General features: G+C 69.4%; 49 protein-coding genes (2 of these 49 running past the window's edge). 23 read left to right on the forward strand and 26 right to left on the reverse strand.

Going from position 1 to position 57,671, the window contains the following annotated elements; all coding sequences use genetic code 11:
- Positions 1-1,220, forward strand: the 3' portion of a protein-coding gene (locus WT53_RS10160; protein ID WP_034207989.1) for a glycosyltransferase family 39 protein. Its footprint begins 673 nt before the window's first position; only the last 1,220 of its 1,893 coding nucleotides appear in the window; its start codon lies off the left edge, out of view; its stop codon occupies positions 1,218-1,220.
- A 145-nt stretch (positions 1,221-1,365) separates the two neighbouring features.
- On the opposite strand, the gene WT53_RS10165 is transcribed toward WT53_RS10160, so the two are convergent.
- The 16 genes from WT53_RS10165 to WT53_RS10245 all read right to left on the reverse strand — a co-directional run bounded on the left by WT53_RS10165 (position 1,366) and on the right by WT53_RS10245 (position 18,627).
- Positions 1,366-1,983, reverse strand: a complete 618-nt coding sequence (locus WT53_RS10165) for a DUF924 family protein (protein ID WP_034207990.1) — start codon at positions 1,981-1,983, stop codon at positions 1,366-1,368.
- Positions 1,980-2,711 (reverse strand): alanyl-tRNA editing protein, encoded by a 732-nt coding sequence (locus WT53_RS10170; protein ID WP_060259565.1) that lies wholly within the window; start codon positions 2,709-2,711, stop codon positions 1,980-1,982. The genes WT53_RS10165 and WT53_RS10170 overlap by 4 nt, the downstream gene beginning before the upstream one ends.
- Positions 2,712-2,815: 104 nt before the next feature.
- The gene (locus WT53_RS10175) at positions 2,816-3,226 is read right to left on the reverse strand and encodes a group II truncated hemoglobin (RefSeq protein WP_034207992.1); all 411 of its coding nucleotides are present in this window, start codon (positions 3,224-3,226) and stop codon (positions 2,816-2,818) included.
- 42 nt (positions 3,227-3,268) lie between these two features.
- Entirely contained in the window at positions 3,269-5,884 is a 2,616-nt protein-coding gene (locus tag WT53_RS10180; protein WP_060259568.1) for an ABC transporter permease, read from the reverse strand.
- The gene (locus WT53_RS10185; RefSeq protein WP_034207994.1) at positions 5,881-6,498 is read right to left on the reverse strand and encodes a DUF4126 domain-containing protein; all 618 of its coding nucleotides are present in this window, start codon (positions 6,496-6,498) and stop codon (positions 5,881-5,883) included. Before WT53_RS10185 ends, WT53_RS10180 begins: the two co-directional genes overlap by 4 nt.
- A gap of 199 nt (positions 6,499-6,697) precedes the next feature.
- Complete coding sequence (gene sugE / locus WT53_RS10190; protein WP_034208737.1) at positions 6,698-7,018, reverse strand: quaternary ammonium compound efflux SMR transporter SugE; 321 nt, start codon at positions 7,016-7,018, stop codon at positions 6,698-6,700.
- 153 nt (positions 7,019-7,171) lie between these two features.
- On the reverse strand, positions 7,172-7,453 hold the full coding sequence (locus tag WT53_RS10195; RefSeq protein ID WP_059833362.1) for a DUF333 domain-containing protein: 282 nt from the start codon (positions 7,451-7,453) through the stop codon (positions 7,172-7,174).
- A 151-nt stretch (positions 7,454-7,604) separates the two neighbouring features.
- A complete protein-coding gene (gene kdpE / locus WT53_RS10200) occupies positions 7,605-8,303 on the reverse strand; it encodes a two-component system response regulator KdpE (RefSeq protein WP_060259571.1) in 699 nt (232 codons plus the stop codon).
- On the reverse strand, positions 8,296-11,139 hold the full coding sequence (locus tag WT53_RS10205) for a DUF4118 domain-containing protein (protein ID WP_060259574.1): 2,844 nt from the start codon (positions 11,137-11,139) through the stop codon (positions 8,296-8,298). The genes kdpE and WT53_RS10205 overlap by 8 nt, the downstream gene beginning before the upstream one ends.
- Before the next feature lie 151 nt (positions 11,140-11,290).
- Positions 11,291-11,872: a potassium-transporting ATPase subunit KdpC gene (gene kdpC / locus WT53_RS10210; protein WP_060259578.1), complete on the reverse strand. Its 582-nt coding sequence runs from the start codon at positions 11,870-11,872 to the stop codon at positions 11,291-11,293.
- Positions 11,873-11,911: 39 nt separating this feature from the next.
- Positions 11,912-13,996, reverse strand: coding sequence for a potassium-transporting ATPase subunit KdpB (gene kdpB, locus WT53_RS10215; RefSeq protein WP_059781312.1), 2,085 nt, complete (start codon positions 13,994-13,996; stop codon positions 11,912-11,914).
- 54 nt (positions 13,997-14,050) lie between these two features.
- Complete coding sequence (gene kdpA, locus WT53_RS10220; RefSeq protein ID WP_034208000.1) at positions 14,051-15,856, reverse strand: potassium-transporting ATPase subunit KdpA; 1,806 nt, start codon at positions 15,854-15,856, stop codon at positions 14,051-14,053.
- Entirely contained in the window at positions 15,853-15,945 is a 93-nt protein-coding gene (gene kdpF / locus WT53_RS10225; protein ID WP_006752209.1) for a K(+)-transporting ATPase subunit F, read from the reverse strand. Before kdpF ends, kdpA begins: the two co-directional genes overlap by 4 nt.
- A gap of 300 nt (positions 15,946-16,245) precedes the next feature.
- The gene (locus WT53_RS10235; protein ID WP_034208001.1) at positions 16,246-17,220 is read right to left on the reverse strand and encodes a quinone oxidoreductase; all 975 of its coding nucleotides are present in this window, start codon (positions 17,218-17,220) and stop codon (positions 16,246-16,248) included.
- 172 nt (positions 17,221-17,392) lie between these two features.
- Positions 17,393-17,785 (reverse strand): methylglyoxal synthase, encoded by a 393-nt coding sequence (locus WT53_RS10240; protein ID WP_034208002.1) that lies wholly within the window; start codon positions 17,783-17,785, stop codon positions 17,393-17,395.
- A 62-nt stretch (positions 17,786-17,847) separates the two neighbouring features.
- Positions 17,848-18,627, reverse strand: a complete 780-nt coding sequence (locus WT53_RS10245) for an SDR family oxidoreductase (protein ID WP_034208003.1) — start codon at positions 18,625-18,627, stop codon at positions 17,848-17,850.
- A 209-nt stretch (positions 18,628-18,836) separates the two neighbouring features.
- Here WT53_RS10245 and upp point away from each other — a divergent pair, with 209 nt between their 5' ends.
- The 13 genes from upp (at position 18,837) to WT53_RS10310 (ending at position 30,351) form a co-directional block, all read left to right on the forward strand.
- Entirely contained in the window at positions 18,837-19,487 is a 651-nt protein-coding gene (upp, locus tag WT53_RS10250) for a uracil phosphoribosyltransferase (RefSeq protein ID WP_006481871.1), read from the forward strand.
- A 197-nt stretch (positions 19,488-19,684) separates the two neighbouring features.
- A complete protein-coding gene (locus tag WT53_RS10255; protein ID WP_034208004.1) occupies positions 19,685-20,413 on the forward strand; it encodes a YebC/PmpR family DNA-binding transcriptional regulator in 729 nt (242 codons plus the stop codon).
- Positions 20,414-20,515: 102 nt separating this feature from the next.
- On the forward strand, positions 20,516-21,796 hold the full coding sequence (purD, locus tag WT53_RS10260) for a phosphoribosylamine--glycine ligase (protein ID WP_034208005.1): 1,281 nt from the start codon (positions 20,516-20,518) through the stop codon (positions 21,794-21,796).
- A 118-nt stretch (positions 21,797-21,914) separates the two neighbouring features.
- Positions 21,915-22,838, forward strand: a complete 924-nt coding sequence (gene hemF, locus WT53_RS10265) for an oxygen-dependent coproporphyrinogen oxidase (protein WP_034208006.1) — start codon at positions 21,915-21,917, stop codon at positions 22,836-22,838.
- 14 nt (positions 22,839-22,852) lie between these two features.
- Entirely contained in the window at positions 22,853-23,578 is a 726-nt protein-coding gene (locus tag WT53_RS10270; protein ID WP_179949007.1) for a nicotinate-nucleotide adenylyltransferase, read from the forward strand.
- A 4-nt stretch (positions 23,579-23,582) separates the two neighbouring features.
- Positions 23,583-24,026 (forward strand): ribosome silencing factor, encoded by a 444-nt coding sequence (gene rsfS / locus WT53_RS10275; protein WP_006484266.1) that lies wholly within the window; start codon positions 23,583-23,585, stop codon positions 24,024-24,026.
- A gap of 18 nt (positions 24,027-24,044) precedes the next feature.
- Positions 24,045-24,515, forward strand: coding sequence for a 23S rRNA (pseudouridine(1915)-N(3))-methyltransferase RlmH (gene rlmH, locus WT53_RS10280; protein ID WP_034208007.1), 471 nt, complete (start codon positions 24,045-24,047; stop codon positions 24,513-24,515).
- 51 nt (positions 24,516-24,566) lie between these two features.
- Positions 24,567-25,199: a nucleoside triphosphate pyrophosphatase gene (locus WT53_RS10285; RefSeq protein WP_034208008.1), complete on the forward strand. Its 633-nt coding sequence runs from the start codon at positions 24,567-24,569 to the stop codon at positions 25,197-25,199.
- A gap of 8 nt (positions 25,200-25,207) precedes the next feature.
- Positions 25,208-26,677, forward strand: coding sequence for a ribonuclease G (gene rng, locus WT53_RS10290; RefSeq protein WP_034208009.1), 1,470 nt, complete (start codon positions 25,208-25,210; stop codon positions 26,675-26,677).
- Between the two features lie 126 nt (positions 26,678-26,803).
- Positions 26,804-27,139 (forward strand): YggL family protein, encoded by a 336-nt coding sequence (locus tag WT53_RS10295; protein WP_034208010.1) that lies wholly within the window; start codon positions 26,804-26,806, stop codon positions 27,137-27,139.
- A 382-nt stretch (positions 27,140-27,521) separates the two neighbouring features.
- Complete coding sequence (locus tag WT53_RS10300) at positions 27,522-28,487, forward strand: PRC-barrel domain-containing protein (protein WP_034208011.1); 966 nt, start codon at positions 27,522-27,524, stop codon at positions 28,485-28,487.
- On the forward strand, positions 28,484-29,743 hold the full coding sequence (locus WT53_RS10305; protein ID WP_034208012.1) for an MFS transporter: 1,260 nt from the start codon (positions 28,484-28,486) through the stop codon (positions 29,741-29,743). Before WT53_RS10300 ends, WT53_RS10305 begins: the two co-directional genes overlap by 4 nt.
- 41 nt (positions 29,744-29,784) lie before the next feature.
- Positions 29,785-30,351 (forward strand): aromatic acid exporter family protein, encoded by a 567-nt coding sequence (locus tag WT53_RS10310; protein WP_034208013.1) that lies wholly within the window; start codon positions 29,785-29,787, stop codon positions 30,349-30,351.
- Between the two features lie 64 nt (positions 30,352-30,415).
- Here WT53_RS10310 and WT53_RS10315 read toward each other — a convergent pair whose 3' ends face one another.
- Both WT53_RS10315 and msbA read right to left on the reverse strand, forming a co-directional pair.
- Complete coding sequence (locus tag WT53_RS10315) at positions 30,416-30,799, reverse strand: RcnB family protein (protein WP_034208014.1); 384 nt, start codon at positions 30,797-30,799, stop codon at positions 30,416-30,418.
- Positions 30,800-30,892: 93 nt separating this feature from the next.
- Positions 30,893-32,644, reverse strand: a complete 1,752-nt coding sequence (gene msbA / locus WT53_RS10320) for a lipid A export permease/ATP-binding protein MsbA (RefSeq protein WP_034208015.1) — start codon at positions 32,642-32,644, stop codon at positions 30,893-30,895.
- Positions 32,645-32,869: 225 nt separating this feature from the next.
- On the opposite strand from msbA, the gene WT53_RS10325 reads away from it, so the two are divergent.
- The 3 genes from WT53_RS10325 (at position 32,870) to WT53_RS10335 (ending at position 36,002) form a co-directional block, all read left to right on the forward strand.
- Positions 32,870-33,622 carry a glycosyltransferase family 2 protein gene (locus tag WT53_RS10325; RefSeq protein ID WP_034208016.1) on the forward strand — a complete coding sequence of 251 codons (753 nt, stop codon included), beginning with the start codon at positions 32,870-32,872 and terminating at the stop codon, positions 33,620-33,622.
- 119 nt (positions 33,623-33,741) lie between these two features.
- The gene (locus WT53_RS10330; protein ID WP_060259581.1) at positions 33,742-34,584 is read left to right on the forward strand and encodes a glycosyltransferase family 2 protein; all 843 of its coding nucleotides are present in this window, start codon (positions 33,742-33,744) and stop codon (positions 34,582-34,584) included.
- A gap of 137 nt (positions 34,585-34,721) precedes the next feature.
- Positions 34,722-36,002 carry an O-antigen ligase gene (locus WT53_RS10335; protein WP_060259584.1) on the forward strand — a complete coding sequence of 427 codons (1,281 nt, stop codon included), beginning with the start codon at positions 34,722-34,724 and terminating at the stop codon, positions 36,000-36,002.
- A gap of 141 nt (positions 36,003-36,143) precedes the next feature.
- On the opposite strand, the gene WT53_RS10340 is transcribed toward WT53_RS10335, so the two are convergent.
- The 3 genes from WT53_RS10340 to dnaE all read right to left on the reverse strand — a co-directional run bounded on the left by WT53_RS10340 (position 36,144) and on the right by dnaE (position 42,408).
- The gene (locus WT53_RS10340) at positions 36,144-37,322 is read right to left on the reverse strand and encodes a glycosyltransferase family 9 protein (RefSeq protein ID WP_060259587.1); all 1,179 of its coding nucleotides are present in this window, start codon (positions 37,320-37,322) and stop codon (positions 36,144-36,146) included.
- Between the two features lie 150 nt (positions 37,323-37,472).
- Complete coding sequence (locus tag WT53_RS10345) at positions 37,473-38,561, reverse strand: glycosyltransferase family 9 protein (RefSeq protein WP_060259590.1); 1,089 nt, start codon at positions 38,559-38,561, stop codon at positions 37,473-37,475.
- A 313-nt stretch (positions 38,562-38,874) separates the two neighbouring features.
- Positions 38,875-42,408 (reverse strand): DNA polymerase III subunit alpha, encoded by a 3,534-nt coding sequence (dnaE, locus tag WT53_RS10350; protein WP_059825039.1) that lies wholly within the window; start codon positions 42,406-42,408, stop codon positions 38,875-38,877.
- Between the two features lie 217 nt (positions 42,409-42,625).
- On the opposite strand from dnaE, the gene WT53_RS10355 reads away from it, so the two are divergent.
- A complete protein-coding gene (locus tag WT53_RS10355) occupies positions 42,626-43,480 on the forward strand; it encodes a sulfurtransferase (protein WP_060259593.1) in 855 nt (284 codons plus the stop codon).
- A gap of 25 nt (positions 43,481-43,505) precedes the next feature.
- Positions 43,506-44,402 carry a tRNA glutamyl-Q(34) synthetase GluQRS gene (gluQRS, locus tag WT53_RS10360; RefSeq protein WP_060259596.1) on the forward strand — a complete coding sequence of 299 codons (897 nt, stop codon included), beginning with the start codon at positions 43,506-43,508 and terminating at the stop codon, positions 44,400-44,402.
- Positions 44,403-44,687: 285 nt separating this feature from the next.
- Here gluQRS and WT53_RS10365 read toward each other — a convergent pair whose 3' ends face one another.
- From WT53_RS10365 to purT, 4 genes are all read right to left on the reverse strand, one after another.
- Positions 44,688-46,235, reverse strand: coding sequence for a DEAD/DEAH box helicase (locus tag WT53_RS10365; protein ID WP_034208023.1), 1,548 nt, complete (start codon positions 46,233-46,235; stop codon positions 44,688-44,690).
- A gap of 373 nt (positions 46,236-46,608) precedes the next feature.
- The gene (locus WT53_RS10370; RefSeq protein ID WP_034208024.1) at positions 46,609-46,989 is read right to left on the reverse strand and encodes an MliC family protein; all 381 of its coding nucleotides are present in this window, start codon (positions 46,987-46,989) and stop codon (positions 46,609-46,611) included.
- Between the two features lie 94 nt (positions 46,990-47,083).
- A complete protein-coding gene (locus WT53_RS10375) occupies positions 47,084-47,269 on the reverse strand; it encodes a DUF6726 family protein (protein WP_034208025.1) in 186 nt (61 codons plus the stop codon).
- Between the two features lie 18 nt (positions 47,270-47,287).
- Positions 47,288-48,502, reverse strand: coding sequence for a formate-dependent phosphoribosylglycinamide formyltransferase (gene purT, locus WT53_RS10380; protein ID WP_034208026.1), 1,215 nt, complete (start codon positions 48,500-48,502; stop codon positions 47,288-47,290).
- A gap of 216 nt (positions 48,503-48,718) precedes the next feature.
- Here purT and WT53_RS10385 point away from each other — a divergent pair, with 216 nt between their 5' ends.
- Together WT53_RS10385 and WT53_RS10390 are read left to right on the forward strand one after the other, a co-directional pair.
- Positions 48,719-49,264, forward strand: coding sequence for an META domain-containing protein (locus WT53_RS10385; RefSeq protein ID WP_059781278.1), 546 nt, complete (start codon positions 48,719-48,721; stop codon positions 49,262-49,264).
- Between the two features lie 177 nt (positions 49,265-49,441).
- Positions 49,442-53,965, forward strand: a complete 4,524-nt coding sequence (locus WT53_RS10390) for a DNA translocase FtsK (RefSeq protein ID WP_060259600.1) — start codon at positions 49,442-49,444, stop codon at positions 53,963-53,965.
- Positions 53,966-54,061: 96 nt separating this feature from the next.
- Here the strand turns inward: WT53_RS10390 and WT53_RS10395 are convergent, their stop codons facing one another.
- Positions 54,062-55,306: a lactonase family protein gene (locus WT53_RS10395; protein ID WP_156444499.1), complete on the reverse strand. Its 1,245-nt coding sequence runs from the start codon at positions 55,304-55,306 to the stop codon at positions 54,062-54,064.
- A 166-nt stretch (positions 55,307-55,472) separates the two neighbouring features.
- Here WT53_RS10395 and WT53_RS10400 point away from each other — a divergent pair, with 166 nt between their 5' ends.
- Together WT53_RS10400 and WT53_RS10405 are read left to right on the forward strand one after the other, a co-directional pair.
- Positions 55,473-57,302 carry a glycoside hydrolase family 15 protein gene (locus tag WT53_RS10400; RefSeq protein WP_060259603.1) on the forward strand — a complete coding sequence of 610 codons (1,830 nt, stop codon included), beginning with the start codon at positions 55,473-55,475 and terminating at the stop codon, positions 57,300-57,302.
- A 215-nt stretch (positions 57,303-57,517) separates the two neighbouring features.
- Positions 57,518-57,671, forward strand: the start of a protein-coding gene (locus WT53_RS10405) for a polyhydroxyalkanoate depolymerase (RefSeq protein WP_059825030.1). The gene runs 1,337 nt beyond the window's last position; only the first 154 of its 1,491 coding nucleotides appear in the window; it begins with the start codon at positions 57,518-57,520; its stop codon lies off the right edge, out of view.

Here is a 57,671-nt window from a genome sequence, read left to right on the forward strand (position 1 = left end):
TGCTGCACGGGCTGCCGGCGCATCCGGCGAGCCGCTGGGCCGCGCCGATCTTCGGCGCGGGCGTCGGCGTCGCATTGATGGCGAAGGGGCTGTTCGTGCCGCTCGTGTTCGCGGCTACGCTCGTCTGCACGCTGGCGCTCTATCCGGCCTGCCGCACCCGCTCGTTCGCACGCGCGCTCGGCATTGCCGCGCTCGTGTTCGCGCCGTTCGCGCTGATCTGGCCGACCGCCCTGTTCCTGCGCTCGGAAACGCTGTTCATGACGTGGTTCTGGGACAACAACGTCGGCCGCTTCTTCGGCTTCTCCGTTCCCGAACTGGGCGCCGAAAACGACAAGCCGCTCTTCATCCTGCGCGCGTTCCTGCTCGTCGGCTTCCCGGTCGCGCCGCTCGCGATCGTCGCGCTCGCCCGCGGCGCATGGCGCGACTGGCGCGCGCCGCGCATCGCGCTGCCCGTGCTGTTCGCCGGCATCGGGCTCGCGGTGCTGCAGGTGTCCGCGACGTCGCGCCAGCTCTACATCCTGCCGTTCTTCGCGCCGCTCGCGCTGGTCGCCGCGCAGGCGATCGACCGCCTGCCGCGCCGGCTGCATCTCGCGTGGGATTACTTGAGCCGCATCCTGTTCGGCACGGTCGTCGTGCTCGCATGGGCGATCTGGGCGGTGATGGCCGATCCGGCCGCGTCGCATGCCGATCTCGCGCTGCTCGGCCGCTGGCTGCCGCTCGACTGGACGATGCCGATCCAGCCCGCGCTCGTGACCGGCGCGCTCGCGCTGACGGTCGGCTGGCTGACGCTGCTGCCGAAGCTGCGCACGACGGGCCTGTGGCGCGGCGCGCTGTCGTGGGGCGCCGGCGCGCTCGTCGCGTGGGGGCTGATCTATACGCTGCTGCTGCCCTGGCTCGACGTCGCGAAGAGCTATCGCTCGGTGTTCGACGACCTGAACGCGCATCTCGCGCTCGAATGGAACGACGGCGATTGCATGGCGAGCCTGCACGGGCTCGGCGAATCGGAAGCGCCGATGCTGTACTACTTCTCCGGCATCCAGCACACGCCGATCGACGACGCGAAGACGACGCGCTGCACGTGGATGATCGTGCAGGGCGTACGGGCCGTCGATCCGGCGCCGGGCAACGAATGGAAGCTGTTCTGGACCGGCGCCCGCCCGGGCGACAACGCGGAACTGCTGCGCGTCTACGTACGCACGCCCGAACAGCACCTGCAGTGACACGGGGCGGCGCGATGCGCCGTCCTGGCCGCCTTTACTGTCCTCTTCGGCACCGGCCGCGCGCTTTGCGCGACGCCGGCCGCCACGAACCCGCCAGCGTGCGCGGGCTCGCCGCCCGTTTCCTCGTCGCGCCCAGGCCCGATCGTCAGAACGACGAGCCGGGCTCCCGCAGAAACGCCGTTTCCTCATCGGTCGACACGCGACCGAGAATCGCGTTCCGGTGCGGAAAGCGGCCGAAGCGTTCGACGACCGCCGCATGCAGCAACGCGAAGCGGTGATAACTCTCGCACCCGGCCTCGTCGCGGATGCCCGCGCACAGGCGCACGGCCTCGCGCTGGCTCTCGACCGATTCGTCGTGCTCGAACGGCAGATACGCGAACGCACGATGATGTCCGCTCGGCAACTGCGCGTCCCAGCCGGCCGCGACGACGCGACGGGCAAGCGCGAGCGCCTTCGGATCGGCGGCAAACGCGCGCGGCGTGCCGCGATGGATGTTGCGCGAGAACTGGTCGAGCACGACGATCAACGCCAGCGCCCCCTCCGGCGAACCGGCCCAGTGATCGCAGGCGCCGTCGCATGCGGCGTCGAGCAGCGCGCCGTAACGCGTGCGCAGCACGTCGTCGAACGCCGCGCCGCCGTTGAACCAGATCTTGCGTTCCTGCCCGAATTCGGCCGAGCCCGGCTCGCCGAACCAGAAATCGAGAATCTCCCGTGCCTGCGGATCGAGCGCCGCCGCGGCCGCTTTCCCGGTATCGATCGTCATGCAAACTCCAGTACGAGGCGCCGTGTGCGCGCGCTCTTCTTTTCCAGTTTCGCGACCCGCAGCCCGCCGATTTCGGACGTGTTGCGCACATGCGTGCCGCCGCACGGCTGCAGGTCGACGTTTTCGATGCGCAGCAGCCGCACGCGGCCGAGGCCCATCGGCGGCTTCACGCTCATCGTGCGCACGAGCTCGGGCCGCTCGGCCATCTCGTCGTCGGTGATCCATTCGGTCGTGACCGGATGCGCGCCGACGACGAGGCCCGCGAGGCGCCGCTCGACGTCGTCGCGGTCGATCGCGTCGGACGTCGCGAAATCGAGGCGCACGTAGTCGGCCGTCACGCTGCAGCCGTCGACCGCGTACGGCAGCACCGCGCACATCAGGTGCGCGGCCGTGTGCAGGCGCATGTGCCGGTAGCGGCGCACCCAGTCGATCGCGGCGACCACGCGCGTGCCGGGCGCAAGCGTCGCGACGCGCGCCTCCTGGCCCGGCGCGGGCACGTGCACCGCGTCGTCGGGCGTCGCGCCGTCGAACTTCGCCTTGCGCGTATCGGCAATCGCGATCGTGCTGCCGTCGGGCAGCGTCAGCGTGCCGGCGTCGCCGGCCTGGCCGCCGCCGAGCGGATAGAACACCGTGCGATCGAGCCGGATGCCATCGTCGCCGACGGCCTGGACGGTCGCCTCGCATTGCTTGAGGTACGCGTCTTCGCGAAACAGCGCTTGTGTCGTCATCGGGGGAGCCTCGTGTCGATGGGGGAAACGGCCAGTGTCGCGCCGCGCTGCACGTGCGCCCAGACGCAGATCGTCCCGCGCGCGGGCGGCGGCGTACCGGTGGATCAACCGGGCCGGTTGCGCATCCAGTCGGCCGTATCGTAGAACGAATGCATGAGCCGCTCGCGCAGCGGCTCCGGCAACCCGACGTCCTCCATCGCCCACGCCATGCAGCGCAGCCACTGGTCGCGCTCGACCGACGCGATCGGGAACGGCAGGTGCCGCGCGCGCAGCCGCGGATGGCCGAACCGGCTGATGTAGTGGTCGGGGCCGCCGAGCCAGCCGCACAGGAACCAGAACAGCTTGTCGCGCGACCCGTCGAGCGAAGGCGGATGCAGCGCGCGAATCTGCGCGAACTCGGGTTCGAGGTCCATCAGGTCGTAGAAGCGGTCCACCATGTCGCGCACGCGGGCTTCGCCGCCCACGAGCTCGAACGCCGTCGGCTGCGACGGCGCATCGTCATTCACATCGGTCATACGGATAGTCGGAAAACGGGATCTTCGGGCTGCGGGCGACGCTCAGGCGTCGCGCAGCGACTGCAGCGCGGGGCGCCGCAACACATTATGCAGGCTCAGCCAGCCGGCCGCACCGGCGCAGACGACGCCGGCCGCGATGCCGGCCGGCACGAGCCACGGATCGACGGCGAGCCGGAAATCGAACACGCGCGACGCGAGCACCCAGCCGACCGCGATCGCGCCCGCCGACGCCAGCGCGCCGGCCAGCGCGCCGACCACGATGAATTCCGCGCGCTGCACCGCATTGACCTGCGCGCGCGACGCACCGAGCGCGCGCAGCAGCGCGGCCTCGCGCACACGCTCGTCGCGCGAGCCGGCGAGCGCCGTGTACAGCACGAGCACGCCGGCCGCGAGCGTGAACGCAAACAGGAACTGCACCGCCCCGACCACCTGCAGCATCATCCGCTGCAACTGCGCGAGGATCGGCGCGACGTCGATCGCGGTCAGGTTCGGGTAGCGCGCGATCAACGGATCGAGCAGCGCGGCGTCCGATGCCGACAGATGGAAGCTCGTCAGATAGACGGCCGGAAAATCCTTCAGCACCGGCGGCGGCATCAGCACGAAGAAGTTGACGCGGAACGAGCCCCAATCGAGCTTGCGCACGCTCGTGACGGGCGCGTCGACCGTCAGCCCCGTCACGTCGAAGCGCAGCGTGTCGCCCGGCTTCACGTTCAGCGTCTTCGCCAGGCCGGCTTCGATCGAGATCTGCGGCGTGGCCGCGGTACCGAACCAGTCGCCTTCGACGATCCGGTTGTCCGACGGCAGTTCGGTCGTGTACGACAGGTTGAATTCGCGATCGACGAGCCGGCGCGCCTCTTCGGACGGGTACGCGTCCGGATTCACCGGCTTGCCGTTGATCGCGACGAGGCGGCCGCGCACCATCGGCGCCGGTACGGCGTCGCGCACGCCGTGCGCAGCCAGATAGGCGGCGACATCGGCGCGCTGGTCGGGCTGGATGTCGATCAGGAACTGGTTCGGCGCGTCGGGCGGCGTCGACTGCCGCCAGCCCGCCACGAGGTCGTTGCGCGTGATCGCGATCAGCAGCAGGCACATCAGGCCGAGCGCGAGCGCAGTGATCTGCAGCGCGCTGGCCGTGCCGCGCCGATGCAGCGACGCCAGCGCGTAGCGCCAGCCGACGCCCGCGGCCACGCGCGCATCGCGCACCGCGCGCGCGGCGGCGAACAGCACGAGCCGGGCGATCAGCGCGAACCCGATCAGTGCGCCGGCAAAGCCGCCCGCGACGATGAGGCCGAGCTTCAGGTTGCCGGCGGCCGCGATCAGCAGCCCCGCGAACAGCACGACACCGATCGCATACGCGGCCCACGCGGTGCGCGACGCGTCGCCCCACTCGCGCCGCAACACGCGCACCGGCGGCACGCGCGTGAGCGGCACGAGGGGCGGCAGCGCGAAACCGAGCAGCAGCACGAGCGCCGCGCCCATGCCGATCAGCGCCGGCCACGGCGTCGGCGGCGGCAGCACGACGTCGATCAGGCTGCCGAGCGCGGCCAGCAACGCCCAGTGGCCGCCATAGCCGAGCACCGCGCCCGCGGCGCCCGACACGATGCCGACGCCGGCGAATTCGAGCGCGAACAGCGCGCCGAGCGTGCGGCGGCTCACGCCGAGGCAGCGCATCGTCGCGCAGCCGTCGAGATGGCGCCGCATGTAGCGCTGCGCGGCCATCGCAATCGCGACCGCCGCGAGCAGCGCGGTCAGCAAGGCGACGAGCGTCAGGAAATGGCGCGCGCGATCCAGTGTCTGCCGCACCTGCGGCTGCCCTTCCTGCAACGACTCGAGCCCGACGCCGCGCAGCTTCCCGCCGTCGACGCGCGCGTGTGCATACGCTTCGAAGCGCGCGACGGCCGGTGCGTCGCCGGCGACCAGCAGCCGGTACGTGACGCGGCTGCCGTAGCCCGTGAGCCCGGTCGCGGCGAGCTCGTCCGCGCGCATCATCAGCCGCGGGGAAAAATTGACGAACGAAAAGCCGCGATCGAGTTCGCGGGCAATCGCGGCGGCGACCGTAAACGTGCGCAGCCCGACGCGCACCGTATCGCCCGCCTCGAGGTGCAGCGCATCGAGCAGCGCCGGGTCGGCCCACACGGTGCCGGGCGCGGGAATCGCGGTCGCCTTTTGCGCGACGGTCGCGCCGGCCGGCAGGATCTCGACCGCGCCGCGCAGCGGATAGCCGGGCGACACGGCCTTCACGGCCGCGAGGCGCGACGGCGCCGCGTCGGCGGCCTGCCCGCCCGCGGCGGACGCGATCATGCTCGGGAAGATGGCCGTCGTCGCGGTACGCAGGCCGAGCGCGCGAGCCTGCCGGTCGAACGATGGATCGACGGGGCGATCGGCGCGCACGACGAAATCGGCGCCGAGCATCTGGCGCGCGTCGCGCTCGAGCCCCTGGCGCAGCCGATCGGCAAGAAAGCCGACGCTCGTCAGCGCCGCGACCGCGAGCACCAGCGCGAGGACCAGCAGCGTCAACTCGCCCGCGCGCCAGTCGCGCGCGGTCATCCGGGCGGCCTGGTGGATCAGGTCGCGCAGGCCGAAGCGGCCCGCATGCGCGCGCCCGTCATGGCCGGGTTGCCCGGCCGGCGGCTGCCCCGCGTGTTGCGGCCCCTTCAATCGCGTTTCCCTCCGATCGAGTTGAGCCGCGACACCATGTGGTTCGCCATCCCGCGAAAACCGCCCGACACGCCGCGCCACAGGCGCGGCAGCGCCCATGCCGACGCCGCGACGAACGCGGCGAGCAGCACGAGAAATGCGAGCGGAACGAAGAACGCGAGGACCAGCCCGCCGACCACGAGACCGTCCTCGGTCGATGACGCGACCCAGTTCGAAATCGGTTCGGGAGACAGGTTGATCAGCGCGCGCGTGCCGGCCTTCGCCACGTGCGCGGCGCCGGCGAGCGAGCCGCCGGCGAGCCCCGCGACCGCCAGCATGGTCGGATCGGCATGGCCGAGCGCGCCGGCCGCGAGCACGGCGCCGGCCGGAATACGGATGAAGGTGTGCACGGCATCCCACAGCGAGTCGAATGCGGGGATCTTGTCGGCAAGGAATTCGGTCACGGCGAGCACGGCCGCGGCGCCGATGACCCACGGCGACGTCAGCACGGCCAGCGTGTCGGGCAGGTGGAGCCAGCCGAACCGCGCCAGCACGCCGGCGATCAGCACCGTCAGGTACAGGCGCAGGCCGCTCGCCCACGCGAGTCCCGCGCCGAGCGAAATGGCTTCGATCATGGCCCTCTCCTTGCACTTTCCGTGCGTTTTGCCGATTGATCGGATCGGGTCGGACAGACCGGCCGCGCGGCGCGTGGCGACCGGCACCGCGTGCCGCGAGCAGCACGGCGGTATTCAGGCCCGAATGCGTTCCATTATAGACAGGCCGGGCGACCGACCGCCGCAATTCCGCGGCGGCGCGGCGCCCGGCAGGCCGTCGTCAGGCGGCCGACGACAGTTTCAGGCCGACCAACCCCGCGACGATCAGCGCCGCACTCGCGACGCGCGCGACGGTCAGCGCCTCGCCCATCATCACGATCCCGAACACGAACGCGCCGACCGCGCCGATGCCCGTCCACACCGCGTATGCGGTGCCGAGCGGCAACTGGCGCATCGCGACCGCGAGCAGCCCGAAGCTGGCCAGTGCCGTCACGATCGTAAACAGCGACGGACCGAGCTTCGTGAAGCCGTCCGACGATTTCAAGCCGGCCGCCCAGGCCACTTCCAGCAAACCGGCGATCAACAACCATACCCACGCCATCTCGACGTACTCCATATCGGATGGGGCCGTCCCCGTTGAAGCGAATGACCCGGGGTCGTCCCCGGGCGGCGCCGAGTATAACAAGAGGCTTACGGACCTGCCGGCTGTGGGCCGCCGCGGCGGCCGATGCGGGGCGCGACCGGCCGGACGCGGTCAGTTCGCCACGCGCTTGGGCGCGACGCCGCCGACGCAGCGGTCGTCGCGGTACAGCGCCCACTCCTCGCACACGCGGCCATCCTTGAACACGCACATGCCGACCTGCCCGCGCGGCAGGCTGCGGATCACGTGGCGACCGCCGAGCTTCTCGCAGTTGACCGATGCGGGATTGGCCAGCGCCGCCTGCGCGGGCGGCTGCTGCCCGGGCGGCAGCGGCTGGGCGAACGCGCCGGGCGCAGCCAGCGCCAGCGCACAGCTGACGACCAGACGGACGGACATTGCACGCTCCTCGTTTTCGTTCGGGGAACGGTCAGGATAGCGGGGATTGCGCAGCCGGTGTGCAAGGGCGGCCGCGGTCGCGAAACTGTCGCGCCGGCACAACCCTGCCGGTGCGCGGCTCCCGGCCGCATGCCCCGCCGCGCACCGCCCGTCACACCGCGCCGACGAGCCGATAGCCGACGCCCGTCTCGGTGACGATGTGCTCGGGCTGCGCGGGATCGGCCTCGAGCTTCTGGCGCAGGTGCGCCATGTAGATGCGCAGGTAATGATGGCTCTCGACGTGCGATGGCCCCCACACGTCGCGCAGCAGCTGGCGGTGCGTGAGCACGCGCCCCGCGTGACGCACGAGCGTCGCGAGCAGCCGGTACTCGAGCGGCGTCAGGTGCACGATCGCGTCGTCGCGCCACACCTGACGCAGCGCGAGATCGACGGTCACGGCGCCGAAGGTCACCTTCGGCGACTCGTTCGCGCCGCCCTGGTTGCGCCGGCGCAGTTGCGCGCGGATCCGCGCGCGCAGTTCGGACACGCCGAACGGCTTGGTCAGGTAGTCGTCGGCGCCCGCGTCGAGCGCCGCGACCTTCTCCTCCTCCTGCGTGCGGGCGGACAGCACGATCACCGGCACCTCGGACCAGCCGCGCAACTCGCGGATCACGTCGAGGCCGTCGGTGTCGGGCAGGCCGAGGTCCACGATCACGAGGTCGGGCTTGCGCGTCGCCGCGTCGATCAGCCCCTGCTTGCCCGTCTCGGCCTCGAACACCGCGATGTCCTCCTCCTCGAGCGCGGCGCGCACGAAGCGGCGGATCTGCTTTTCGTCCTCGATCAGGACGACGGTCAGGCTGGGTTCACTCATGGTCTGGCAATGACTCGGATGGGGGCGATGCGCCCGGCAGGTCGGATTCGTCGTCGGGCACGGCCGGCGCGGCCGGCGGCGTGTCGACCGGCAGCGTGAACCAGAAGCGCGCGCCCGTCACGCGGCCGTCGGGCGCGGTGCGGTTGAGCGCGCCGATTTTACCGCCGTGCGCCTCGACGATCGCGCGGCAGATCGCGAGCCCGAGCCCGATACCGGGCGTCGCCGACTCCTTCTCGCCGCGCGTGAACTTGTCGAAGATCCGCGTCTCCATGCCGGCCGGCAAGCCGGGGCCGTGATCGTCGACGTGCACGCGCACGAACGGGGTCCCGTCGTCGGTCACGCGCTCCGCGCCGATGTCGAGCGACGTATCGGGCGGCGTGTACTTCGCCGCGTTCTCGAACAGGTTGGTGAACAGCCGCTCCATCAGCACAGCGTCCATCTGTAGCAACGGCAGGTCGGCCGGCAGCGCGACGCGCACGGGATGACGCGCGAGCACCCGCCGGCAGGCGGCGAGCGCGGCGCCGACGGTTTCCTCGAGCAGCGACCACTGGCGCTTGAGCTGCAGGCTGCCGCCCTGCAGCCGCGCCATGTCGAGCAGGTTCGTGACGATGCCGGTCATGCGCAGCGCCTCGTCGTGAATCGCGTCGACGAGTTCGCCCTCGCGCTGCGCGAGCCGCGCGGCGGCCGCGGCGTCGCCCGCGTCGGCAGCCGCGCGCCCGTTCGCGAGCATCGACGAGAAGCCGACGATCGTCGTGAGCGGCGTGCGCAGGTCGTGCGAGATCGCCGACAGCAGCGAGTTGCGCAACCGCTCGGACTCCATGTTGACGAGCGCGTCGCGCGCGATCTCGACGTAATGCACGCGCTCGAGCGCGAGCGCGATCTGCGCGGCGAATGCGTCGAGCATCCGCTGCTGCTCGGGCACCTCGAGTTCGCGCGGCTCGCGCGATGCGACCGCGAGCACGCCGCGCGTGCGCATCGGCGCTTTCAGCGGCAGATACAGCGCGGCCGTCGCCGGCAGCGTATCGGTGCCGCGTCCGGCCGGCTTCTGCTGGTCGTACACCCACTGGCCGACGTCGCGGTCGAGCTCCGCGCCCGTCAGCGTGACGGCCGCATCGGGCTCCTCGATCTTCTGCCGTACCTGGTCCGCGCTGTCGGGCAGCAGGAACGCGACGCGGGCGCGGAACACCTCGCCCACGTGGCGGCTGCCGATCTCGACGATCTGCTCGGTCGTCAGCGCCGCGCCCAGCTCGCGCGCCATCGCGTAGATCGCGCCGGTGCGGCGCTCGCGGTGCTGCGCGACGCTCGCCTGGCGCGTGAGCGTCGACGTCAGGTGGCTGATCACGAGCGACGTCAGCAGCATCCCGAAGAAAGTCAGCAGGTATTGCGTGTCGCTGACCGAGAACGACATGCGCGGCGGCACGAAGAAGAAATCGAACGCGGCCACCGACAGGAACGACTGCAGCACGCCCGGGCCGCGCCCGAGCCGCACGGCCGAAAACACCACGCCGAGCAGGTACAGCATCACGAGATTCGTGAGGTCCAGCCGCGCGGACACGACGCTCGCGACGACGGTGATCGCCGCACAGATCGCGGCCGCATACGCGTAATGGCGCGGCGGCGAACGATGCGTGCCGAACTGCGCGAACGCATCGCGCCAGTCGCGCGCCCGCGCGTCGAGCGGCGCGGCGCGCGCCTCGTCGCTCGCGGACGCGCGAATCAGCATCAGGTCGACGTCGCCCGCGCGTTCCGCCAGTTGCTCGCCGAACGGCCGCGCGAAGCGGCGCGCGAGTCCGACCTTCGGCGAGCCGCCCGCGACCAGCTTCGATACGTTGCGCACCTTCGCATAGCCGATCAGCGCGGCGACCGCGTCGGCGCCGGCGAGCGTGGCCGTCTCCGCGCCGAGCTCGGCCGCGAGCTTCAGCGCGTCGAGCGTGCGCTGCCGCCGCGCGTCGGGCAGCCGCTGCAGGCGCGGCGTCTCGACGTACACGGCGATCCAGTCGGCCTTCAGGCTCGCGGCCAGGCGCGCCGCCGCGCGCACGAGCGTCGGCGCTTCGGCGCCCGGGCCGACGCACACGAGCAGCCGCTCGCGCGCCTGCCAGATGCGCTGGATCGACCGGTCGGCGCGGTATTCGCGCATCTGCGCGTCGACGCGATCGGCCGTGCGCCGCAGCGCCAGCTCGCGCAGCGCGATCAGGTTGCCCTTGCGGAAGAAGTTGCGCACCGCGCGCTCGGCCTGCTGCGCGAGATAGACCTTGCCGTCGCGCATGCGCTCGAGCAACTCCTCGGCCGGCAGGTCGACGAGCGTGACTTCGTCGGCCGCGTCGAACACGCGATCGGGCACGGTCTCCCACACGCGGATGCCCGTGATCGCGCCGACCACGTCGTTCAGGCTTTCGAGGTGCTGGACGTTGACGGTCGTATACACGTCGATGCCCGCGTCGAGCAGCTCGTAGACGTCCTGCCAGCGCTTCAGGTGCCGGGCGCCCTGCACGTTCGAATGCGCGAGCTCGTCGACGAGGATCAGTTGCGGCGCACGCGCGAGCGCGCCGTCCAGATCGAATTCGGCGAGCGTGCGGCCGCGATAGTCGAGGCGCGCGGGCGGCAGCACGTCGAGGCCGTCGAGCAGCGCGGCGGTCTCGCCGCGGCCGTGGGTCTCGACGATGCCGACGACGACGTCGACGCCTTCCTGCCGGCGCTGCCGCGCGGCCTGCAGCATCGCATAGGTCTTGCCGACGCCGGCGGACGCGCCGAAGAAGATCTTGAGCTGGCCGCGCCGCTGCTTTTCTTCGTCTCGCTGCAGCTTGTCGAGAAGTTGGTCTGGATCGGGACGGTTCATGCGTGAGGAAGGCGGAGCGCCCAGATGCGCGCGGGTACGAGCATTGTGGTTCCAAATCGCCGCAAAAGGCAAAGACGGCGCGCGCGCCGTCGGGAAAAGCGCATCCGGCGCGGTTCGGGCGCGCCGGATGCCGGTCAGTACGCGCGATCGGTCAGTGCGCAGCCTGCGCCGCGTCGAGCGCGAGGTTCAGCTTCAGCACGTTCACGCGCGGCTCGCCGAGCACGCCGAACTGGCGGCCCGTCGTGTTCGCGGCGACGAGTTGCGCGACCGCGTCCGGCGCCAGGTTGCGGACCTTCGCGACGCGCTCGACCTGGTACGCGGCGGCGGCCGGCGTGATCTCCGGATCGAGGCCGCTCGCCGACGCCGTCACGAGATCGACCGGCACCGGCTTCGACAGGTCGGTGCCGGCGTCGCGCAGCGCGGCGAGGCGCGCCTTCACCTGGTCGGCGAGCGACGGGTTCAGCGGGCCGAGGTTCGAGCCGCCGGAGCCGGCCGCGTTGTACGGCATCGGCGCGGTGGCCGACAGCCGGCCCCAGAAATACTTCGGCGCGTCGAACGGCTGGCCGATCAGCGCGGAGCCGACGACCTTGCCGTCCTGTTCGATCAGGCTGCCGTTGGCCTGCGACGGGAACACGGCCTGACCGAACACGGTCATCGCGGCCGGGTAAGCGAGCCCCGTCACGGCGGTCAGGACGACGAACAGTACGACGAGCGGGCGAATCAACGATTTCATGATGGTTCCTTCAGGTGCGGCCGGCTAGGTGCGGCCGGCTCAGGCCCAGCCGAGCGCGGCGAGCGTCATGTCGATCAGCTTGATGAACGGGAACGGCAGCAGCACGCCGCCGAGCCCGTAGACCAGCAGGTTGCGGCGCAGCAGCGACGCGGCGCCGAGCGGCCGGTAGGTCACGCCTTTCAGCGCGAGCGGAATCAGCGCGACGATGATCAATGCGTTGAAGATCACCGCCGACAGGATCGCGGACGCCGGCGAGCTCAGGTGCATGATGTCGAGCACGCGCAATTGCGGGTACGTCGTCACGAACGCGGCCGGAATGATCGCGAAGTACTTCGCGATGTCGTTCGCGATCGAGAACGTGGTCAGCGACCCGCGCGTCATCAGCATCTGCTTGCCGATCTCGACGATCTCGATCAGCTTCGTCGGGTTCGAGTCGAGGTCGACCATGTTGCCGGCTTCCTTCGCCGCCTGCGTGCCGGTGTTCATCGCGACCGCGACGTCCGCCTGCGCGAGCGCCGGCGCGTCGTTGGTGCCGTCGCCCGTCATCGCGACGAGGCGCCCGGCCGCCTGGTGCTCGCGAATCGTCGCGAGCTTGGTTTCCGGCGTCGCTTCCGCGAGGAAATCGTCGACGCCCGCTTCCGCCGCGATCGCCGCGGCCGTCAGCCGGTTGTCGCCCGTCACCATCACGGTCTTGATGCCCATCTTGCGCAGCTCCGCGAAGCGCTCCTTGATGCCGCCCTTCACGATGTCCTTCAGCTCGATCACGCCGAGCACGCGCGCCGCCCCTTCCTGCAGGTCGGCCACGACGAGCGGCGTGCTGCCGCGGCGCGCGACGTCGTCCACCGCGCGGCGCACGTCTTCCGGAAAGCGGCTGCCGTGCGTCTCGACGTAGCGGCGAATCGCATCGGCCGCGCCCTTGCGGATTTCGCGGCCCGGCAGATCGACGCCGCTCATCCGCGTCTGCGCGGAAAAGCCGAGGAACGTCGCGTGCAGTTGCGCCATGTCGCGCTGGCGAATGTCGAAGCGCGCCTTCGCGAGCACGACGATGCTGCGGCCTTCCGGCGTTTCGTCGGCGAGCGACGACAGTTGCGCGGCATCGGCCAGCGCTTCCTCGGTCACGCCCGGCGCCGGCACGAACGTCGACGCCTGGCGGTTGCCGAGCGTGATCGTGCCGGTCTTGTCGAGCAGCAGCACGTCGACGTCGCCGGCCGCCTCCACCGCGCGCCCCGACGTCGCGATCACGTTCGCCTGCATCATCCGGCTCATCCCGGCCACGCCGATCGCGGACAGCAGGCCGCCGATCGTCGTCGGGATCAGGCACACGAGCAGCGCGACGAGCGCGGTGATCGTCACCACGTGGCCGGCCTTCATCGCCTCGACCGAGAACATCGAGAACGGCAGCAGCGTCGCGGTCGCGAGCAGCATCACGATCGTCAGCGCGACGAGCAGGATCGTCAGCGCCACCTCGTTCGGCGTCTTCTTGCGCTTCGCGCCTTCGACCATCGCGATCATGCGGTCGAGGAATGCCTCGCCCGGATTCGCGGTGACCTTCACGACGATCCAGTCCGACAGCACGCGCGTGCCGCCCGTCACCGACGAGAAGTCGCCGCCCGATTCGCGGATCACCGGCGCGGATTCGCCGGTGATCGCCGATTCGTCGACCGACGCGACGCCGTCGAGCACCTCGCCGTCGGCCGGGATCACGTCGCCGGTCTCGACGAGCACGACGTCGCCTTTACGCAGGTCGGACGCGGTCGTGATGCGGATCGGCGACTTCGGATGCGGCTCGTTGAGCTTCTTCGCCATCACGTCCTTCTTCGCGCTGCGCAGCGACGCGGCCTGCGCCTTCGAACGCCCTTCCGCGAGCGCTTCGGCGAAGTTCGCGAACAGCACCGTGAACCATAGCCACAGCGCGACCGCGAGGATGAAGCCCGCGGGCGCCTCGGCCTGGCCGGCGAGCGCCGCGATCCACAGGATCGTGGTCAGGATGCTGCCGACGTACACGCAGAACATCACCGGGTTGCGCAACTGCGTGCGCGGCGTGAGTTTCTTGAACGAATCCACGATCGCCGGGCGCAGCAGCGCCGGATCGAACATGGACCGTGTTGCGGAATGTTGAGTCATTGCGATCTCTTCAAGCTCTTCAGTCTTTTCAATGTGTCGCCATGCGGGCGCGCGTCACGCGCCCAGCCACATCATCAGGTGCTCGACGCCCGGGCCCAGCGCGAGCGCCGGCACGTAGGTCAGCGCACCCACCAGCAGCACGGTGCCGAGCAGCAGCACGACGAACAGCGGGCCGTGGGTCGGCAGCGTGCCGCTCGTCGCCGCGATGCGTTTCTTCGCGGCGAGCGAGCCGGCGATCGCCAGCACCGGCACGATCGTGCCGAAGCGGCCGAACCACATCGCGATCGCGGTCATCCAGTTGTAGAACGGCGTGCCGACCGTCAGGCCCGCGAACGCGCTGCCGTTGTTGTTCGCGGCCGAGCTGAACGCATAGAGGATTTCCGAGAAGCCGTGCGGGCCGGGGTTCGCGATGCCGGCCTTGCCCGCGTCCGCCAACACCGCGATCGACGTACCGACCAGCACGAGCAGCGGCGTGAGCAGCACGACGATCGACACCATCTTCATCTCGTACGACTCGATCTTCTTGCCCACGTATTCCGGCGTGCGGCCGATCATCAGGCCGGCGACGAACACCGCGAGCAGCGCGAACACGAGCATCCCGTAGAGGCCGGAACCGACCCCGCCGTAGATCACCTCGCCCAGCTGCATCAGCAGCATCGGGACGAGGCCGCCGACCGGCGTCAGCGAATCGTGCATCGCGTCGACCGCGCCGCACGACGCGGCCGTCGTCGCGACCGTGAAGATGCCGGTCTGCGCGATCCCGAAGCGCGTTTCCTTGCCTTCCATGTTGCCGCCCGGCTGCAGCGCGCTCGCCGACTGGTCGACGTGCAGCGCGACGAGCGTCGGGTTGCCGGCCTGCTCGGCGCTCACCTCGACGCCGGTCGCGACCGCGAACGCGACCGTCATCGCCGCGAGCACCGCGATACCCTGCCGCCGGTCGCCGATCATCCGGCCGAACACGAGGCACAGCGCGGCCGGGATGATCAGGATCGCGAAGATCTGCACGAAGTTCGCGAACGGCGTCGGGTTCTCGTACGGATGCGCGGAGTTCGCGTTGAAGAAGCCGCCGCCGTTGGTGCCGAGCATCTTGATCGCTTCCTGCGACGCGACGGGGCCCATCGCGAGCGTCTGCTTCGTCAACGGGGTCGGCACCGTGACCGCGTTGCCCTTGTCGTCCTTCACCGGGTTGCCCTGCGCGTCGAGCTTCGGCGCCGCATAGGTGCTCGCCTGCAGCACCGGCACGTCCTGGTACGCCTTCAGGTTCTGCAGCACGCCCTGGCTCATCAGCAGCGCGGCGACGAGCGCGGCCATCGGCACGAGCACGTACAGCGTCACGCGCGTCAGGTCGACCCAGAAGTTGCCGATGGTCTGCGCGGTGTGGCGCGCGAAACCGCGGATCAGCGCGATCACGACGACGATGCCGGTCGCCGCCGACAGGAAGTTCTGCACGGTCAGGCCGAGCATCTGCGTCAGGTAGCTGACGGTCTGCTCGGGCGTGTAGTCCTGCCAGTTCGTGTTGGTGACGAAGCTGACGGCCGTGTTGAACGCGCCGTCGGCCGTCATCGCGCCGAACTGCTGCGGGTTGCCGGGCAGCAAGCCCTGCAGGCGCAGCAGCCCGTAGAGGAACAGCACGCCGAGCGCGTTGAACGCGATCGTCGCGACCGCGTATTGCTTCCAGTTCATCTCGGTGCCGGCGTCGACGCCCGCGACGCGGTACAGCACACGTTCGAGCGGCCCGAACACGCGCACGACGCGCGCGCTGCCGTCCATCACCGCCGTCAGATAGCGCGCGACCGGCACGGCCGCCGCCAGCAGCACGACGATGAACAGCAGCGTCTGCAACAGGTTGTTCGCGTTCATTCGATGTCCTCCGCGCGCAGCAGCGCAAAGACGAGATACGCGAACAGCAGCGCGGTGGACGCGCCCGCCAGCCAAAGCATCCAGGTCATGCTCGCCCCCCGCGACCGTATTGCACGAGCTTCTCGCAACCGGCAACCAGACCGAGGATCAGCACGGTGAAAAGCACCAGGGCGCCGATGAATACCCCATCCATTTTTGTGTTCTCCGTCGTCGAAATCAGACGACTGGAACGTTATGGGAACGCACGTAAAGGGCGGGTCAAAGGTATCGGGGCGGATATAAAAAACGTGTAAACGCGAGGCGGGAGAAAAACTGAGGCGGGACGGGCGGCACCGCAGCGCCGCCCGCGAAGGCGCGTGCCGGCATGGCGCCGGCACGGAAAGGAACGGTCAGGGAACGAGAATCGTCGAGCCGGTGGTCTTGCGCGCTTCCAGATCCGCATGCGCGCGGCCGACTTCCGCGAGCGGATAGCGCTGGTTGATGCTCGTCTTCACCTTGCCCGACAGGATCACGTCGAACAGCTCGGCGGCCGCCGCTTCGAGATCGGCGCGCTTCGCGATGTACGAGAACAGCGTCGGCCGCGTGAAGAACAGCGAGCCGCGCGACGAGAACTCCTTCGAGTCGATCGGCGGCAGCGGGCCGGACGCGTTGCCGAAGCTGACGAAGTAGCCGAGCGGCGCGAGGCTGTCGAGCGAGCCGACGTAGGTGTCCTTGCCGATCGAATCGTAGACGACCGGCACGCCCGCGCCGTGGGTGATCTCCTTCACGCGCTGCGTGAAGTTTTCGCGCGTGTAGACGACCGGGTGATCGCAGCCGCGCGCCTTCGCGAGTTCGGCCTTTTCGTCGGAGCCGACCGTGCCGATCACGGTCGCGCCGAGCGCCTTCGCCCACTGGCACACGAGCAGCCCGACGCCGCCGGCCGCCGCATGGATCAGGATCGTGTCGCCGGCCTTCACCGGGTACGTGCGACGCAGCAGATAATGCGCGGTCAGGCCCTGCAGCATCACCGACGCCGCATCGTCGTAGCCGATGCCGTCGGGCAGCTTCACGAGTTTCTCGGCCGGCAGCACGCGCTCCTGCGCATACGCGCCCGGCGGCTGCGCGACGTAGGCGACACGATCGCCGACCTTCAGCGCGCTCACGCCGTCGCCGACGGCCGTCACTTCGCCGGCCGCCTCCATCCCGAGGCCCGCCGGCAGCGGCTGCGGATACAGGCCCGTGCGGAAATACACGTCGATGTAGTTGAGCCCGACCGCGTGCTGGCGGATACGCACCTCGCCGGCCTTCGGCGCGTCGACGTCGACATCGACCCACTTCATCACGTCCGGGCCGCCCGGCTGGTCGTATCGGATTGCTTTCGGCATCGTTTTGCTCCTCGTCTGTCTGTCGGTCAGGGGAATCCGGATCGCCGATGCGCACGCCGCACCGATTCGTACGGGAGCCGGCAGGCACGCATGGCGACGCACGATTCTCGCGCGTCGCCGCCGTCCGTGCATGGCCCTGCCGCCGGCAGGGACAATCGGCCGACGCCCGCGCCTAGCAAACGTCCTGCATGTTCCGCGCCAGATCGTCGAGCAGCATCCGCGCGGTCGCGACGTTGGTCGCGACCGGCACGTCGTGCACGTCGCAGGCGCGCACGAGCGCGGTGATGTCGGGGTCGTGCGGCTGCGCGGTCATCGGATCGCGCAGGAACACGACGATGTCGACACGGCCGTCGGCCAGTTCCGCGCCGATCTGCAGGTCGCCGCCGAGCGGCCCCGACAGCTTGCGCTCGACGTCGAGCCCGTGCGCGGCGGCGATACGGCCGCCCGTCGTGCCCGTCGCGACCAGCCGGCATTGCGCGAGCGTCTCGCGATACTGGCCCGCGAGCGCGACGATCTCGTCCTTCTTCGCGTCGTGCGCAATCAATGCGATGCGGGGTTTGCTCATCTCCGTTTCCTTCGTCGTTCGGTTGTTCGGTCGTTGTGTCGTCGTGAATCGAAAAGCGCGGGTCAGAACGTGCCCGGATACGCGCCGCCGTCGAGCAGCCAGTTCTGCCCGGTGATGTAGCCGGCGTGCACGCTGCACAGGAACGCGCAGGCCGCGCCGAATTCGGCGCGCGTGCCGAGGCGCCCGGCCGGGATGTCCCTGGTGCGCCGCGCACGCATCTCGTCGACCGTCACGCCCTGCGCCTTCGCCGAAGCGGCGAGCGTCGTCGCGATCCGGTCGGTGTCGAACAGTCCCGGCAGCAGGTTGTTGATCGTCACGCCCTGCCCCGCGACCTTGCGCGACAGCCCCGCGACGAAGCCGGTCAGCCCCGAGCGCGCGCCGTTCGACAGCGCCAGCACGTCGATCGGCGCCTTCACGGCCGAACTCGTGATGTTGACGATCCGGCCGAAGCCGCGGCCGATCATCCCGTCGACGGTTGCCCGGATCAGCTCGATCGGCGTCAGCATGTTCGACTCGAGCGCGCGGATCCAGTCGTCGTGGGAGAAATCGCGGAAATCGCCGGGTGGCGGGCCGCCGGCATTCGTCACGAGAATGTCCGGCTGCGGGCACGCGGCGAGCGCGGCCGCGCGGCCGTCCGGCGTCGTGATGTCGCAGGCGACCGCCGTGACCGACACGTTCGCGCCGGCGCGGATCTCTTCCGCGGTTTCCTCCAGCGTGTCGCGCGTGCGCGCGACGATCACGAGGTTCACGCCCTCCGCGGCCAGCGCTTCCGCGCAGCCGCGCCCGAGGCCCTTGCTCGCCGCGCACACGAGCGCGGTCTTTCCTTCAATGCCGAGATCCATCGTCGCTTCCCTGGTGGCGCGCGTGCCGGCGCGGCCCCGCGTTGCCGCCGGCGGGCGGGCGAACGGGCGTGCGCGGCACGCGGATTGTCGTGAGACGTCGATAATATCCGGATCGCGTGGCGCGCCTTGGTAAAATTGCGGCCATCGGCGACGGCCGGCACGTGCCCGCCGCCGCCCCCGATCCCCTTTCGCCGCCAAGGCACCCCGTCATGAAACAGGACAGCCGTTTCCCGAACCTCTTCATCACCGATCACCCGCTGATCCAGCACAAGCTCACGCACATGCGCGACAAGGACACGTCCACGCGCACGTTCCGCGAACTGCTGCGCGAGATCACGCTGCTGATGGGCTACGAGATCACCCGCAACCTGCCGATCACGACCAAGCGGGTCGAAACCCCGCTGGTGGCGGTCGACGCGCCGGTGATCGCGGGCAAGAAGCTCGCGATCGTGCCCGTGCTGCGCGCGGGCATCGGGATGTCGGACGGCCTGCTTGATCTCGTGCCGTCCGCCCGCGTCGGCCACATCGGCGTGTACCGCGCCGACGACCACCGTCCGGTCGAATACCTGGTGCGCCTGCCGGACCTGGAAGACCGCATCTTCATCCTGTGCGACCCGATGGTCGCGACCGGCTATTCGGCCGTGCACGCGGTCGACGTGCTCAAGCGCCGCAACGTGCCGGCCGCGAACATCATGTTCGTCGCGCTGGTCGCCGCGCCCGAGGGCGTGCAGGTGTTCCAGGACGCGCACCCCGACGTGAAGCTGTTCGTCGCGTCGCTCGATTCGCACCTGAACGAGCACGCGTACATCGTGCCGGGCCTGGGCGACGCCGGCGACCGCCTGTTCGGCACCAAGAACTGACCGAAGCGAGCGGCCGCAACGGCCGCCCTGGTCGTTCGGCCATGCGCGGCGGCCCCGAACCGGCGGTCGCCGCGTGATAAAATCACGCTCCACTCGACACGCGCGGCCCCGCGGCTTCATGCCCGCCGACACGGCCGCCGATTCAACGACACACTGCAACAATCGCCCGCGCTGCGCGCCCGGGCACGGAGAAAGGTATGGCTGGTCATTCGAAATGGGCCAACATCAAGCATAAGAAAGCGGCAGCCGACGCGAAGCGCGGCAAGATCTGGACCCGCCTGATCAAGGAAATCCAGGTCGCAGCGCGCCTCGGCGGCGGCGACGTCAACTCGAACCCGCGCCTGCGTCTCGCGGTCGACAAGGCAGCCGACGCGAACATGCCGAAGGACAACGTCAAGCGCGCGATCGACCGCGGCGTCGGCGGCGCGGACGGCGCGAACTACGAAGAGATCCGTTACGAAGGCTACGGCATCGGCGGCGCGGCGATCATCGTCGACACGCTGACCGACAATCGCACCCGCACGGTCGCGGAAGTCCGTCACGCATTCTCGAAGTTCGGCGGCAACATGGGCACCGACGGCTCGGTCGCGTTCATGTTCGATCACGTCGGCCAGTTCCTGTTCGCGCCCGGCACGTCGGAAGAAGCGTTGATGGAAGCGGCGCTCGAAGCCGGCGCGAACGACGTGACCCCGAACGACGACGGCTCGATCGAAGTGCTGTGCGACTGGCAGGCGTTCTCGGCGGTGAAGGACGCGCTCGAAGCCGCAGGCTTCAAGGCCGAACTCGCCGAAGTGACGATGAAGCCGCAGAACGAAGTCGAATTCACCGGCGACGACGCGGCGAAGATGCAGAAGCTCCTGGACGCGCTCGAGAACCTCGACGACGTGCAGGAGGTGTATACGAACGCCGTCATCGTCGAGGAATGAAATGCCGGCCGCCGCACCTGTCGCGGCGGCGGCCCGACCGATTCCGCGGCCGGCGCGCCTGAGCGTGCCGGCCGCCCTGTTTTCTAGTCTGCGGGGAATCCCATGAAACTACTCGTCGTCGGTTCCGGCGGCCGCGAACATGCGCTGGCGTGGAAGCTCGCGCAGTCGCCGCGCGTCCAGATGGTCTACGTCGCGCCCGGCAATGGCGGTACGGCGCAGGACGAGCGTCTGAAGAACGTCGAGCTCACGTCGCTCGACGAACTCGCCGATTTCGCGGAACGCGAAGGCGTCGCGTTCACGCTCGTCGGGCCGGAAGCACCGCTCGCGGCCGGCATCGTCAACCTGTTCCGCGCACGCGGCCTGAAGGTCTTCGGCCCGACCCGCGAAGCCGCGCAGCTCGAAAGCTCGAAGGATTTCGCGAAGGCGTTCATGAAGCGCCACGGCATCCCGACCGCCGACTACGAAACCTTCGCCGACGCGGCCGCTGCCCACGCGTACATCGACGCGAAGGGTGCGCCGATCGTCGTGAAGGCCGACGGCCTCGCGGCCGGCAAGGGCGTCGTCGTCGCGATGACGCTCGAAGAAGCGCATGCGGCCGTCGACATGATGCTGTCGGGCAACAAGCTGGGAGACGCCGGCGCGCGCGTCGTGATCGAGGAATTCCTCGACGGCGAGGAAGCGAGCTTCATCGTGATGGTCGACGGCAAGCACGCGCTGGCGCTGGCATCCAGCCAGGACCACAAGCGCCTGCTCGACGAGGATCGCGGCCCGAACACCGGCGGCATGGGCGCGTATTCGCCCGCGCCGATCGTCACGCCGCAGATGCACGCACGCGTGATGCGCGAAATCATCATGCCGACCGTGCGCGGGATGGAGAAGGACGGCATCCGCTTCACGGGCTTCCTGTACGCCGGCCTGATGATCGACAAGGACGGCAATCCGCGCACCCTCGAGTTCAACTGCCGGATGGGCGACCCGGAAACGCAGCCGATCATGGCGCGCCTGAAGAGCGATTTCTCGAAGGTCGTCGAACAGGCGATCGCGGGCACGCTTGATACGGTCGAGCTCGACTGGGATCGCCGCACCGCGCTCGGCGTCGTGCTGGCCGCGCACGGCTACCCGGACGCGCCGCGCAAGGGCGACCGCATCAACGGGATCCCGGCCGAGACCGAACAGGCCGTGACGTTCCATGCAGGCACGACGCTCGCCGACGGCGACAAGCTCGTGACGTCCGGCGGCCGCGTGCTGTGCGTAGTCGGCCTTGCCGATTCGGTGCGCGAAGCGCAGCAGCATGCGTACGACACGATCAACCAGATCAATTTCGAAGGCATGCAGTACCGCCGCGACATCGGCTTTCGCGCGCTCAACCGCAAGAGCGCGTGACGTCGCCATCGCCGCCCCGCGCCCGCGCGGCGGCGGCCCGTCTGCCGGGGTTCGATAGAATGCCCGGCAGACGCTTTTTTTACGGCCCTCGCTCAGCGCGGGGGCAGCCAGTCCAGACATGACCGATTCGACCTACGACGTGGCGCGTGTGCGCACGTACCTCCAGGGCCTGCAGACACGTATCGCCGACGCGCTCGGCGCGCTCGACGGCACGCCGCTCGCGACCGACACGTGGCAGCGCGGGCCGGCCGAACGCCTGCGCGGCGGCGGTTGCACGCGGATTCTCGAAGGCGGCCGCGTGTTCGAACGCGCGGGAATCGGCTTTTCCGACGTCGCGGGCGACGCGCTGCCGCCGTCGGCGAGCGCGGCGCGCCCGCAGCTCGCGGGCCGCGGCTTCGAGGCGCTCGGCGTGTCGCTCGTGCTGCACCCACGCAATCCGTACTGCCCGACCGTGCACATGAACGTGCGGATGCTGATCGCGACGAAACCGGGCGAGGCGCCCGTGTTCTGGTTCGGCGGCGGCATGGATCTGACACCGGTTTACGGTTTCGAGGACGACGCGCGGCATTTCCACCAGACCTGCAAGGATGCGCTCGACCCGTTCGGCATCGAGCTCTACCCGCGCTTCAAGCAATGGTGCGACGAATATTTCTTCCTGAAGCACCGCAACGAGATGCGCGGCATCGGCGGGATCTTCTTCGACGATTTCTCGGAACCCGGTTTCGAACGCTCGTTTGACATGATGCAAAGCGTCGGCGATGCGTTCCTGCACGCTTATCTGCCGATCGTCGAGCGCCGCGCCGGGCTGCCGTACGGCGAGCGCGAACGCGACTTCCAGGCCTACCGCCGCGGCCGCTACGTCGAATTCAACCTCGTGTTCGACCGCGGCACGCTGTTCGGCCTGCAAAGCGGCGGCCGGACCGAGTCGATCCTGATGTCGATGCCGCCGGTCGCGAACTGGCGCTACAACTGGCAGCCCGAGCCGGGTTCGCCCGAAGCGCGCCTGACTAGCGACTTCCTCGTGCCGCGCGACTGGGTTTGAGCCCGCGCGCCCCGCTGCCCCAACGAAAGGACGCGTTTCTGGACACCATCGCCCGCCCCGCCCCGCTGCCGCGCCGTATCGGCTTGCTGGGCGGTACTTTCGACCCGATCCACGACGGCCATCTCGCGCTCGCGCGCCGGTTCGCCGGGCTGCTCGACCTGACCGAACTCGTATTGCTGCCCGCCGGGCAGCCGTACCAGAAGCGCGACGTGTCGGCCGCCGAGCACCGGCTCGCGATGACGCGCGCCGCCGCCGGCACGCTGTCGATGCCGGGCGTGACCGTGACCGTCGCCACCGACGAGATCGAGCACGCCGGCCCGACCTACACGGTCGAGACGCTCGCGCGCTGGCGCGAGCGGATCGGCCCGGATGCGTCGCTGTCGCTGCTGATCGGCGCCGATCAGCTCGTGCGCCTCGATACGTGGCGCGACTGGCGCACGCTGTTCGACTACGCGCACATCGGCGTGTCGACGCGCCCGGGCTTCGAGCTCGACGCGGCGCCGCCGGACGTCGCGCGCGAAATCGCCGCGCGGCAGGCCGGCGCCGACGTGCTCAAGGCCACGCCGGCGGGCCGCCTGCTGATCGATACGACCCTTTCGTTCGACATCGCAGCGACCGACATCCGCGCGCACCTGCGCGAATGCATCGCACGCCATGCGCAAATGCCCGACGCGTCAGCCGAACATGTGCCGGCCGCCGTATGGGCCTATATTCTTCAACATCGCCTCTACCATTCCTGAATCCATGGATATTCGCAAACTGCAGCGCGTGATCGTCGACGCCCTCGAAGACGTCAAGGCGCAAGACATCAAGGTGTTCAACACCAGCCACCTGACCGAACTGTTCGACCGCGTGGTCGTCGCCTCGGGCACCTCCAACCGCCAGACCAAGGCCCTCGCGTCGAACGTGCGCGACAAGGTCAAGGAAGCCGGCGGCGACGTCGTCAGCTCCGAAGGCGAGGACACCGGCGAATGGGTGCTGGTCGACTGCGGCGACGCGGTCGTGCACATCCTGCAACCGGCGCTGCGCCAGTACTACAACCTCGAGGAAATCTGGGGCGACAAGCCCGTGCGGATGAAGCTCGGCGGCGGCAAGGGCAACGGCTTCGCCACGGCGAGCGAAGACGACGAAGAAGAGGAAGAAGCGCCCGCACGCCCGGCGCGCAAGACGGCCGCCCGGCGCCGCTAAGCCGTCACGCGTCTCCCGATGAAGCTTTTCATCCTCGCGGTCGGCCACAAGATGCCGGGCTGGATCGCATCCGGCTTCGACGAATACACGAAGCGGATGCCGCCCGAACTGCGCATCGAGTTGCGCGAAATCAAGCCTGAACTGCGCTCGGGCGGCCGCAGCGCCGAAAGCGTGATGGCGGCCGAGCGGCAGAAGATCGAGGCCGCGCTGCCGAAGGGCGCGCGCATCGTCGCGCTCGACGAGCGCGGCCGCGACTGGACCACGATGCAGCTCGCGCAGGCGCTGCCCGGCTGGCAGCAGGACGGCCGCGACGTCGCGTTCGTGATCGGCGGGGCCGACGGGCTCGATCCGGACCTGAAAGCGCGCGCCGACGTGCTGCTGCGCATCTCGAGCATGACGCTGCCGCACGGCATGGTGCGCGTGCTGCTCGCCGAACAGCTTTACCGGGCGTGGAGCATCACGCAGAATCATCCCTACCACCGCGCATGACGCGTCGTCCTCGAGACGCGCGCCGCGCGCGCTCAACGAGATAACGACACCATGCCGTCCAGCACGTCCCCCGCGCTTTTCCCGATCCTTTACCTCGCTTCGCAAAGCCCGCGCCGCCAGGAGCTGCTGCAGCAGATCGGCGTGCGCTTCGAGCTGCTGCTGCCGCGCCCCGACGAGGACGCCGAGGCGCTCGAGGCCGAACTGCCCGGCGAAACCGCCGACGCGTACGTGCGGCGCGTGACCATCGCGAAGGCCGAGGCCGCGCGCTCGCGCCTCGTCGCGAGCGGCAAGCCGGCCGCGCCGGTGCTGGTGGCCGATACCACGGTGACGATCGACGGCGCGATCCTCGGCAAGCCGGCCGACGCCGACGATGCGCTCGCGATGCTCACCCGCCTCGCCGGCCGCGAGCACGCGGTGCTGACCGCCGTCGCCGTGATCGACGCCGGCGGCGCACTGCTGCCGCCCGCGCTGTCGCGCTCGTCGGTGCGCTTCGCGGCCGCGTCGCGCGATGCGTACGCGCGCTACGTCGAAACCGGCGAGCCGTTCGGCAAGGCCGGCGCGTACGCGATCCAGGGCCGCGCGGCCGAATTCATCGAGCGAATCGACGGATCCCATTCAGGTATCATGGGTCTGCCCCTTTTTGAGACTGCCGCGCTGCTGCGTACCGCACGCGTCGCCTTCTGAACCGCACCATGAACGAAGAAATCCTGATCAACCTCACGCCGCAGGAAACGCGCGTCGCACTCGTCCAGCAAGGCGCGGTGCAGGAGCTTCACGTCGAGCGCACGCTGTCGCGCGGGCGGGTCGGCAACATCTATCTCGGCAAGGTCGTGCGCGTGCTGCCCGGCATGCAGTCGGCGTTCATCGACATCGGCCTCGAGCGCGCGGCGTTCCTGCACGTCGCCGACATCTGGCATCCGCGCCTCGCGGGCGAGCCGCAGTCGGGCGCGCCGCACCAGCCGATCGAGAAGATCGTGTTCGAGGGGCAGACGCTGATGGTGCAGGTGATCAAGGATCCGATCGGCACCAAAGGCGCGCGGCTGTCGACGCAGGTCAGCATCGCGGGACGCACGCTCGTCTATCTGCCGCAGGAGCCGCATATCGGCATCTCGCAGAAGATCGAAAGCGAGGCCGAGCGCGAGGCCGTGCGCGCGCGCCTGACGGCTGTGATCCCGCCGGACGAGAAAGGCGGCTACATCGTGCGCACGATCGCCGAGGACGCCACCTCCGACGAGCTGGCCGGCGACGTCACCTATCTGCGCAAGACCTGGGCGACGATCGTCGCGCAAGCGCAGCGGCTGCCGGCGACGAGCCTGCTGTACCAGGACCTCGATCTCGCGCAGCGCGTGCTGCGCGATTTCGCGAACGACGACACGACGCGCATCCAGGTCGATTCGCGCGAGACGTACCAGCGCCTCGCTGAATTCGCGGGCGAGTTCACGCCGGCCGTGAGCCCGAAGCTGCATCACTACACGGGCGAGCGGCCGCTGTTCGACCTGTACAACATCGAGACGGAGATCCAGCGCGCGCTGTCGCGCCGCGTCGACCTGAAGTCGGGCGGCTATCTGATGATCGACCAGACCGAGGCGATGACGACGATCGACGTGAACACCGGCGGCTACGTCGGCGCGCGCAATTTCGACGACACGATCTTCAAGACCAACCTCGAGGCCGCGCACACGATCGCGCGACAGTTGCGGCTGCGCAACCTCGGCGGGATCATCATCATCGACTTCATCGACATGGAGAACGCCGAGCATCGCGACGCGGTGCTGTCCGAGCTGAAGAAGGCGCTGTCGCGCGACCGCACGCGCGTGACGGTCAACGGCTTCTCGCAGCTCGGGCTCGTCGAGATGACACGCAAGCGCACGCGCGAATCGCTCGCGCACGTGCTGTGCGAACCGTGCCCGACCTGCCAGGGCAAGGGCCAGGTGAAGACGTCGCGCACCGTGTGCTACGACATCCTGCGCGAGATCCTGCGCGAATCGCGGCAGTTCAACCCGCGCGAGTTTCGCGTGATCGCCGCGCAGCAGGTGATCGACCTGTTCCTCGACGAGGAGTCGCAGCATCTCGCGATGCTGATCGACTTCATCGGCAAGCCGGTGTCGCTGCAGGTCGAGTCGAACCTGAGCCAGGAGCAGTACGACATCGTGCTGATGTAACGTTGCGCCCATCCGCCGCCGGCAGCGCCGCGCGGCGCCCCGATGCGGCGGCCGGGCCGTTCGCGTATGCCGCGCCAGCACCGCCGCCGCCCTTTCATCGATCCTTTTCGCATTCACCCCCAAACCATGAGCCAACGCCACAACCGCCGCCAGCGCAAGAAACTCCACATCGGCGAATTCCAGGAACTCGCGTTCAACGCCACCGCGCATTACCGCAACGACATGACCGACCTCGAACGCGGCCAGTTGATCGATGCGTTCATCGACTTCGTCGAAGCGAACGGGCTGCTGACCGTCGCGTCCGCGGACGAAGGCATCGGCGCATACGTGATCTCCGGCGCGCCGCGCGGCACGACGACCGACGCCGACCGCGAACTCGTGCGCGGATGGCTGGCCGCCCGTCCGGAGCTGACCGACGTCAAGGTCAGCGAATTCACCGACGCGTGGTATCCGGACGCCTGATTTCCCGGTTTCGCGCTGCGTCAAACGGTGCCCGAGCCTGCCCGCCATCGCGGCGAACCAGGCCGGCGCCGCCTCTTCCGGACGATCGTGACGGCCGCTCGCGTCGCCGGGCCGATGTCGCCGTCCGCGTATGGCGGCTCAGGCCCGTTGAGCCAGGGCGCCGGCGGCGCCTGCACCACGTCGTCGCGGCCCGGGCGCCGCGGCCGGACCGCCCTCCCCGCTCCCTTCCTTTCCCCCACGATCCGCTTGCAACCGGCCATCGAAATCGGACCTGAAAGCAAGACACGTTAAACTCTCACCTCGCGTGGTGCGCCGCCCGCACCCGCCATCCATCGCCAGCCGCGTGCCCTCGGGCCGCCCCCGACCCATGGAGTGAGTGTCAATGAGCGGCGGACTCCCGTTTCCCGCATCCCGCAAGTCGTTGCCGTCCTCGACGGTCTTCCTGATTCTCGCCGTCGCCGCGTTGCTGTCCGGCTGCGGGCTGCTGCCGGTCCAGAACCCGCCCGCGCCGATCAGCGAGGCGCTCGTCGAGCCCGTCGAGGAGACCGCCGGCGAGCCGCTGACGATGCCGCCCGTGCCCGCGCCGACGCAACCGGAGGAACCGGAAGCGCCGAAGAAGCCGCACCGCGAGGTGACGCGGCCGAAGCCCGTGCAGCGCCCCGAATCGCCGACCCCGCCGCCGCCGCCGCCCGCGCCGCTCGTCGCGACGCGCGCGCTCGACCGCACCCAGATCCATGCGCTGCTCGACAGCGAGGTCGCGCGCCGCAACGGCAAGGTGGTCGGCCGCGCGGTCGACATGGTGGTCGACGCGAGCGGCAAGCCGCGCGAGATGATCGTCAACCTGCAGGGCTTCATGGGGATCGGCGACCGCAAGGTCATCTTCCCGTGGAACGTGTTCCGCTTCACGCCGGGCGGCAAACAGGAGCCGATCGTGCTCGACGTGCCGTCGGGCGACCTGCCGCCCGCCGCGCGGCCGAAGGCGGCGCCGCTGTCGGGGTCGGCCGCGGCGTCGCCGGCGACGCGGCTGCCGATGCTCGACAGCGACGTCGAGCGCCCGAACGGCACGAAGATCGGCCGCATCGTCGACGTGCTGATCGACCGCGGCGCCCAGCCGCAGGCCGTCGTGCTCGACCTCGGCGGGCTCGTCAATACCGACCGCCGTTCGATCGCCGCGAGCTGGGGCGCGCTGCGCTTCGTCACGCGCGACAAGGCGCTGCACCCGCAGCTCGACCTGAACGACGCCCAGATCAAGGCATCGCCGCCGTACGCGGCAGACAAGCCGATCGTCGCCGTCTTCCCGCCTGTCGCCCCGGCCGCGCCGGCATCGTCTGCGAGTGCCATCCGATGACGATCAAGCATTCCGTCAGCGTTCGCAGTCTGCGCTCCCTCGACTGGCTCAACTTTTTCGTTGCAAACGTTCAAACCGGGTTCGGTCCGTTCATCGCGTCCTATCTCGCGTCGCACAAGTGGACGCAGGGCGAGATCGGCATGGTGCTGTCGATCGGCACGATCAGCGCGATGGTCAGCCAGGTGCCGGGCGGCGCGGCCGTCGACGCGCTGAAGAACAAGAAAGGCGCGGCCGCGTGGGCGATCGCGGCCATCATCCTGTCCGCGGTCCTGCTCGCGTCGAGCCCGACGATCGTGCCGGTGATCGCCGCCGAGGTGTTCCACGGCTTCGCGAGCTGCATGCTGGTGCCAGCGATGGCCGCGATCTCGTTCTCGCTCGTCGGCCGCGCCGATCTCGGCGACCGGCTCGGCCGCAACGCGCGCTGGGCGTCGATCGGCAGTGCGGTCGCGGCGGGCCTGATGGGGCTGACCGGCGAATATTTCTCCGCGCGCGCGGTGTTCTGGCTGACCGCCGTGCTGGCGCTGCCCGCGCTGTTCGCGCTCGCGATGATCCAGCCGACGCACGAGGTGATTCCGCAATCGTCGAAGCACGACGACGCCGACGAAGGCGAGGAACGCGAAACGCTGCTCGAGCTGCTGCGCGACCGTCGGATGCTGATCTTCGCGGCCTGCGTCGTGCTGTTCCACCTGTCGAACGCTGCGATGCTGAACCTCGCGGCCGGCGAAGTCACTGCCGGGATGGGCGAGAACGTGCAGCTCGTGATCGCCGCGTGCATCATCGTGCCGCAGGCGATCGTCGCGATGCTGTCGCCGTGGGTCGGCCGCTCCGCGCAGCGCTGGGGACGCCGGCCGATCCTGCTGCTCGGCTTCTCCGCGCTGCCGGTGCGCGCGCTGCTGTTCGCCGGCGTCAGCAGCCCGTACCTGCTCGTGCCGGTGCAGATGCTCGACGGCATCAGCGCGGCCGTGTTCGGCGTGATGCTGCCGCTGATCGCGGCCGACGTCGCGGGCGGCAAGGGCCGCTACAACCTGTGTATCGGGCTGTTCGGGCTCGCGGCCGGGATTGGCGCCACGCTCAGCACGGCCGTGGCCGGCTACGTCGCCGATCACTTCGGCAACGCGGTCAGCTTCTTCGGGCTCGCGGCCGCCGGCGCGCTCGCGGTGCTGCTGGTCTGGCTCGTGATGCCCGAAACCCGCGTCGAGAACGGCGACGCGACGGCCGCCGAACCGGCGGCCGCCTCGCCCGAACAGGCGCATTGACGGCGGCGCGCCGCCGCTACCCGCTTCTTGGCCGACGCACGATGGATACGATCAGGACACTCAACGAAGCCCGCCAGCAGATCCAGCAGTCGATCTTCGATCTGTTCAAGGGGTTGTCATTCGGCGAGCGGCTCGCGCAAGGCGCGCTGATGGCGCTGCAGGCCGTCTGCGGCGCGTGCCTCGCGTATGCGATCGGCCGCGCGATGCATACCGAGCAGGCCGTGTGGGCGGCGATCACCGCGATCGCCGTCACGCAGCACAACTACTCGGACACGATGTCGCTGTCGCGCGACCAGTTCATCGGCGCGATGGTCGGCGGCATCCTCGGCTTCGCCGGTGCGGCGTTGGGCGGCGATCGCCTCGTCGCGTATGCGATCACGGTCGCGGTCGCGATCGTCTGCTGCTGGTGCCTGAACGTCGGCAGCGCCGCACGGCTCGGCGGCGTGACCGCGACGATCGTGCTGCTGTTCCCGGGCAACGGCCCGCTGTGGGACGTTCCGCTGATCCGGCTCGGCGAAGTGACGCTCGGCACGGTGTGCGCGCTGGGCGTGTGCTGGCTGATGTCGAGAATCGAGCGGCGCTGGTTCCGCCGCGCGGCGGCAAAGTGACGCTGGGAGCCGGCGGCCCGGCGCGCATCGCGGCATCGCGATCCATGCCGGGCCGCGGGCCGGATCAGTCGCCGATCCGCAGCACGATGCCGGAACCGATCTGCACCAGCAGGTGATCCCCGCCGACGCCGACCCATTGATAGCCGCGCGGTGGTGGGCTCAGATGATAGCCACGCCAGTCGTCGATCACGTATTGGCGATCGCGGAACTCGGGAGGAAGCCGGTCGCCCTTGTGCCACTCGCGGCGCGGCTGGTCGGCCCAGCGCGGCGGTACGTCGTCGTCGCGATGCATCGCGTGGCCGGGCGGCACGTGTTTCGGGCCATGGCCGTGCTGCATCCCGTGGCCGCCGCGGTCATCGCGATTGTCGTGGTCCTGCGCCATTGCCGCGGTAGCCGCGCAGCCTGCGGCGATCAGTGCGGCCAGCATCATGCCGTGCATCCTCTTCATTGTCCTTCCCTCCGTGGTGTCACGTCGAACAAGAAACGACCGGGACTGCCCGACGAAGACTAGCACACGGCATCGCGGCCGCCTCACCGCGCGTTACGCCGCCTGCTGCTGATACTGGATCCGGTGCAGGTGCGCGTAGAGGCCGCCGTGGCGCAGCAGCTCGTCGTGGCTGCCCTCTTCGACGATCTTGCCGGCCTCGAGCACGAGGATGCGGTCCGCGCGCTCGATCGTCGACAGCCGGTGCGCGATCACCAGCGTCGTGCGGCCTTCCATCAGCCGCTCGAGCGCGGCCTGCACGTGGCGCTCCGACTCCGAATCGAGCGCCGACGTCGCTTCGTCGAGGATCAGGATCGGCGCGTCCTTGTAGATCGCGCGCGCAATCGCGAGCCGCTGGCGCTGGCCGCCGGACAAGCGCATCCCGTTGCCGCCGACCAGCGTATCGAGCCCGTCGGGCATCGCGGCGACCGCATCGGCGAGGTTCGCGGCCTCGAGCGCGGCCTGCACGCGCGCGCGGTCGGGTGTCTGCCCGTAAGCGACGTTCGCGGCGATCGTGTCGTTGAACAGCACGACGTCCTGGCTGACCATCGCCATCTGGCTGCGCAGCGCGTGGAGATCGTAGTCGGACACCGGCACGCCGTCGACCAGGATCGTGCCGTCCGTCGGGTCGAAGAAACGCGGCAGCAGGTTCACGAGCGTCGTCTTGCCGCTTCCGGACGGGCCGGCCAGCGCGATCATTTCGCCCGGCGCGACCTTGAACGAGATGCGGTCGAGCGTCGGCCGTTCGGCCGCGCCGTAGTCGAACGACACCGCGCGGAACTCGATCTCGCCGCGCGCATGCGGCAGCGGCCGGCCGCCGCCCTGCGGCTCGGCCGGCTCGTCGATCAGCCCGAAGATCAGCTCGGCGGCCGTCATCCCGCGCTGTAGCGGCTGATTGACGTCGATCAGGTGCTTGAGCGGCGAGATCACCAGCAGCATCGACGTGACGAACGCGACGAAACCGCCGACCGTCGTCTGGTCGTTCGACGACTGCACGACCGCGATCGTGATCACGACCGCGAGCGCGATCGACGCAAGGAACTGCGTGAGCGGCTGCGCGAGGCCGCCCGAGATCGTCATGCGCATCGCGTAGCCGCGCAGGCGCTTGCTCATCGTCGTGAAGCGGTCCGTCTCGTACGCTTCGCCGTTGTGCACCTTGACGACCTTGTAGCCGCCGACCGTCTCCTCGACGATGTACGACAGCTCGTTGGTCAGCGTCTGGTGCTCGCGGTTCAGGCGACGCAGCCGGCGGTTGATCTTGCTGACGAGCCAGCCGATGCCCGGCAGGATCACCGCGACGATCAGCGTGAGCCGCCAGTTCAGGTAGAACAGGTAGCCGAGCAGGAAGATCACGGTCAGCGAGTCGCGCACGAGCGTGACCATCACGCCCGTCAGCACCGACAGGATCTGGTTGACCTCGAACACGATCGCGTTGATCACCGTGCTCGCGGTTTCGCGCTGGAAGAACGACGCGCCGGTATGGATCATCCGCCGGAACATCTCGAGCCGCAGTTGCAGCAGGATGCGGTTCGATACGTAGTTGAGCAGGTAATTCGACGCGTACTGCGACACGCCGCGCACGAGCGCGAGGCCGATCACCGCGATCGGCACGTACCATTTCGCGCGGTCGCTGCCGTGCGAGCCGAAGCCGTGGTCGAGGAGCGGCTTGAGCAGCGCCGGGATACCGGCTTCGGTGGCCGCGACGACGCCCATCGTCACCACGGCGAGCACGACGATGCCGATGAGCGGCCGGATATACGGCCACAGGCGCTTGAGGACCGTCACCGGCGAAGTGCCGCTGCCGTCCATCGGTTTGCGAAGAGTGTTCTGGGTTTCCAAGGCAATCCTTCTTGAGCCGCGATGCGGCGCCCGGCGCGTGGCCGCCCGGGTGTGCGCCCTGGTCGGGCGAGTGCCGAAAAGGGCTCAACATTATAGCTGCACCGCCCCCGCCGGCACGGTCGGCGCCGATGCTGCCCGCGGCCGCCCCGAAGGTATACTGCCGCTCACCGTTTTCTCCGCCTTTCCGACGATTTCATGGCTGAACCCTCCCTCGGCGTCGCCCTCATCGCCCTCAACGCATCCGCGCGGCTCGCGCAGTGTCTCGATGCGCTGTCGTTCGCCGACGATATCGTCGTCATCGACGGCGGCAGCACCGACGATACCGTCGCGATCGCGCAGGCGCACGGCGCGCGCGTGATCGTCGAGCGCGACTGGCCGGGTTTCGGGCCGCAGAAGAACCGCGCGCTCGACGCGCTCGGCACCGACTGGATCCTGTCGCTCGATACCGACGAAGTGGTCACGCCGGAACTCGCGCAATCGATCCGCGACGCGATCCGCGCGCCGGCCGCGCAGGTCTATGCGCTCGACCGGCTGTCGAGCTTCTGCGGCCAGTGGATCCATCACAGCGGCTGGTATCCGGACTGGGTGCCGCGGCTGTTCCGGCGCGGCGCCGCGCGGTTCTCGGACGATCTCGTGCACGAACGCCTCGTGTTCGAGACCGCCGCGCAGCGCCTGCCCGGCAAGCTGATGCACTACTCGTACGAGGATTTCGAAACGGTCGTGCGCAAGCTCGACGCGTATTCGACGGCCGGCGCGCGCCAGCGCCGCGCGGCCGGCCAGCGCGGCGGCTTCGGCAAGGCGCTCGGCCGCGGCGCCTGGGCGTTCGTGCGCACCTACGTGCTGCGGCGCGGGTTCCTCGACGGCCGCGCGGGCTTCATGATCGCCGTGTTCAACGCGGAAACCGTGTATTACCGCTTCCTGAAGCTCGGTCACGAACCGGCCCGCTAGGCACCCGCCGGCGCGCGGCCGGCCCGGCGTTACAATGCCGGGTTGCGCGCACCGCGCGTGCCCGCCCGAACGGCTGCGCCGCGCGCCGCCCGCCACGACGACCACCGAATCCGACCGCCATGTTCTCCATCATCATCCCGACCTGGAACAACCTGCCGTACCTCAAGCTCGTCGTCGACAGCCTGCGCCGGCATTCCGCGTACGACCACCAGGTCATCGTGCACGTAAACGACGGCTCGGACGGCACGCTCGACTGGGTGCGCAGCGAAGGGATCGAACACACCGCGTCGCCGACCAACATCGGCATCTGCCATGCGGTCAACCTGGCCGCCGCGCGCGCCGTGCGCGACTACGTCGTCTACATGAACGACGACATGTTCTGCTGCCCGGGCTGGGACACGGCGCTCGTGCGCCGCATCGAACGGATGCCGACCGACCTGTTCATGCTGTCCGGCACGATGATCGAGCCGGTCGACACGCGCAATCCGTGCGTGGTCGTCAGCGATTTCGGCCGCGACGCCGAGCAATTCGATGCGGCGGGCCTCGTCGCCGCGACGCCGAAGCTGGCGCGCGCGGACTGGCTCGGCTCGACCTGGCCGCCGACGCTCGTCCACCGCGACTGGTGGAACCGCATCGGCGGCTACAGCAGCGAGCTGTCGCCGGGCATGAGCAGCGACAACGACTTCTCGATGAAATTCTGGGACGCCGGTTGCCGGATCTTCATCGGCGTCGGCGACAGCCTCGTGTATCACTTCCAGCAAAAGAGCACCGGCAAGATCGTCAAGAACGACGGCCGCCGTCAGTTCCTGAACAAATGGGGCATGACCCAGGCGACGTTCGATCGCTACTACCTGCATCGCGGCGAGCCGGCAGGCACCCGCATCGCGCTCGATACGCCGGCCGTGGAAGGCCGCCTCAAGCGCGCGCTGCTGCGCTCGCGGATCAAGCGCGCGTTCAGCTGATCGGGCCCCGAAAACCGCACGGAAACCTGTCCTGCTTCGCGTATACTGCGCCGTTCGTCCCGGGTCTCTCGCCGGGGGCGCGACGCGGCGCGGTGCACGCCGTTCGCGCGCCGCATTCGTCCATACGCCAGGTTCCGATGCTTTCGTTTTCCACTCCCGCCACGCGGCGCCTGACCGCCGCCCGTGCATTCGCCGTCGCCGCGCTCTGCATGGTGCCCGTCTCGACCGCGCTGACCAACGTGTTCTGCGGGCTGTTCGCCGTCGCGCTCGTGATCTCCCCCGAATTCTGGCGCAACCTGCGCTCGCTCGTCGCCGACCCGGCTTCGCTCGCGGCGCTGCTGATCCTGGCCGCGCTGGCCGTGAGCGTCGCCTATACGGTCGCGCCGCACAACAAGGCGTGGAACTGGGTCGCGAAGTACGACAAGCTGCTGCTGCTGCCGTTCGCCGTGCTCGCGTTCCGTCATTCGAACTGGGCGCCGATCGTGCGGCGCTGCTGGTTCGCCACGCTGTGCGCGATCCTGCTGCTGTCGACGACCAACTACCTCGGCCTGACCGCGATCGGGCCGGCGCATGCGACCCAGTTGCCGCTGTCGCGCGCGTGGGTGTTCAAGAACCATATCGCCGCCGGCATGTTCGGGGCGTTGCTCTTTTACCAGGCAGCCGATCTCGCGCTGGCGGCCCGCACGATGCTGTCCCGCGCCGCGTATGCGGGCGTCGCCGCGTGGTCGCTCGTCAACGTGTTCGTGATGCTGCAAGGGCGCACGGGGCAGGTCATCGCGCTGTTGCTGATCCTCGTCGTCGCCGTGCGTTTCGTGCTGCTGCTGCGCCGGCGGTCCGCGTTGCGCGCAGGGCTCGCCGCCGGCGTGCTCGTCCTCGCGGGCGCCGCGCTCGTGGTCGCCGCCTGCACGGTTCACAACGGCCGGCTGACGAAGGTCGTGACGGAAGTGCAGCAATACCGGCAGAGCGATGCGGCCACGTCGACCGGGCTGCGCCTCGAGTGGTACAAGAAGGGGCTCGAACTGTATCGCCAGCGCCCCGTGCTCGGCTACGGCGCAGGCGGCCTCGAATCCGAATTCGAGAAACTCACGGCCGGCAAGACGGCGGCCGAAGGCCAGCTCACGTCGAACCCGCACAACGAATATTTGCTGATGGCCGTGCAACTCGGCTCGCTCGGCGTGCTGCTGTTCGTCAACCTGATCGTGCAGATCGCGCGCGGCAGCCGTGCGCTCGATCCGCGCTCGCGGCACTTGCTGCTCGCGTGGCTCGCGATCTTCGCAATCGGCAGTCTCGCGAATTCGCTGTTGCTGGATTTCGCCGAAGGGCACCTGATCGTGCTGCTGGCCGGCATCCTGCTCGGCTGCAGCGAGCGCAGCGAAGCGCTGCCGCGCGAAACGTCGGCGATCCGACGCAGCGTGTAACACCCGCCGGCCTACGTTCCGCTGCCCACGCCGACCGGTTCGGCGGCAGCGGACCTCCGCACAGTCGATGCGGGCGAGCCGCGTGGTTCTCCGCGGAACGAAGCCCCAGGCCAACGAAGAAAAACGCGCGTTTGCCGGGCGTCAATCGGGTCCGGCGCGGCCCAGCCGCGACGTGTCGACGATGACGTCGGCCGGACCCGGCGGATTCAGCCCGAGCATCTCGGCAGCCGCGGCCTTCACGCGCTGCGCCCCAAGATGGACGAGGCAGTCGCTGCGGCTGTCGACATGACGCTCGCAGCCTTCGTGCCGGCACGGCACGCAATCCCCCTCCCCTTGCAGCAGCCACACGTTCCCGTGCCGGCCCGAGCCGCGCAGCGGCCACGGATTCTCGGTCGCGGGCCAGTGCTGCGGCCACGGCCCCCAGCGCACGGGGTCGGACGGCCCGAACAGTGCAATCGTGTCGGTGCCGGTCGCGGCCGCGACGTGCGTCGCGCCGGTGTCGGGCCCGATGAAGAGCCGCGCGCGCCGCACGAGCTCCGCGCTCTCGCCGAACGTCAGGCGCCCGACCAGGTTCAGCACGTCGCCGCCCGCCTCGGTCGCGACCTGCTCCGCATACTCGCGCTCGCGGTCGGCCGGGCCGCCCGACAGCGCGACCGCGAAGCCCTGCTCGCGCAGCCAGCCGATCATGTCGACCCAGCCATCGAGCCGCCATTGCTTGTAACGGAACATCGGATACGGATGCAGCACGACCAGCGGCTTGCCGGCGCGGATCGCGGGCGACTCGGCGAGCCACGCGTCGAAACGCGCGCGTCGCGCGGGATCGTCGCCGATGCCGGGTGCGACGACCTCGGATACCGGCTCGATGCCGATCACCGGCGCGAGTGCGAGCGTACTGACGACCGTATGCGCGGATTCGTGGTGATTGATCGCGATCCCGTTCAGCATCATCCGCGCGAGCCACGTGACACGGTTCGGGTCGACCAGACCGACCCGCTTGCGGCCGGCGAACCAGCTATAGAAACGCGGCCGGTCGGAACTCAGCGCCGCGCACGCGAGATCGTAGCGGCGCCATATCGACAGCGCGTCGCGCAACCGCTCGCGAAACCCCGCGCGCTGCGCGACCACGATCACGCGCCGCACGTCCGGATTGTGCTCGAGCACGCCCTCGGTGCCGCGAAACACCAGCATGTCGATCTGCGCGTCCGGCCAGCGGGCCTTCAGCGATCGGACGAGCGGCGTCGTCAGCAGCACGTCGCCGATACGGCGCGGCGCGGCAACGAGGATGGTTCGGGGCGGACGGGCGGAAGAAAACAGGGCCACGGCGATCGTCTGGCTGGCTGAACAAGGCTGGCAATGTACAGGATTTTGCAGCAGCCGGCGCGGCGTCGCGCACCGGCCGCGCCGGCTGCCGCGATGCGGCCCCGCCCGCGGGGGCGTCGTGCGGTACGCGGCCGCACGGCGCGCACGGCACTACGAAGCGGTCGTGACGATCGCGGCCGCCGTGGCGGCGGCCGGCGGCTCATGCTTCGCATCGGCCGCAGCGTCGTCGCGATGGCCGGCCTGCGGCAGCAGATGGCGCACCGCGCGCTCGACCGCATCGACGCCGATCGCTTCGACGGTCGGGCCCGCGCGCAGGATCACGTGCGGCACGCCAAGCGGATGCCAGCGCAGGTATTTCTCGGGACGGTCCTCGAACAGCGCGGCCACCGGTACGCCGAGCGCCGACGCAAGATGGACGGGTGCGCTGTCGGCCGAGACGATCATATCGAGCAGGCTTGCGGCCGCCACCAGTTCGGCGATCGACGCAGGTGCGACATGCCGTGCATTCACGTCGCGCCATACTTCGTCTTCGACAGCCCGGCCGACGGCCGGATCGCGAAACACGATCACGTCGGCGATCGGTGCGAGCCGCTCGCCGAGGTCGCGCCAGCGGTCGGCCGGCCAGCGGCGCTCGACCGCCTTGTTCGACACGAACAGCCCGATGCGCGGCTTCGTCCGCCGGCCGAGCAGGCGATGCCACGCCTCCTGCAGCGTGGGATCGGGATGCACCGACAGCTCGAGACCGTCGAGATCGGCATCGCCGAGTTCGGGCACGAGCCGGAAGCCCGACAACGCTTCATGGCACATCGGCCGCTGCGCGACATGCTCGGGCTTGCGATCGTCGAATTCGGTCCTGGCATCGTGCCAGCGGCAATCCTTCGCGCGAAGCTGGCGCGCGAACTGCATGCTGCTGCGATGCATGCCGCCGTTCGGCACGATCACGAGGTCGAACCGCAAGCGGCGCAGACGGCGCACGAGCCGCAACCGGTCGAAGAATGCGCGCATCCGCCCCGGACGGTCGTTGCGCTCGCACTGACGGCTGTACACGTAGGTGTGGATCGCGTGCACGTTCGGGTTTCCGGCCAGCGCGGCCGCGTTGTAGCGGTTCGCGACCACATGCAGCTCCGCGCCCGGCCAACGCGCCTTCAGCGCGCGGAGAAACGCCGTCGTGCACAGCATGTCGCCCAGAAAATCAATCCGGATCACGAGGATCCGCTGCGTCGGGTTCCCATTGGCCATGGTCATGTGGTGACAATCCGCTTTTTATCGTCGAGACGGGCCGTTCCACGGCATCCCGTTCGGGGACTACACCGCCGCGCGTTGCCGCACCCCGCATGGATCCGCCCCTGTTTATTCGCGCGCCACCGGCGCGGCGTCGCTCGCCGCGCGAACCCGCGGCAGGCGCGGCGTTCGGACGGTCAGCGCGGGATTGTATAGCGTCCGGATGGCCAGCCCAAGTCCGATTACCGTCGCACGTAAAAACGGCCCGCCGCACCGCACGATGGCGATGCGACGGGCCGCCTGGACGCGACACCCGCCGAAGCGGGCGCGGTCAGTACGTGATTTCGACGACGCTGCCGTCGAACGCCGCGCGCAGCTCCGCCAGCAGCACGTCGCTCGGCTTCACGCGCCATGCGTCGCCCAGACGCATTTCGCCCTGCGCGCGTGCGTTGCTGTAGTGGATCTGGACTGCAAGCCCGTTCGGCAGCGGCGGCGGCGGACGCCGACCGCCATCGCGGCCGCCGCCGCGCGGCGCGGGCGCGTCGACCGCGTTCGCCGCGGCCGGATCGTCCTTCGACACGTGCGGCTCGAGCACGCGGCGCAGCGCGAGCGCGTCGGCGTTGCCGTTCATCGTCAGCCGCACGGCCTGCGCATAGCGGCTGCGCGCGCGTTCAAGATCCATCACGGTATCGGCCGTGAAGCGAATGCCGCCGGTGAACGCGTCGTTGCGCGCCTGCCCCTGCACGATCAGCAGCTCGTCCTCCTTGAACAGCGCCTTGTTCGCCTCGAACTGCTCGTTGAAGATCGTGATCTCGCACTGGCCCGTGCCGTCGTCGAGCAGCGCGATCAGCATCTTGCCGCGCTGGGTCATCTGCGTGCGCAGCGACGCGATGATGCCGGCGACGAGCTTGTCGCGCCCTTCCTTCAGGTCACCGATCTTCTGCCGCACGAAGCGGCGCACTTCGTCGCGATACGCGTCGAACAGGTGGCCGGACAGGTAGAAACCGAGCGCGGCCTTTTCTTCCTGCAGGCGACGCTTGTCGTCCCACGCGGGTTCGTCGACGAGCGCATGCGCATGCGGCGACTCGGCGCCCATGTCGAACAGGCCCGCCTGCATCGCATTCGCTTCGGCCTGCTCGGCCGCTTCCATCGCGAGCGGTACCGACGCGATCAACTGCGCACGGTTCGGGTTCAGCGAATCGAACGCGCCGGCGCGAATCAGCGCCTCGACCGTGCGGCGGTTGACCACACGCCGGTCGATCCGCTCGCAGAAGTCGAACAGGTCGGTGAACGCCTTTTCCTCGCGCGCACGCAGGATTTCCTCGATCGCGTTCTGGCCGCTGCCCTTCACCGCGCCGAGACCGTAGCGGATCGTGCGCGAGCGCTTGCCGTCGGCTTCCGCGACCGGCTCGAACCGGTAATGCGACTGGTTGATGTCCGGCGGCAGCACGACGAGGTTGTTCACGACGCAGTCGTCGAACAGGATCTTCACCTTGTCGGTGTCGTCCATCGCGAGCGTCATGTTGGCCGCCATGAATTCGGCCGGATGGTGCGCCTTCAGCCACGCGGTGTAATACGCGAGCAGCGCATACGCGGCTGCGTGCGACTTGTTGAAGCCGTAGCCCGCGAACTTCTCCATCAAGTCGAAGATCTCGTCGGACTTCTCGCGCGTGAGGCCGTTCTTCGCCGCACCCTCGGCGAAGATCTCGCGATGCTTGGCCATCTCCTCGGGCTTCTTCTTGCCCATCGCGCGACGCAGCAAGTCCGCCCCGCCGAGCGAGTAGCCGCCGATGATCTGCGCCATCTGCATCACCTGCTCCTGATAGACCATGATGCCGTAGGTCTCTTTCAGGACGGGTTCGACGCGCGGATCCGGATAGTCGACCTTCTCGCGCCCGTGCTTGCGTGCGCAGAAGCTCGGAATCAGGTCCATCGGGCCCGGACGGTACAACGACACGAGCGCGATGATGTCCTCGAAGCGGTCGGGCTGCGCATCCTTCAGCATGCCCTGCATCCCGCGGCTTTCCAGCTGGAACACCGCGACCGTGTTGGCCTTCTTCAGGATCTGGAACGAGGCCGGATCGTCGAGCGGCACCTGCGCGAGCGACCAGTCGGCCTTCGACGGATCGAGACGGCGGATGTAGCGCTCGGCCCAGTCGAGGATCGTCAGCGTCGTGAGACCCAGAAAGTCGAACTTCACGAGGCCGACGGCTTCGACGTCGTCCTTGTCGTACTGGCTGACCACGCCGCCGTCGTCGCCCTGCGTGTACAGCGGGCAGAAATCGGTCAGCTTGCCGGGCGCGATCAGCACGCCGCCCGCGTGCATCCCGACGTTACGCGTGAGGCCCTCGACGCGCTGCGCGAGATCGAGCAGCTGGTGCACTTCGTCCTCGTGGTCGTAGCGCTCCTGCAACTGCGGCTCTTCCTTCATCGCGTCGGCAATCGTCACGTGCTTGCCGGGCTTGAACGGGATCAGCTTCGCGACGCCGTCGGTGAACATGTAGCCGAGGTCGAGCACGCGGCCGATGTCGCGCACGGCCGCCTTCGCGGCCATCGTGCCGAACGTGGCGATCTGCGATACGGCGTCCGCGCCGTATTTCTCCTTCACGTACTGGATCACGCGATCGCGGCCGTGCTGGCAGAAGTCGATGTCGAAGTCGGGCATCGACACGCGTTCCGGATTCAGGAAGCGCTCGAACAGCAGGTTGTAGCGCAGCGGATCGAGGTCGGTAATGCCGAGCGCGTACGCGACCAGCGAGCCGGCGCCCGAGCCGCGGCCCGGGCCGACCGGCACGCCGTTGTTCTTCGCCCAGTTGATGAAGTCCGCGACGATCAGGAAGTAGCCGGGGAAGCCCATCTTCGTGATGGTCCCGCACTCGAATTCGAGGCGCTTGTAGTACGTGTCGCGCTGCGCGTCGCGCTCGGCTTCGACCGGATACAACTGCGCAAGGCGGGTCTCGAGCCCTTCCTTCGACAGCTGGACGAGGTAGTCGTCGAGCGACATGCCGTCCGGCGTCGGAAACAGCGGCAGTTTCGGCTTGCCGAGTTCGAGCTTCAGGTTGCAGCGTTTCGCGATCTCGACCGTGTTCGCGATCGCCGACGGCAGGTCGGCGAACAGCGCGACCATGTCGTCCTGCGTGCGGAAATACTGGTCGGTCGTGAAACGCTTCTGGCGCCGCGGGTTCGCGAGGATGTCGCCTTCCGAGATGCACACGCGCGCCTCGTGCGCGGTGAAATCGTCGTCCGTCATGAACTGCGTCGGGTGCGTCGCGACGACCGGCAGCTTCAGCGACGCGGCGAGCGTCGCGGCCTGCTGGATGTACGCCTCGGCGCCCGGCTGGCCGTAACGCTGCAGCTCGATGTAGAAGCCGCCCGGAAACACCCGCGCCCAGCGCTCGGCGTGACGGCGCGCGGCGTCTTCGTTGCCCGCGGCCAGCGCGAGCCCGATATCGCCCTGCTGCGCGCCCGACAGCGCGAGCAGCCCCTGCGCGCGCTCGCCGTCGAGCCAGCTCGCGTCGAGTTCCGCGCGGCCGCGGTACTGGTTCGTGAGCCACGCCTTCGACAGCAGCTCGCAGAGATTCAGGTAACCGACCTTGTCCTTGACCAGCAGCAGCAACCGCGACGGCTTGTCGCGGTCGTCGGGATTGGCGATCCAGACGTCGCAGCCGGCGATCGGCTTGATGCCCTTGCCGCGGGCTTCCTGGTAGAAACGGACGAGACCGAATGCGTTGCCGAGATCGGTGAGCGCGAGCGCACCCTGACCGTCCGCGGCCGCCGCCTTGACGATGTCGTCAATGCGCACGATGCCGTCGGCGATCGAGAATTCGGAGTGAACGCGAAGATGGACGAAGCGAGGATCTGACATGGGCGCTATTGTAGCCGCGTCGCCGCGCAGGCTGCCCAAAAAATGCCCGCTTCGGCCGTTCGGCCGATGCACGCGGCGACGCGTCGCGCGGTTGGCCGATCGGCCGGGTACCGATGCCCGCGCCGTTTGCGGGATAATACGGTTTTTCGAATCAACGCCCCGGCTTCGCACCCTTTTTTGCGGGCCCGCCGTGCGGCCGTTTTCCCGTCGGACCATCATGACCATCGTCAACCTCGCCGCCTACCACTTCGTCTCGCTCGACGCGAACGAACAATGGCGCCCGCTCGTCACCGCCCGCTGCAACGAACTCGGGCTGCGCGGCACGATCCTGCTTGCGCCGGAAGGCATCAACCTGTTCATCGCCGGCACGCGCGAAGCCACCGACGCGTTCATCGCATACATCCGCCACGATCCGCTGTTCGAAGGCAAGTTCACGACGCTGCAGTTCAAGGAAAGCCTGTCCGACTCGCAGCCGTTCCGCCGCATGCTCGTGCGCCTGAAGCGCGAGATCATCACGATGAAAAAGCCCGCGATCAAGCCGGAACTCGGTCGCGCGCCGTTCGTCGACGCCCGCACGCTGAAGACGTGGCTCGACCGCGGTCACGACGATACGGGCCGCCCGGTCGTGATGCTCGACACGCGTAACGCGTTCGAAGTCGACGTCGGCACGTTCGACAACGCGCTCGACTACCGGATCGACAAGTTCAGCGAATTCCCGGAAGTGATCGACGCGCATCGCGCCGACCTCGAGGGCAAGACGGTCGTGTCGTTCTGCACCGGCGGCATCCGCTGCGAGAAGGCCGCGATCCACATGAAGGAAATCGGCATCGAGAACGTGTACCAGCTCGAAGGCGGGATCCTGAAGTACTTCGAGGAAGTCGGCGGCGCGCACTATCACGGCGACTGCTTCGTGTTCGACTACCGCACCGCGCTGAACCCGCAGCTCCAGCCCACCGACAAGGTCACGTGCTTCGCGTGCCGCGCGGTCGTCACGCCGGAAGCGCAACAATCGCCGCACTACGTGCCCGGCAAGTCGTGCCCGGCCTGCGCAACGGCGGCCAGCGCCGCGTAACCGCGCGTCGCACCGCGCCCCGCCGATGAACCACGGCTATCGCGGCCGCTTCGCGCCATCGCCCACCGGCCCGCTGCACTTCGGCTCGCTGGTCGGCGCGCTCGCGAGCTGGCTCGACGCACGCGCGCACGACGGCATCTGGCTCGTGCGCATCGAGGATCTCGACGGCCCGCGCACGGTGCCCGGCGCGGCCGACGACATCCTCGCGACGCTCGCGCATTTCGGCATGACGCCCGACGAGCGGCCCGTCTGGCAGAGTACGCGCGACGCGGCCTACACGGCCGCGCTCGAGCGGCTCGTCGCGGCGGGGCTCGTGTATCCGTGCGGCTGCACGCGCAAGGAAATCGCCGATTCGCTGCGCGCCGCCCACGAACGCCACACGACGCTCGCGTATCCGGGCACCTGCCGCACCGGCCTGCACGGCAAACCCGCGCGCGCATGGCGGCTGCGCGTGCCGGACGGCGACGACGCGCTCATCGCGTTCGACGATCGCTGGCAGCGCACGCAATCGCAGAACCTCGCGACCGAAGTCGGCGATTTCGTGCTCAAACGCGCGGACGGCCAATGGGCGTATCAGCTCGCGGTCGTCGTCGACGATGCCGACGCCGGCATCACGCACGTCGTGCGCGGCGCCGACCTGCTCGATTCGACCGCGCGCCAGATCCATCTGCAGCGCTGCGTCGGCGTGCCGACTCCCGCGTACCTGCACGTGCCGGTCGTCGTCGACGCCAACGGCGAAAAGCTCAGCAAGCAGACCGGCGCGACGGCGCTCGAACGCAACGATCCGCTGCCGGCGCTGCGGGCCGCGGCCGCGCATCTCGGACTGTCGAACGATGGCGATCTGCCGAGCCAAACGATCGACGCGTTCTACGCGGCCGCCACCGATGCGTGGGCGCGTCGCTTCGGGCCGCGCGCCGGTTGAATCGCCGGCGGGACTCCGGTCCATGCCGACGACGTTCCTGCATCCGTCGGCGTCGAATCCGATCGCATGAAAGCGTGACGCAGGCCTGAGCGCTCCGTCCGCTACCGTCGTTGCGCAATGCGCAACGGCATCGCATCGAAATATCCGCCCCCGCGCGGCACGCAATCGCCCGCGCACGCACGCCCTGCCCCGATCGCATCGCCCAATGAAAAAACGGGCACATGCTCGTCGCATGTACCCGCCTGTCCGGCAGCGCTCCCGCGCCGCCCTGCCGCTTCGCCCGGCTTACGCCGACGGCTTGCGCGGCATTCCGAACCCGCCGAGCAGCGCGGCGACCTGACGCTTCGGCCCTTTCTTCTCGGGCTGCTGCGCGGCCTGCGTGTCGTCCGGCTGCTTCGCCGGCGCCGACGGCTCGTACGGTTTCAGGAAGAAATCGTCGACGGGCGCTTCGTGCCGGCGATGATGGCCGCCACGCTCGGAACTGCCCGAGCGGCGACCCGCTGCACCGCGATGCTCGTCGCGCTCGCGCCGGCCGCCCCGTTCGCCACCGCGCTCGCTGCTGCGCTCGCCGCCGCGCTCGTCGTGACGCTGGCGCGCGGGCTTGTCGAGCTTGAGCGTCTGCACTTCGAGCGGACGCTTGATCAGCTTCTCGATATCGGCGAGCTGCTTGCGCTCGTTCGGGCTGCACAGCGACAGCGCGTCACCCGTCGCCCCGGCGCGACCGGTACGGCCGATCCGGTGCACGTAGTCTTCCGCGCTGAACGGCAGGTCGAAGTTGATCACGGCCGGCAGCTCGGCGATGTCGAGACCGCGCGCGGCCACGTCGGTCGCGACCAGCGCCTCGATTTCGCCGCGCTTGAACGCGTCGAGCGCCTGCATCCGCTCGATCTGCGTCTTGTCGCCGTGAATCGCCGACGCGACCACGCCGTCGCGCTCGAGATTGCGCGCGAGGCGGCTCGCGCCGATCTTGCTGTTGCAGAACACGATCACCTGCTTGAGGCCGCGATCGCGCAGCAATTGCACGACGGCCGCCTGCTTGTCGCCTTCGGCGACGTCGTAGACGATCTGCGTGACGTTCGCGTTCGTCGAATTGCTGCGTGCGACTTCGATCGTCTGCGGGTTGCGCAGATAGGTCGACGCGAGCTTCTTGATTTCGCCCGAGAACGTGGCCGAGAACAGCAGCGTCTGACGCTCCTTCGGCAGCAGGTTCAGGATGCGCTGCAGATCGGGCAGGAAGCCCATGTCGAGCATCCGGTCGGCTTCGTCGAGCACGAGGATCTGGACCTGGCCGAGGTTCGCCGTCTTTTGCTGCACGTGGTCGAGCAGGCGGCCCGGCGTCGCGATCAGGATCTCGACGCCGCGGCGCAGTTCGGCCGATTGCGGGTTCATGTCGACGCCGCCGAACACCACCGCGCTGCGCAGCGGCGTGTGCTTCGCATACGCGTGCACGTTCGCGGCGACCTGGTCGGCGAGTTCACGCGTCGGCGTGAGAATCAGCGCCCGCACGGGATGGCGCGCCGGGGACGCGCTCGTATTGGCTTGCGGCAGCAGACGCTGGATGATCGGCAGCGAGAAGCTCGCGGTCTTGCCGGTGCCCGTTTGCGCGGCGCCCATGACGTCGCGGCCGGCGAGCACGACCGGAATGGCCTGAGCCTGAATCGGCGTCGGCGTCGTATAGCCCTGCTCCGCAATGGCTTTCAGGATATCGGCGGCAAGGCCGAATTGGTCGAAGGTTGCGTCGACGGGCTTGGCGACAGAATCGGACATGGTGGCGTTTCGCTCAAAAGGCGCGGCGGGGACATCGTGCGTCAGGCCGGCCGGGCCTGCGCTCATCACAATTCGGAAATAGACGGAGCCGCGGCGCGCCGCGCGGCGCCGCTCTGGTGCTTGGGACCGGTTCGATGCGAACGCCGGACGCCAGGCCGTGCGGACTCCGTTCGGCGCGAATGCCGGCGGAAAGGGCCGTATTGTAGCACCGTGCGCGCATCTGTCCGTGACAACGCCGCGAACGGCTGCGACCGCGGCTCGCGCGGCGTGCCTGTCCGCCCCGCGCGACCGGGCGATTGGCCGATCGGACTATCCGTATCGGCCAGCGAACCATATTAGGGGCTCGATCCTGGAATCCCGCACCGGCATGCCCGCCGCCCGGCCGTCAACCCGACGGCAGGTCACGCAGGCGAATACGCGCTGCGCGCGCGTCCGCCGCTCAGCCCTTCTTCTTTTTCTTCTCGACCTGCACGCAGTCGCCCAGCAGCGGCGGCGACTGCGGGTCGGCGATCTCGTCGCGCAGCGTCGCTTCCTTGCCCTTCGTCCACCAGGTATAGCGGCCGGCCTGGTAGCGCGCGCCCGACGCCGACACCGTATCGACGAACAGCATCTGCTTGCCGTCCACCGGCACGAGCGCGAAGCTCTGGCCGTTGCCCGCGAGCCAGTACGACACGCGCACCGGCTGCTTGTGGTTCGCGCACTGGTAGAGGGTTTGCTGGCGCGCGTCGGCGTCGATCTCCTCGACGGTCAGTTGCGCGGCGTGCGCGACCGAAACGGCGGTGCCGGCGAGCGCAAGCGCGGCGAGGGTGTGGCGAATCATGCAGGTCCTCTCACGAGACGTTGGAAACGCGCCCTTGCGGGACGCGCGGTTATTGTTTGCAGGATCGGCGGGGAAATCGCGCCGATCGCCAGAATCAGGGATCGATCACGTCCGCGCACGCATCGGTCGGCGCCGCGGCGAGATGGCCGACGAGCGGCACGATCTTGAGCCCGGCCGACGCCACCCGGCACGGCGCGGCCGCGACGCCGCAGCCGGCGAGACTCGCGACGAGCGCCAGCGCGGCGCCCAGCTTTCCGATACGCAACCATCGCGACGCCATCGTCCTCTCCTCGTTCCGTCAGCGCGCCGACACGGGCCGAACGGCCGCGGCAGCGCGCTTCGCCCGTTCGCGGGCTTCGTCGACGGTCGCGCCGGTCGCCAGCGCGACGCCCATGCGCCGCTTCGCGAAACTTTCCGGCTTGCCGAACAGGCGCAGGTCCGCGCCCGGCACCGCGAGCGCGTCGCGCACGCCTTCGAACGCGATCCCGCGCTCGTCGAGCCCGCCGTAGATCACCGCCGACGCGGCCGGCGTGCCGAGCGCCGGATCGACCGGCAGGCCGAGAATCGCGCGTGCGTGCAGCTCGAATTCCGACTGGCGTTGCGAGGCGAGCGTGACGAGGCCCGTATCGTGCGGCCGCGGGCTCACCTCGGAGAACCATACGTCGTCGCCGCGCACGAACAGTTCGACGCCGAACAGCCCGCGCCCGCCGAGCGCCTCGGTCACCTTGTGCGCGATCTCGCGCGACTTCTCGAGCGCCGCCGCGCTCATCGGCTGCGGCTGCCACGATTCGACATAGTCGCCCGCCACCTGCACGTGGCCGACCGGTTCGCAGAAATAGGTGCGCGTGTCGAGCGTCGCCGGATCGATCGCGCGCACGGTCAGTTGCGTGATCTCGTAGTCGAAATCGACGAAGCCCTCGACGATCACGCGGCCGTGGTTCACGCGCCCGCCCGCCATCGCGTAGTCCCACGCGGGTTTCACGTCGGCGTCGGTCTTCACGACCGACTGCCCCTTGCCCGACGACGACATCACCGGCTTCACGACGCACGGCATGCCGATCGTCGCGACGGCCGCGCCGAAGGCCTCGAACGAATCCGCGAACGCATACGGGGAAGTCGGCAGGCCGAGCGCCTCGGCCGCGAGCCGGCGGATCCCTTCGCGATTCATCGTGAGCTGCGTCGCACGCGCGGTCGGGATCACCTCGGCGAGGCCGGCCGCCTCGATCGCCGCGAGCGCGTCGGTGGCGATCGCCTCGATCTCGGGGACGATCAGGTGCGGCCGTTCGGCTTCCACGACGGCCCGCAGCGCGGCCGGGTCCGTCATGTCGATCACGTGCGCGCGATGCGCGACCTGGTGGCCCGGCGCGTCCGGATAGCGATCGACCGCGACGACTTCGACGCCGAGACGCTGCAACGCGATGATGACTTCCTTGCCGAGTTCGCCGGCGCCGAGCAGCATGACGCGCGTGGCCGAGGGTGAAAGCGGCGTACCGAGCCGCTGACCGATCTGCATGTGATTTCCCGCTGGTTCTGTTGGAGGACGAAAACGGCTTCGATGTTAACACGGGCATCCGCGCCGGTTTGGGCGGTTTGGCCGCGCCCGCGCGTGGTCGCGCGAGGCCCGCGGGCGGGCCGCGAACGTTTTCGCGCGCGAAGTGTCGGCTCGCCTGCCGCGGGGCGGGTGCGTTACTCTTACGCCTTGATCAGAATCCGAAGAGGAACGAGGCTCATGTCCCACCTGTCCGCGGCCGCACGCGCACGCACCGGCCTGCTTCGCCCGTTGCGCGCGCCGCTTTGCGCGTTGACGCTTGCCACGCTTCTCGCCGCCTGCGCGATGCCGACCCATCCCGATTCCGCCGCCCCAGCACCCGACCCGTACAACCCGGCCGCCGTCCAGCTGCTCGACGACACGAGCTGGGAGCTCACCAGCTGGGTGAACGCCGACGGCACGCCGCGCGCGATCCCGCACGGCGACAACGGCGAGCCGATCAAGCTCGCGCTGTCGACCGACTCGGGCATCCGCCGCGCGAGCGGGTTCTCGGGCTGCAACCGCTACATGGGCACCTACGCGATCAAGAACGGCCTGCTGAGCTTCGGCCCGCTCGCCGGCACGCGAATGGCCTGCCCGAACACGCTCGGCGGCCAGCTCGAATCCGCGTACCTCGACGCGCTCGCCCACATCGAGAAAACCGGCGTGCAGATGCGCGCGCCGCAGCAATTGCAGATCGTGACCCAAGCCGGCGCAACGCTGACGTTCACGCAGCGGAGCCCCTGATGAACGGCGCGCGCGAAGGCCGACCGGCCGCCTTCGCGTGACGCGCCACGCGCACGTGCCACCCACGTGCGTCGCGCGGCATGAATCGGAATCACGCCGCGTCAGAGTCTTGTTCGCCGGCCGGTTAAACTCGGCGGGTCGCGCCCCGCGCGCCCCGCCCCACTCCTGTTTCAAAGCATGCACACGGTTGTCTTCGGCTGGTTCGGCATCTCCGCCGTCTGGTTTCTCCTTCTCTTCTGGCGTCTCGTGCAGGCGATGCTGCCCGGCGGCGGCGGGCTCGCCGGCCGCGGCTCGATCCGCCTGTGGCTCGGCTTCGCCGCGGTGTTCGTCGCAAGCTGCACGCTGACGAGCCCGCTGTCGGGCCCCGACACGAACGCGCTCGGCCATGCGTGCTCGGCCGGCTTCGCCCACGTGCTCGGCCCGATCGGCACGCCGGTCGCGATGGTCGTGCTGTTGTTCGCCGGCTTGCCGTGGCTGACCGGCATCGGCTGGCGGCAGTTCGCCGCGTGGGTCGACACGTCGTTCGGCGTCAAGCTGTCGCGCGACGGCGGCGACGACGACGCGCGCGGGATCGCCGACCTGCCGCGCAGCGCGCTGCATCGCGACGACGACGTCGTGCAGCCGACCACCGCGCACACCGTCAACTCGATGGCGCCGCGCCAGAACGGCCGGTATTCGCGCCCGACGGTGTGGAAACCCGATCCGCAGGCGCGCCCGAAGCCGCGCAGCAAGACGCCGCCCCGCCCGCTCGCGGAGCCCGTCGCGCCGTCGGGCTGGCTGAAGCCGACCGCCCCGCCGCGCACGCCGGCGCCGCCCGCGCCGATCCCGGCCAGCGCGATGCCGCCGCCGACGACCGGCAGCACCGCCAGCCTCGCGCGCGCCGCGGCGAACGCGCAGGTGCCGCGCCCCGCGCCCGCCCCGCTTCCGGTCGGATTCGAACCCGTCCGGCCGCGTCCGACCGCCGCGCGACCGGCCACCGCCGCGCTGACGCAGACGGCGCCGCGCGCGACGGTCACCCCGCGCCCGGCCGGTACGCCGCCGCAGCGTCCGCCGGTGCGGCCGGTCGCGGGCACGGCGGCCGCCGGCCCGTCGGACGCGGCACGACGCCGCCCGGCGCCGCCCGCGCCGGCGCGCGCACCGCTCTATGCATGGAACGAGAAGCCGGCCGCGCCGATCACGCCGGCGCCGAGCGTTCACGACACGCTGCGTTCGATCGAGGCCAGCACCGCGCAATGGGCGTCGCTGGGCGGCGCGCAATCGGCCGATGCCACGCGCGCGGCGACCGCTGCCGCCGCCGTGGCCGGCGTCGCCGCGACGGCAGGCAGCGTGGCCGCGCCGGCATCCGCGGCCGCGTCGAACGCGTTCGTCCCCGCGGCGCAGGACATCGCAGCCCAGGACGGCGATGTCCCGGCCGCACACGATGCCGCGCCTGCTCGCGACGACGGCGCGCCGATCGTGCTCGACGCGTTCATGCCGGTGCAATCCGGTATCGCGCAGGCCCCGCGTGTCGATTCGCCCACCCCGGCGCTCGACGACGCTGCACCGTCCACGCGACCGGATACCGGCATCGACGATCGCGCGTACGCGCATCGCGCCGACGACGAAATCCGTCGCATCGACGATGCGGCCGCTGCGCCGTCGTTCGACGCCCCCCTCGGCGTCGCGCCTTGGGACGATGTCGTCAGCCCGCCGGTTTCCGCACGCGACTGGTCGACCGAAAACCCGATGGCCGATGTGCCCGCGCACGCCACGCGATCGGAGTCCGCTCATTCGGCGTTCGCGCAAGCAGGCAATGCAGCGGTTCGCGACCTCGGTGCCAGCAAGCCGACCGCGTCCGTCGATGTCGACGACGAGGACGACGCACGACCGGCGCCTGCAATCGATCGCGCGGCACCGGCCCACTTGCGTCAAGCGGCTGCCGATGCGCACGCCGATGTGAAGCCGCCGGCCGACAGCATCGTATCGTTCGCTGCGCTGCCCGCTTCGTCGATTGCGGCAACGTCCGCACCGGCCGTATCGCATCCCGCGCCGGACGCTGCCAAGCCGGTCGAGACGGAACCTGCGGCGTCGTTGCCGGCTGTCGCTCCACGCGCGACGCCCGCCGCCACGTATTGGACACCTTCGACGGTGCAGCCCGCCGCGGCCCCGTCGACCGTCTCCGCCGAATTGCCGAAATCACCGGCGGCTCAGCCGTTTGCCGCAACATCGACGGCATCGACCGCCGCTGCGTCGCCGCTGGCCGGCACGGCTGACGGTTCGACGGCACACGCGTCCGCACTCGCCTCCACATCGAGCATCGCGCCCGTCGCCGCCGCAGTTTCGTCGGTCGGCGTAACCGGCACGGCGTCCGCGTCGCCGTCGCAACCTGCCGCATCGGCACCACCCGCTACTTCCGCCGCGTCGGCGTCGCCGGCCGGTGTGACGGGCCTGACCTACGGTTCGCTTTCGCGCGCTTCGACGCCCGCATCGACCGAGGCGCCCGCCGTGACGCCATCGGCCGCCGGCGCATCGGGTTCGCCGTTCGGTTCGACTGCGCAGACACCTACAACGCCGGCGCCCGCCACCGCGACGCCCGCAACACCCGCGACTTTCGCGTCCGCGCCTGTCGCCACACCGTCTTACGCGCCGGCATCGACGCTTCCGGTCGACACGGCAACCCCGTCGACCGGTACCACGACTTTCGCGACATCGGGCTCATCGAGCGCAGTCGCTCCGCAGCCGGCAAGCGGCCTGCCCGCGTCGCCCACCGTGTCTGCGCCGGCGTCGCCGTCCTTCAGCACGATCGCGTCGACGACCACGGCCGCCGCCGCCACGCCGATCCAGTCGATCGCGGGCTCGCCTGCCGCTGACGCCGGATCGCCGACGTCGATGGGCGCGACCGCTGCGACGCAGGCTCCGTCGATCGTGTTCGTCCCCGCCGCAGTCGCAGCCCAGACGATGACGACACCGCCCGCCCCTGCCGCATCGTCGGCGAGTTGGTCGATGTCGCACGACGCGGGCGCAACGCCGACCGCGACACCGCAAGCGATGCCCCTCCCCGCCGCGAACCTCTCGCCCACGCCGGCAGCCGCAGTTTCCGCGCCGACATTGCCCGCGACCCCGTCGATCGGCGCACCGGCCGCCGAAGCCGCCGAAGCCATCGAGGCAGCCGAACCGGCCCCGGTCGCCCCCGCCCGCCCGCCGCGCCCGAACGCGTTCGAATTCCACGCCCCCGCGTCGTTCAGCGTCGAACTGCCGACGCTCGACCTGCTCGAGCCCGCCTCCGACGACGTCGAAACGATCACCGAGGAACACCTCGCGCAAACCGCGCAGGTGATCGAACAGCGGCTGCAGGAATTCAAGGTGCCGGTGACGGTGGTCGGCGCATCGGCCGGCCCCGTGATCACGCGCTTCGAGATCGAACCCGCGCTCGGCGTGCGCGGCAGCCAGATCGTCGGCCTGATGAAGGACCTGTCGCGCGGCCTCGGCCTCACGTCGATCCGCGTCGTCGAGACGATCCCCGGCAAGACCTGCATGGGCCTCGAACTGCCGAACGCGAAGCGCCAGATGATCCGCCTGTCGGAGATCCTCGAATCGCGCCCGTACCAGCATTCGCCGTCGCAACTGACGATCGCGATGGGCAAGGACATCACCGGCCACCCGGTCGTCACCGATCTCGCGAAGGCCCCGCACATGCTCGTGGCGGGCACGACGGGTTCGGGCAAGTCGGTCGCGATCAACGCGATGATCCTGTCGCTGCTGTACAAGGCGACGCCGGAAGACGTGCGGCTCATCATGATCGATCCGAAGATGCTGGAGCTGTCGGTCTACGAAGGCATCCCGCACCTGCTCGCGCCGGTCGTCACCGACATGAAGCTCGCGGCGAACGCGCTGAACTGGTGCGTCGGCGAAATGGAGAAGCGCTACCGGCTGATGTCGGCCGTCGGCGTACGCAACCTCGCGGGCTTCAACCAGAAGATCCGCGACGCGGAAGCGAAGGAAAAGAAGATCGGCAACCCGTTCTCGCTGACGCCCGACGACCCGGAGCCGCTGTCGAAGCTGCCGCTGATCGTCGTCGTGATCGACGAGCTGGCCGACCTGATGATGGTCGCCGGCAAGAAGATCGAGGAGCTGATCGCCCGCCTCGCGCAGAAGGCGCGCGCGGCCGGCATCCACCTGATCCTCGCGACCCAGCGTCCGTCGGTCGACGTGATCACCGGCCTCATCAAGGCGAACATTCCGACGCGCGTCGCGTTCCAGGTGTCGTCGAAGATCGATTCGCGCACGATCCTCGACCAGATGGGCGCGGAGTCGCTGCTCGGGATGGGCGACATGCTGTTCCTGCCGCCGGGCACCGGTTATCCGCAGCGCGTGCACGGCGCGTTCGTCGCCGACGAGGAAGTGCACCGGATCGTCGAGTATCTGAAGCAGTTCGGCGAGCCGCAGTACGAGGAAGGGATTCTCGACGGCCCTGCCACCGACGGCGCGACGCAGGACCTGTTCGGCGATGCGCCGGACGCGGAAGCCGATCCGCTGTACGACGAAGCCGTCGCGTTCGTCGTGCGCACGCGGCGCGCGTCGATCTCGTCGGTGCAGCGTCAGTTGCGCATCGGCTACAACCGTGCGGCACGCCTCGTCGAGCAGATGGAAGCGGCCGGCCTCGTGTCGGCGATGGGTATCAACGGCAGCCGCGAGGTGCTCGTGCCGGCCGCGGCCGAGTGAAGCGGGCGGCCCGCCGGCCGCGATTCATCGCGACGGGCGCGCCGCGCAACGGGCCGTCCGCAAAAAAAGGCGCTGCCTCGGCAGCGCCTTTCTCGTTTACTGCACCGGCACCAGCTTGAAATCGACCGGCTTGCCGACCGCGACCTTCTGCGGATTCGCGCCGAGCTGCCCCGTTTCCACATTGCGACTGAACACGTAGAACGTGTCGCTGTCCTGGTTGCCGACGATCAGCCACTTGCCGGTCGGATCGATCAGGAACTCGCGCGGCGTCTTGCCGAGGCTCGACTGGCGGCCGACGAGCTTCAGCCGGCCGTCCGCCTTGTTCACCGCGTAGATCACGAGGTCGTTCGCGTCGCCGCGGTTGCTCACGTACAGGAAGCGCCCGTCCGGCGACAGGTGGATCGCGCCGCCGCCGACCTTGCCCTTGAAGCCCGGGGCCGTCATCGGCACCGTCTCGATCGGCGTCAGCTTGCCGTCGCGATAGCCGAACACCTCGACCGACGCGTTGAGCTCGCTCGTCACGTACGCGAAGCGGCCGTCGGCGCCGAACACCATGTGACGCGGGCCCGAGCCGGCCTTCACCGGCGTATAGCGCGTGTCGGTCGGGCTGATCAGCCCGCGGCTGCCGTCCACCGTGTAGCGGTAGCCGTAGATCTTGTCCGCGCCGAGATCCTGCACGAACAGGTAGCGGCCGTCCGGCGAAAATACCGTCGAATGCACGTGCGCGCCGTCCTGGCGGCCCTTCACGGGCCCCGTGCCTTCGTGATGGACCGTCAGCACGGCCGGGCCGACGGCGCCGCCGTCGCGGATCGGGAACACCGCGAAGCTGCCGCCCGGATCGGCCGCCACCGAGTAGTTGGCGGTGACGAGGTACTTGCCGTCCGGCGACAGCGCGAGATAGCAAGGATCGTTCCCTTCCGACGACACGCGGTCGATGAACGTGAGGGCGCCCGTCTTCGCGTCGAAGCCGAACGCGCTGACGCCGCCGCGCTGCGTCGCCGGCCCGTTGTCGCCGGGCAGCTCGTTGACCGCGTACACGGTGCGACCGTCGCGGCTCGGCAACAGATACGACGGATTCTCGGTCTTCGCCGACGACACAGGCGCGACGCTGCCCGTCTTCGTATCGAAGCGGTAAACGTAGATCCCGTCGCTGCCGCCGCCCGTATAGGTGCCGACGAGCAGGTTGTAGACGCCGTCGGCCGGGGCGGACGATTGCTGCGCGAATGCGTGGGTCGCGGACAGGGAAAGCACGATCGCGAAACCTTTCATCCAGTGAGCGAGCCTAAGCGGGAACCCTCGTGTCGAAGCGCGTGCGTCACGCTCGCGTAAACGGTTGGGCATTGAATCCTCCTTGCATCGAGTCGCTTCAAGTGTTGAGATAGGACGAAACGCCGGCCGTTCATGCGCTCCGCCGCCCGGCCGAGTATACGGGGCGCGACGCCCGGGCGTGAAGTCCGGGCCGCCGACGTCCGCATTGTGAACTCGAATACCCAAGGATCGCCTGCCCATGCCCGCCCTGATCGAAGACTACGCCCTCGTCGGCGACGGCCACACGGCCGCGCTGATCGCAAAAGACGGCTCCGTCGACTGGCTGTGCTGGCCCCGCTTCGATTCGGGCGCCTGCTTCGCGGCGCTGCTCGGCACGCCCGAGCACGGCCGCTGGCTGCTTGCTCCGGCCGCCGACGCCGCGATCACGCACACGACCCGCCGCTATCGCGGCGACACGCTGATTCTCGAAACCGATTACGAAAGCGCCGACGGCGCCGTCACCGTGATCGACTTCATGCCGCCCGGCAACGGCTGGTCCGAACTGGTGCGGATCGTCGTCGGCCGCCACGGCACGATGAAGATGCGCATGGAGCTCGTGTTGCGCTTCGACTACGGTTTCTCGATTCCGTGGGTCACGCAACTGACCCGCGAGGACGGCATGAAGGCCATCGCCGGCCCCGATACCGTCGTGCTGCGTACGCCGGTGCCGCTCACCGGCAAGAACCTCCATACGCTCGCGGAATTCACGGTCAACGCCGACGAGCGCGTGTCGTTCTCGCTCGGCTACGCGGCGTCGCACATGCGGCTGCCGCCGGCGCGCGACCCGCTGTCGATGCTCGCGCGCACCGAGAACTACTGGCTCGAATGGTCGGGCCGCTGCCAGGTGCAGGGCCGCTACGCGGCCGCCGTGCGCCGCTCGCTGATCACGCTGAAGGCGCTCGCGTACGAACCGACCGGCGGCATCGTCGCCGCGCCGACCACGTCGCTGCCCGAAAAGATCGGCGGCAACCGCAACTGGGACTACCGCTACTGCTGGCTGCGCGACGCGACGATCACGCTGCTCGCGCTGATGCGCGGCGGCTACTACGACGAGGCGCGCGCATGGCGCACGTGGCTCGGCCGCGTGATGGCCGGCTCGCCCGAGCAGATCCAGATCATGTACGGGATCGCCGGCGAGCGCCGGCTGCCGGAAATGGAGCTCGACTGGCTGCCCGGCTACCAGGATTCGAAGCCGGTGCGCGTCGGCAACGGCGCCGCGAACCAGCTCCAGCTCGACGTGTTCGGCGAGGTGATGGCCGCGCTGCACCTCGCGCGCGTGGGCGGCCTGCAGGCCGACGACACGGTCTGGTCCGTGCAGTGCGCGCTGCTCGACCACCTCGAGAAGATCTGGCAGGAGCCCGACGAAGGCATCTGGGAAACGCGCGGCGGCCGCCGCCATTTCACGTTCTCGAAAGTGATGGCGTGGGTCGCGTTCGACCGCGCGATCAAGTCGGCGGAAATGTTCCGGCTGCCCGGCTCGCTCGACCGCTGGCGCGCGCTGCGCGAGCGGATCCATGCGGACGTCTGCGCCAACGCGTGGCACGAAGGCAAGCAGGCGTTCGCGCAGAGCTACGGCAGCGACGAGCTCGACGCGAGCGTGCTGCTGCTGCCGCAGCTCGGCTTCCTGCCGCCGGAAGACCCGCGCATCGTCGGCACGGTCGACGCGATCGAGCGGGAATTGCTGCACGACGGACTCGTGATGCGCTACCGCACGACCGAATACGACGACGGCCTGCCGCCCGGCGAAGGCACGTTTCTCGCATGCAGCTTCTGGCTGGTCGACAGCTATGCGCTGCTCGGCCGGATCGACGACGCGCATCGGCTCTTCAGCCGCCTGCTCGCGCTGTCGAACGACCTGGGGCTGCTCGCGGAGGAGTACGACCCGGTGGCCGGGCGGCTCGTCGGCAACTTCCCGCAGGCGTTCTCGCACGTGGCGCTCGTGCATACCGCGATGAACCTGATGCACCACGAAGACGCGATGGCGCGCGCGGCCGGCCAGCCCGCGCCGGCCGTCGCGACCGGGCGCTGAGCGGCGCGGCGCGCGCCCTTGTTCATAGATCGTCAAATCGCAAAATTTTGATGAAAAAACCGGGAAATGTTGCATTGCACAACCGATCGTTGTCCGATATGATCGACGAGATTGTCCGGCTGCAATGCAACATGGCCGGCCGCTGACCCACACGGCACGCCGCGACGCCCCACGCCGCCCTTGCGCACCGTCCCCCCCACGCGGGAGTAGCCTGCATGCTTTACCAACTGCACGAATTCCAGCGGGCAATGCTGAGCCCGCTCACGGCCTGGGCCCAGGCCGCCTCGAAGTCGTTCGCGAATCCGTCCAGCCCGTTCTCGCTGATCCCCGGCGCGCCGCGGATGGCCGCCGCCTATGAGTTGATGTATC

The organism is Burkholderia sp. MSMB2157WGS, assembly GCF_001532755.1.
Classification (GTDB): domain Bacteria; phylum Pseudomonadota; class Gammaproteobacteria; order Burkholderiales; family Burkholderiaceae; genus Burkholderia.

Coding starts and splice junctions, on each gene's coding strand:
- WT53_RS10355 (WP_060259593.1), top strand. CDS start 42,626: ATGACCATCGTCAACCTCGCCGCCTACCACTTCGTCTCGCTCGACGCG.
- hemF (WP_034208006.1), top strand. CDS start 21,915: ATGACCGATTCGACCTACGACGTGGCGCGTGTGCGCACGTACCTCCAG.
- WT53_RS10370 (WP_034208024.1), bottom strand. CDS start 46,989: ATGATTCGCCACACCCTCGCCGCGCTTGCGCTCGCCGGCACCGCCGTT.
- kdpE (WP_060259571.1), bottom strand. CDS start 8,303: ATGAGTGAACCCAGCCTGACCGTCGTCCTGATCGAGGACGAAAAGCAG.
- rsfS (WP_006484266.1), top strand. CDS start 23,583: ATGGATATTCGCAAACTGCAGCGCGTGATCGTCGACGCCCTCGAAGAC.
- upp (WP_006481871.1), top strand. CDS start 18,837: ATGAAACAGGACAGCCGTTTCCCGAACCTCTTCATCACCGATCACCCG.
- kdpB (WP_059781312.1), bottom strand. CDS start 13,996: ATGACTCAACATTCCGCAACACGGTCCATGTTCGATCCGGCGCTGCTG.
- gluQRS (WP_060259596.1), top strand. CDS start 43,506: ATGAACCACGGCTATCGCGGCCGCTTCGCGCCATCGCCCACCGGCCCG.
- WT53_RS10255 (WP_034208004.1), top strand. CDS start 19,685: ATGGCTGGTCATTCGAAATGGGCCAACATCAAGCATAAGAAAGCGGCA.
- WT53_RS10400 (WP_060259603.1), top strand. CDS start 55,473: ATGCCCGCCCTGATCGAAGACTACGCCCTCGTCGGCGACGGCCACACG.
- WT53_RS10385 (WP_059781278.1), top strand. CDS start 48,719: ATGTCCCACCTGTCCGCGGCCGCACGCGCACGCACCGGCCTGCTTCGC.
- WT53_RS10185 (WP_034207994.1), bottom strand. CDS start 6,498: ATGATCGAAGCCATTTCGCTCGGCGCGGGACTCGCGTGGGCGAGCGGC.
- purD (WP_034208005.1), top strand. CDS start 20,516: ATGAAACTACTCGTCGTCGGTTCCGGCGGCCGCGAACATGCGCTGGCG.
- kdpC (WP_060259578.1), bottom strand. CDS start 11,872: ATGAAATCGTTGATTCGCCCGCTCGTCGTACTGTTCGTCGTCCTGACC.
- WT53_RS10175 (WP_034207992.1), bottom strand. CDS start 3,226: ATGACCGATGTGAATGACGATGCGCCGTCGCAGCCGACGGCGTTCGAG.
- WT53_RS10165 (WP_034207990.1), bottom strand. CDS start 1,983: ATGACGATCGATACCGGGAAAGCGGCCGCGGCGGCGCTCGATCCGCAG.
- kdpA (WP_034208000.1), bottom strand. CDS start 15,856: ATGAACGCGAACAACCTGTTGCAGACGCTGCTGTTCATCGTCGTGCTG.
- WT53_RS10325 (WP_034208016.1), top strand. CDS start 32,870: ATGGCTGAACCCTCCCTCGGCGTCGCCCTCATCGCCCTCAACGCATCC.
- WT53_RS10315 (WP_034208014.1), bottom strand. CDS start 30,799: ATGAAGAGGATGCACGGCATGATGCTGGCCGCACTGATCGCCGCAGGC.
- sugE (WP_034208737.1), bottom strand. CDS start 7,018: ATGGCGTGGGTATGGTTGTTGATCGCCGGTTTGCTGGAAGTGGCCTGG.
- WT53_RS10305 (WP_034208012.1), top strand. CDS start 28,484: ATGACGATCAAGCATTCCGTCAGCGTTCGCAGTCTGCGCTCCCTCGAC.
- kdpF (WP_006752209.1), bottom strand. CDS start 15,945: ATGACCTGGATGCTTTGGCTGGCGGGCGCGTCCACCGCGCTGCTGTTC.
- WT53_RS10330 (WP_060259581.1), top strand. CDS start 33,742: ATGTTCTCCATCATCATCCCGACCTGGAACAACCTGCCGTACCTCAAG.
- WT53_RS10285 (WP_034208008.1), top strand. CDS start 24,567: ATGCCGTCCAGCACGTCCCCCGCGCTTTTCCCGATCCTTTACCTCGCT.
- WT53_RS10205 (WP_060259574.1), bottom strand. CDS start 11,139: ATGAACCGTCCCGATCCAGACCAACTTCTCGACAAGCTGCAGCGAGAC.
- msbA (WP_034208015.1), bottom strand. CDS start 32,644: ATGGACGGCAGCGGCACTTCGCCGGTGACGGTCCTCAAGCGCCTGTGG.
- purT (WP_034208026.1), bottom strand. CDS start 48,502: ATGCAGATCGGTCAGCGGCTCGGTACGCCGCTTTCACCCTCGGCCACG.
- WT53_RS10375 (WP_034208025.1), bottom strand. CDS start 47,269: ATGGCGTCGCGATGGTTGCGTATCGGAAAGCTGGGCGCCGCGCTGGCG.
- WT53_RS10335 (WP_060259584.1), top strand. CDS start 34,722: ATGCTTTCGTTTTCCACTCCCGCCACGCGGCGCCTGACCGCCGCCCGT.
- WT53_RS10365 (WP_034208023.1), bottom strand. CDS start 46,235: ATGAGCGCAGGCCCGGCCGGCCTGACGCACGATGTCCCCGCCGCGCCT.
- rng (WP_034208009.1), top strand. CDS start 25,208: ATGAACGAAGAAATCCTGATCAACCTCACGCCGCAGGAAACGCGCGTC.
- WT53_RS10390 (WP_060259600.1), top strand. CDS start 49,442: ATGCACACGGTTGTCTTCGGCTGGTTCGGCATCTCCGCCGTCTGGTTT.
- WT53_RS10295 (WP_034208010.1), top strand. CDS start 26,804: ATGAGCCAACGCCACAACCGCCGCCAGCGCAAGAAACTCCACATCGGC.
- WT53_RS10300 (WP_034208011.1), top strand. CDS start 27,522: ATGAGCGGCGGACTCCCGTTTCCCGCATCCCGCAAGTCGTTGCCGTCC.
- rlmH (WP_034208007.1), top strand. CDS start 24,045: ATGAAGCTTTTCATCCTCGCGGTCGGCCACAAGATGCCGGGCTGGATC.
- WT53_RS10395 (WP_156444499.1), bottom strand. CDS start 55,306: ATGCCCAACCGTTTACGCGAGCGTGACGCACGCGCTTCGACACGAGGG.
- WT53_RS10240 (WP_034208002.1), bottom strand. CDS start 17,785: ATGAGCAAACCCCGCATCGCATTGATTGCGCACGACGCGAAGAAGGAC.
- WT53_RS10195 (WP_059833362.1), bottom strand. CDS start 7,453: ATGTCCGTCCGTCTGGTCGTCAGCTGTGCGCTGGCGCTGGCTGCGCCC.
- WT53_RS10345 (WP_060259590.1), bottom strand. CDS start 38,561: ATGGCCAATGGGAACCCGACGCAGCGGATCCTCGTGATCCGGATTGAT.
- WT53_RS10245 (WP_034208003.1), bottom strand. CDS start 18,627: ATGGATCTCGGCATTGAAGGAAAGACCGCGCTCGTGTGCGCGGCGAGC.
- dnaE (WP_059825039.1), bottom strand. CDS start 42,408: ATGTCAGATCCTCGCTTCGTCCATCTTCGCGTTCACTCCGAATTCTCG.
- WT53_RS10170 (WP_060259565.1), bottom strand. CDS start 2,711: ATGACGACACAAGCGCTGTTTCGCGAAGACGCGTACCTCAAGCAATGC.
- WT53_RS10310 (WP_034208013.1), top strand. CDS start 29,785: ATGGATACGATCAGGACACTCAACGAAGCCCGCCAGCAGATCCAGCAG.
- WT53_RS10235 (WP_034208001.1), bottom strand. CDS start 17,220: ATGCCGAAAGCAATCCGATACGACCAGCCGGGCGGCCCGGACGTGATG.